The organism is Micromonospora sp. RTP1Z1 (assembly GCF_033804685.1).
Lineage (GTDB): Bacteria > Actinomycetota > Actinomycetes > Mycobacteriales > Micromonosporaceae > Micromonospora.
This window is the reverse complement of record NZ_JAPFQV010000022.1, coordinates 1-56,941: the sequence shown is the minus strand read 5'-3', so window position 1 is coordinate 56,941 and position 56,941 is coordinate 1. Positions and strand designations below refer to the sequence as shown.

Below are 56,941 nucleotides of genomic sequence, written 5' to 3'. Positions count from 1 at the left end.
TGCACGACCACGTGGTCCGGCAGGTCGAACTGGCCGAGCTGACCGAAGACCCGGCCGAGCAGCGGGCGCGGACCACCTTCGTGGTGGTCGGCGCGGGCTACACCGGCACCGAGGTCGCCGCGCACGGGCAGCTCTTCACCGACCGGCTGGTCGCCCAACGTCCGCACCTGACGGTCCGCCCGCGCTGGATGCTGCTCGACGTCGCGCCCCGGGTGCTGCCGGAGCTGGGCGAGCGCATGTCCAGAACCGCCGACCGGGTGCTCCGGCGGCGCGGCGTCGACGTGCGGATGGGCACCTCGGTGTCGGAGGCCACCCCGGACGGGGTGATGCTGACCGACGGCGAGTACGTGCCCACCTGCAGCCTGGTCTGGTGCGTCGGGGTACGCCCCGACCCGTTCGTCGCCGAACTGGGGCTGCGCACCGAGAAGGGCCGCCTGGTGGTCGACGAGTACCTCAACGTCCCCGGCTACCCCGAGGTGTACGCGTGCGGCGACGCGGCCGCGGTGCCCGACCTGACCCGGCCCGGCCAGATCTGCACGATGACCGCCCAGCACGCCCAACGGCAGGGGAAGCTGGCCGCGCAGAACATCGCCGCCTCGTACGTGCAGGGCAAGCGGAAGCCGTACAAGCACTACGACCTGGGTTGGGTGGTCGACCTGGGCGGCAAGGACGCCGCGGCGAATCCGTTGAAGGTCTCGCTCTCCGGCCTGCCGGCGAAGGCCGTGACGCGGGCCTACCATCTGCTGGCCATGCCCGGCAACCGGGCCCGGGTGGGGGCCGACTGGATGCTCGACGCCGCCCTGTCCCGTCCGGCCGTGCAGCTCGGCCTCGTCCCGGCCAACGCCGTACCGCTGGAGAGCGAGTCGCCCGAGATGGTGGCGCGGCGATCCTGAGCGGGTCAGCCGCCGGCCGGCGGCGGGTTCCCACCGGTCTCGGGGGCCCGCCCGCCGGCCGGCGGGTCTTTCGGCCCGCCGTCCACGGTCGAGGCGTTGGCGCTGCCCGGCGGATCGGCGGTGCCGGTGGCGGGTGACGGCACGGCGCGCAGCCCCTTCGGGGCGAACTCGCGGAGCAGGATCTGCGCCATGCCCGCCGCCGGGATGGCCAGCAGGGCGCCGAGCAGACCGGCGAGTTCCGCCGCGAGCAGCCCGCTGAGCAGCACGGTCAGCGGGTTCAGCCGGACCGCCCGGGACAGGATGACCGGTGCCAGCAGGTGGTTCTCCGCCTGCTGGTACACGATGAAGGAGACCAGGACGACGAGGCCCGTCGTGGGGGAGTGCAGGAACGCGGCCCCGACTGCGATGATTCCGCCCAGGGTCGCGCCGACCAGCGGGATCAGGTCCGCGATGGCGACCAGCAGGGCGATCACCCCGGCGAACGGCACGCCGGTGAAATAGAGCAGCAGGAAGGTCAGGGCGCCCAAGATGACGCTGATCAGCAGGTTGCCGGTGAGGTAGCCGGTGATGGCGCGGGAAAAGTCCCGGCCGATGCGGCGCACCCGCTCCGCCCCGCCGTCACCCACCAGCGCCAACGTTCCGGCGATGATCTTCGGGGCCTCCAGCACCATCAGGTACGCCAGGACGATCACCGTGACCAGCCCGGCGATGGTCTGCAGCACGCCCCGCACCAGCCCGACCGTGGACTGGCCGAGCCGTGAGCCGTACCGCTGGAGCTGGTCGGCGTGGCTGTTGGCGTACTCCCGCAGCCGGAGCCGGGTCAGCACCTCGCCCACCGTCCCCCGGCCGGCGCGGGTCTCCCGAAACAGCTCCGGCGCCCGGTCGGCGAACCGGCCCACCTCGTTCGTCAGCGGCAGGACGATCATCGCGAGGAGGGCGCCGAGCAGGACGAAGGCGGCGAGGAAGACCAGCAGGGTGGCCAGCGCCCGGCGCCGCACCCAGCGGCGTTCCAGCCGGTCGACCAGCGGTTTCAGGGCCACCGCGAAGAACGCCGCGACCAGCGCCCAGGTCAGCACCTGCCGGGTGGCCCAGACCAGGGCCAGCGCGACCAGGGTGGCCAGCACCAGGCCGATGACGATCAGCGCCCGACGGGCGGTGAACCGGTCCTGGGCGTCGCTCATCCGGCGCGGCTACCCGGCCGGGCACCGGAAAAACCCCGCAGATCGCGTCGCACCCGACCGGGCGCCGCCCGGCCCGCAGAGCGATCGGCACGGTCCGGTCGGGCGCGCGCGCCGGCCGGCACGTGGCACGCCCGGGAGGGCTGCGGGTCAGGCCCCGGCGATGCCGGCGTCGGTGGCGGGTCGGGCGCCGGAGACGAAGGCGTCCAGCGTCGGGCCGTGCAGCGCCGCGCCGGGTAGGGGGTCGCCGGCCACCCGGGCGGCCAGCCGGCGTACCGGCAGGCGGTCGGGGCGGTACGCGGCGGCCAGCACCAGGTTGCCGTACCGGCGCCCGCGCACCATCCGCCGGTCGGCGACCAGGCAGACGTCGGCGAAGACCGCGCGCAGGGTGGCCACCTGGGCCCGGCCGAACGCCAGCGGCGGCAGGTCGGTCACGTTGACCAGGTAGACACCGTCGGGGTGGAGCGCCCGGGCCACCTCCGCGGCGAACTCGACGCTGGCCACGTGCCCGGGCATCCGGGCCGCCCGGTAGACGTCGGCGACGACCAGGTCGTACCGACCCGGTGGGGCGGCGGTCACGGCGTCCCGGGCGTCGGCGACCTCCACGGCCACCTCGGGCGGCAGCGGCGGCAACTCCCGGCGGACCAGGTCGACCACCGCCCGGTCCCGCTCGACCACCAGCTGCGCCGATCCGGGGCGGGTGGCGGCCAGCCAGCGCGGCAGGGTGAGCGCGCCGCCACCCAGGTGCAGCGCCGTCAGCGGCCGGCCCGGCGGGGCGGCCACGTCGATCACCGCGGCCATCCGCCGGACGTACTCGAAATGCAGGTGGCGTGGGTCGACGACGTCAACGTAGGACTGCGCGACGCCGGAGGCGAGCAGCGTACGCCCGGTCCGTCGGGCCGGGTCGACGACCAGCGCCAGGTCGTCGGCGGCGCTCTCCATGGCCGGCAACGCTAGCCCACGCGGTGGGTGGCCGGCCGGGTCGGGCCGGCGGGTGCCGCGCCCGCCGGCCCTGGCGGCTCAGCCGGCGTTCATCCCGGCGCCGACCTCCTCGATGGCGTCGTCGACCCGGCGGGCGAGGTCGACGTCGAGGGCGGTCACCCCGTCGACCCGTTGGGTCCGGACGGTCAGTAGGGCGCTGTCCGGGTCCGGCCGGCCGATCTGCGGGGCGCGGCCGACCTCGGTCCGGAGCTGGTCGAGCCGGTCGAGCACCCGGTCAAGGTTGTCCGGTGGTAGCTCGATCGTGCGGACCAGCGACTGCCGGTCGCTCGACCAGTACCGCAGGCGGCTGAGCGCGTCCCTCAGCTCCTGCTCGTCCAATGGGGCCGTGGCCGACGTCGGACCCACCAGGCCACCGCCGGGCTCCGCCGGCGCGAGCAGGTCCCGCAACCCGTCCGGTACGCGCAGCGACTCGACGAGATCGCTGTCGGCGTCGGCCAGCGCTGCGAGGGTCGCCTCGGCCTGGTAGCGCGCCTGCTCCGGGGTGCGCCCGCTGATCCGGGCCACCTCGGCGAGGAAGCCCGCCAGGTCGTGGTGCCGGTCGATGCCGTCTACCGGCACCACGTCGTGCAGCTTCATCGGCACCGCCTCGAGCAGCCGCTCCCGCGCCGCCTCGTCCAACGCCCATGCCAGCGCCAACACGGTCGCCTCGGCGCCCACCTTGGCCGTGGTGAAGTCGACCCCGGCCCGGCGGCAGACGTCGTCGACCAGGGCGCGGTACCCGAGAGTGGTCACCCCGGGTGCGCCCTTGCCGGGCTCAGTGAGTGGCCGCAGGTTCTGCCGCACGCCGGCCGGCGGCGGAGCGGGACCGCCCCGGGTGGTTTCCGGCTTGTGCCGCCCGGCCGGTGGCGGGCCCGCCCGCTTCCCCCGGTCCAGGGAGGTGACCTGCTTGGACGCGCTCAGGCTCGCACCGGTCTGGCTGGCCTGCCGACCGCGCTCCCGGGCCTGCCGGGCCAGAGCCCGGCGGCGCTGGTTGTCGCCCTCCATCTGCTTGCGCATCGTCGCACCTCGTTCCTCGTCGGGTTCCCCCGTTCCGCCGGTCGCCTTCCCGTCCTCGCGGGGAAGGAAACGGCCGCGTCCGGCGTCCGACGGGCACCGGACGTCAGCTTCATTCGCTGGGGGTGAGGGGCGTTCACCCGAGGGCGGCCCATGATCGGGGCGGACCGGGAAACTTCCGAGGCACGCGGAAGGGAAGGTCGTCATGAAGAGAATCGTCGAAATCGTCCCCGCCCGACCCGGCTGGTACGCCCGGTGGCAGTTGACCCCCGAGGCCACCCGCAGTTACGCGGTGACCCTGTGGGCGCTGCTGGAGGAGAACGACGGGAGCGGCCGTGAGGTGGTCGGCGTCGACTGTGTCGGACAGTGGCCCGGAGCGGACGACAACGAGGCGGGTGGGGAGTTCGTCCGCTATCTCTTCCAGACGCCCGATTCCGGCCAACCGGACGACGCGGAGCCATCCGCGGCGGAGGAGCTGCGGTCGACGGGCCCGCGGTTGCAGCCGGTCGCCGCCGCCTGAGCCAACCTCCCCGGCCCCCGACCCCTGGTCCCAGGGTCGGGGGCCACCCCAACTTCCACGCCAGGGGCGGGGTGCCCGCGGCCGCCGTCGGGCTCACCCTCGACCACTATGGACAGGTGCTGCGGGACTTTCCCCGGGCCGCACGGTTTGTCGACGGCGGCCGAGCGCTGGTGAACGGGCCGGCGGGGCCGGCGCCGCGCTGACCGGTCGGCGCTGACAGAGGGCGGCTCCTGGGTATACTTGCCGCCCTGCAAGCATTCCGCCTGCGGTGAGGGAGCGAGAGGGACCACGTTGACGTTCACCGTCACGTACGCCCAGCAGGACGGCGGTGGGGTGTGCCTGCGGCTCGCCGGTGAGCTCGACCTGAGCACCGCCCCGCAGCTCAACGCCGCCATCGACCGGCTCGCCGCCGACGGCGAGCGGTACCTGCTGATCGATCTCACCGCGCTGACCTTCTGCGACTCGACCGGCATCGCGGCGTTCGTCCGCGGCGACAACCGGGCCTCGGCCGACGGTGGTTGGCTCCGGGTCACCGGGGCCGGCGGGCGGGTGGAGCGGGTGCTACGGCTGACCGGGCTCGCCGAGGTCCTCGACTACGACGCGGACACGCCCAACCCGGCCTCGCCGTAGCGCCCGTGATGGGCTAGATTTCCCCGCCAGGAGGTGACCGAGAGGTCCCGTTCCGCCACCGACACGAAGCAGGTAATTCCATGGGTCCAGGCACCCCGAGCCCCGTTCGTATCCTGGTGGTGGACGACGACCCGGGCGACGTTCTGATGATCGAGGAGGCCCTCGGGGACTCCGACGTCGAGAAGGTCATCGACGTGGTCAACGACGGCCAGGAGGCGATGGAGTTCCTCCGGCGCAAGGGCCGGCACGCCGACGCCCGCCGCCCCGACATGATCCTGCTCGACCTGAACATGCCCCGGATGGACGGCCGGCAGGTGCTCGGCGAGGTGAAGCGGGACGAGGACCTGCGCACCATCCCGATCGTCGTGCTGACCACGTCGAACGCGGACACCGACATCGTCGGCAGCTACACGCTGCAGGCCAACGCGTACGTGACGAAGCCGATCGACCTGGACGACTTCAACGACGTGGTACGGCGCATCGACGAGTTCTTCGGCCGCGTGGTCGTGCTGCCCAAGCGCCCCTGAGCCTCGTTCGTCCGGATCCGTACCGGCCGGTGCCGGGTGCGGGCCGCGGATTGTCCACGCGGGGCCGCCGGTCGTCGACCGCCCTCGGATGCTGAACATTTTTCTCGAACCGCCCCGGCGGTCGCCGGCAGCCCCCAGGATCGGCAGGTGGGGAAGACACATCAGCTGCCTGGGGGGCGACAGTATGAGGTTCTCCGTCGTTGACACCGGTTACGACCAGCGGCAGGTGGACTCCTGCCTGGACGAGCTGGGGATCCGGTTGACCCGGCTCGCGGCGCGGGCGGAGAGCGCCGCCGGAGCTGGTCGCGAGTGGGATCAGATCCGGCAGGAGGCCACCCACCTCTGCGAACTGCTCGACCGGCGGGGCACGCCGGAGGTGGCCGACGTGGCGGCCGTACGGGCCGGCGCGACGGAGGTGGAGCGGGAGGCGGCCGGGCTGCTGGCCCGGGCCCGTGGCGAACTCGACGACGCCCGCGCCGAGGCCCGCCTGGTCCGGGAGCGGGCGTACGCCGAGGCGGTGCAGGCCCGCCGCGACTTCGAGGCGGCCTTGCTGGCCCGCCGGCGGCGGGAGGCCGGGGTCGACCAGTTCCTCGCCGGCCTGGCCGTGGATCCGGTGCCGGCCGACACGCCCACCGCCGCAGCGGCCGTGCCGGGCAGCGGGGTGCCGGCGACCCGGGTGGCGGCCGCCGTCACCGACTCCCCGGTCGAGCCGCCGTCGGAGCGGAGCGCGGCCTGAGCGCGGCTCAGGCCAGCGCCTCCACGACCGTGGTGGCCCGCTCCTCGTGCTGGGCGTACGCGTCGGGGAAGGCGGAGACCTGCACGGCCTGGGCGGCCTCGGTGATGCTGAGGTCCGCCCAGCCGGGCACCTCGACCAGCCCCGCGTAGAACGCCCGGGCCGCGAGCGCCGGACGCATCAGCTCGGCGACGGTGCCCCAGCCGCTGCTGGGCCGCTGCTGGAACAGCCCGACCGAGTCGTGGTCGGCGCCGCTGCCCTGGTGCGGATAGTCGTACGACTCCGGCAGCACGTTGCTGGCCAGGTTGTAGAGGTTGCTCTCCTGCATCGCGGTGGCGATGGCCACGACCAGGGCCCGGCGTGGCAGCTTCATGTCCCGCCCGACGTCGACGATCACCTTGGCGTTGTCCATCTGGCGCTGGTCCAGGCCGGCGACCGGCCGGGGGTGCTTCGGCCGAACCGGCTTCCGCGGGGCCTTCTTCGTCGCCGCCGGGCTGGGGGTGGCGGCCGGGATCGGAGTGACCGGTACGGCGACCGGCGCGGCGGTCCGCTCGAAGTCACGGGAGGCGCGCTGATCCGCCTCGGCGGCGGCCGCCGCGCGGTCGGCCATCACCTCGCGTACCGGCTCGTGGCGCTGGCCGGTGTCCCGGGCGCCGACGAAGGCGACCAGGCCGGGACAGCAGGTCACACCGGTGGCGACGGCGACCCGGGCCGGGATCGAGGCGAGGGGTCCGCGGCGTCGTGCTTCCGGGGCCCGGTGGCGCCCGATCGTCCTTTCGGCTGATGCGACATCGGTGGGACGGCCGGCGGGCGTCGTCTCGGTCTGCTTCTGCGCGGGGGAGTCGTCGGGAGGCACCCGCCGAGGTTAGAGAGCTTCCCGCCGCTTGCCATCGGGTCGGTTGGTGGCTTGCGCCACAATTTGCCATGATCCGCCTGGGCATTAGCCTCGGTCAACCATGAAGCCGGCGCTCCCGGCGTTTCGGATTTGTCGCATATTAGCGATCTAGCGGGGCGAACAACGCGGAAGATCATTTTCCGTACGGCGTGCGGACCCCTCCTCCGTTCGGCCCATGTGTCACCCCACCGACCTGTCGGCGGCCGGTCCTCCGGAGGTGCCGGTCCGCCCCGGCCGACCCCCGTCGACCCGACTGCGGCCGTCGGCCCGCCCACGCCGACCACCGGTCGATACGATGCGGACGGTGACGGAAGGTGTGATCGACGAGCGGGCGACCGGTGGACCCAGCGGCCGGGACCGGCGGGGGTGGGTTGTCTGCCTGCTCGCCGTCCTGCTCGCCGCGCTGCTCGCCGGCCACCGGGCGGTCCCCAACGTGCACGGCTTCGGCAGCCTGCTCGACAGCGCCTCCCCGCTGCTCGGCCTCGGCGTACCCCTGCTGGCGCTCGCCGCGCTGCTGCGCCGGTCCCGGCGGGCCCTCGTGGCGGTGCTGCTCCCGGCGGTCGTCTGGGCGGCGCTCTACGGCGGCGCGTGGCTCCCACCGGCGGCCGGAGCCGGACCGGCCGCGATCCGCGTCGCCAGCCAGAACCTGCGCTCCGGCAACCCCGACCCCGCCGCCACCGTCGACGCGCTCGCCGGCTCCGACGCCGACCTGATCGCGTTGCAGGAGGTCGACGACGACGACCGGGTCGACGCCGCGCTGCGCCAGCGGTACCCGCACCGGGCCGCCGTGTCGACGGTCGCCCTGTGGAGCCGGTGGCCGATCCGGGACACCACCGGGGTGGACACCGGCCTGGGCTGGACCCGGGCGCTGCGCGCCGTGGTCGCCGTCCCGGGCGGTGACCTGGTGGTCTACGTGGTCCACCTGGGCTCGGCCCGGGCGGGACACACCGCCACCCGGGACGAGACACTGGCCGCGCTGGCCTCGACCGTCCGCGGCGACGACGCGGCACGGCTGATCGTGCTCGGCGACCTGAACACCGCCACCACCGACCGGGTCTTCGTGCCGCTCACCCGGCTGCTGCGCGACGCGCAGGCCGACGCCGGGCAGGGCTTCGGCTTCACCTGGCCGGCGGAACTGCCGGTGACCCGGCCCGACCACGTGCTCTACCGGGGACTCACCCCGACGGCGGCCGGCGTCCTGCACACCCCGGACAGCGACCACCGGGCGGTGACCGCCGGCTTCCGCTGGTGAGCCGGGTGGCTCAGTGCCGGCCGTTCTCGGCCGGGGTGACGGTGAGCCGGTGCCGGCTGTTGTCGCCGCTGGAGAACGGCCAGAGCCGGTCCGCGTACGCGACGAGGTCGGCCAGCTGCTCCCGGGTCAGCCCGGCCGAGGAGATCTCGGCGTGCACGTCGGCCCGGTACCGGCCGTCGTCGTCGCGGCCCAGTTTCGCCTCCGCGGTCACCTGGACCGTGTGCGCCTCATTGGTGATGTCGGCGGCGGCCTCCACCGCCGCGTGATGCAGGCAGGACGCGAACGCGGCGGCGAGCAACTGCTCGGGCTTCAGCCCGGTGCAGTGCGGCGCCAGCGGCGACGCCAGGGCGGTGGAGAGCCCACCGTCGTCGGTGCGTACGTGTCCGCCAGCGGCGGTCGCGGTGGCCTCGTGCAGCCAGGAACTCGGATCCGGCATCGCGTTCCTCCCGTCACTCACCCGCCCGGCTACCCGGCCCCCGCCGCCTGAAACCGGGCCGGGCTCCGGGGGGAGGGCTCAGCGGGCCCACTCCGTCGGGTGCCGGTCGACGACCATCGCCTCGGTGGACTCGGCCGCCGCCCGGTCGGTCCACGGGGAGACCGGGGCGATCCGCTGCCGGGGCGTCGCGGTCAGCATCGGCACGTAGACCCGGGCGTCCACCACCTCGGCGAGCAGCAGCGCGGCCATCAGGCTGCTGGGCCGCTGGGCCGGGTCGTCGGCCAGGCAGCGCCGGCACAGGTCGGCGACCTCCGCCGGCAGCCCCTCGATCTCGGGCAGCGGCTCCGGCGCCTGCCGCTTCCGCTCGCCCAGCAGCTGGGTGGTGCTGCTCGCGGCGTACGGCAGGCGGCCGGTCAGGCAGTAGTAGAGCAGCACGCCGAGGGCGTAAATGTCCGCGGCGGGGGTGGCCGGCTGCTGGTCCAGCTGCTCCGGGGCCAGGTAGGCAGGGGTGCCCACCACGATGCCGTCCGGGGTGTGGTCCGTCGCGCCGGCCGAGGTGGCGATGCCGAAGTCGAGGACCTTCACACCCGACGGCGTGAGGATCACGTTTGCCGGCTTCACGTCGCGGTGCACGATGCCGTGCGCGTGCGCGGCGGACAGCGCGGCGCTCACCTCGGCGCAGACCCGGACGGCGATCCGCCAGTCCAGCGGGCCCTCCCGCAGGTGAGCGGCCAGCGTCTCGCCCTCCGCCAGCTCCATCACGATGTAGGGCGCCTCGCGGCCGGGCATCGTCGTCGAGGTGCCGAAGTCGTGCACGCTGGCCACATTCGGGTGCACCAGCCGGGCCGCCGACCTCGCCTCGGTCCGGATCCGCTCCACCGACGTCGCCTCGCCGTCCAGGCTGGGCGAGATCAGCTTCACCGCGACCGAACGGTCCAGCACGAGGTCGTGGGCCCGCCAGACCTCCGACATCCCGCCGATGCCGACGCGCTGTTCGAGCTCGTACCGCCCGCCCAGCGTCTTCATCGACCACTCCTCGTCCTGCGTCCGGCCCGGGATTCCGTCCCGGCACTTCGGGACGCGGTACCCGGGGCCCGAGCTGGGCAAACCGCCGGGAGTTTGCCGGCCGGGCCGGCCGCGGCGGGGTAGCTTCCCCTGCAGGGGGCCCGGTGACGTCGGGTGCCGGCCCGAGGACGGAGGGTGTGCGGGTGGCTGAGGTGCGCGTACGGTTCGTCGGCGGACCCGCCCACGACCTGGTCCGGGAGCTGCCGGCCGGCCCCGACGGCGGGCCACCGCAGCGGTGGATCATGCGCCATCCCGATCGCGCCCCGGCGCCGGCCGGCGGCGGACCGGACCACCTCTACGAGCGGGACCACCGGGACGGGTACGGCACCTGGACGATGCGCTTCGTCCGCACCGATCCGCTCGGCGCGACCGAGTGACGCCACCGCCGCTCCGGTCAGGCCGGGGCGGCGCGGATGGTGTCGAGGATGACCGAGGCGACGAGCTCCGGATCGTCGTGCATCGGCACGTGGCCGCAGCCGGTGAGGTCGAGGTGGCGGGCCGGGGCGAACACCATCGATGGACATGCCCGGCAAGTCACCACCGGGTAGCGGGCTGCGGAGGGGCCGTCGGGCGCGCCACCGGCCAGGCCCGGATGCCCTGCCCGGCCAGCCACTGCGGGCCGTCGGGACCGCGGACCAGCGCGGCGATGGCGAGCATCGCGGCCCGCGCCGCGTCCGGCGCGGCGACCGTCACCGCCGTCCAGGGCGAGGCCGGCGCCGCTCCGGTACGCGGGTCGCGCGCCCCGCCGCCGTCCGGCCGGTGCCCGTCCGCGGTGACCAGAGCGCCGCCGGTCAGGGTGACCGGACCGCCGTCGACCGCCACCGGCCACCCGCCGTCCGGGGCCGTCCCGGCGGCGGCGATCCGGGAACCGACGGCGACCAGCACCCCGGTCCGGTGCCGGGCCGCGACCTGTTCGGCGCAGCGCTGCGCCAGGTACGCGGTGGCGGTGCCGCCCAGGTCCAGCCACCTCGGCGGCGGCACCGCCAGCAGCTCCCCGCGCAGCGTCACCGCCCGCCAGTCCGCCGTCGGGCCCACCGGCCCCACCCCGGCGCCGCAGACCGGCAGCAGCCCCCGGACGGCCGTCCGGCGCAGCCGGGCCGCCCCTACCGTCGGGTCGACGGCGCCGCCGCTGGCCTCGGCCGCGCCGAGCGCCACGGCCCCCAGGTCCCGCAGCAGCGGGCCGACCGGGACGGGGCGACCGGCGGCGCGGTGCGCCCGGGCCAGCTCCGCCTCGGCGGTGCGCAGCGCGGCCAGTCGGCCCGCGACCGCGTGCCGGGCCGCCGGCAGCGCCGTCCGCTCGGTCACCGCCACCCGCACCGGCCGGTCCCACCACCACCAGCGGATCTCGAAGGTCCCGTTCAAACTCATGTCGGCAGCCTGCGTGCCGTCGCTGGAGCGCACGTGGGTCGGACCTGTGGCCACGCTGTGCGTCGGCCGTCCCGGGCGGGGTCGGGGCACCGGACGCGCCGGGGCCGGCAGGCGGCATGCCGACGCCGGGACGCCGAGGTGGGGCCGCGTACCTCCCGGCCGCGCCGCACAGCTGGTACACAGGATTGGGACAGGCCCGGTACAGCGGGGTGGCCCACGATGGGGGACATGGTCATGGAGGGGCAGGCCGCGCAGGGCCGGATCGAGCTGCGCCGACCCGACGGCGAACCGGTGCGGGTGCTGGTGGTCGACGACGAGCCGACGCTGACCGACCTGCTCTCGATGGCCCTGCGCTACGAGGGCTGGCAGGTTCGCAGCGCGGGCAACGGGATGGCGGCGCTGAGCACGGCCCGGCAGTTCCAGCCCGACGCGGTGGTGCTCGACGTGATGCTGCCCGACCTGGACGGCTTCCAGGTGTTGCGCCGGCTGCGCGAGCAGACCCCGACCGTGCCGGTGCTCTTCCTGACCGCGCGGGACGCGGTGGAGGAGCGGATCGCCGGGCTCACCGTCGGCGGCGACGACTACGTCACCAAGCCGTTCAGCCTGGAGGAGGTGATCGCCCGGCTGCGGGCCCTGCTGCGCCGCTCCGGTTTCGCGGTCGCCACCCGGGAGGACGCCGTGCTCACCGTCGGCGACCTCAGCCTGGACGAGGACAGCCACGAGGTACGCCGGGGCCGTGACCTGATCACCCTCACCGCGACCGAGTTCGAGCTGCTCCGCTACCTGATGCGCAACCCGCGTCGGGTGCTGAGCAAGGCGCAGATCCTCGACCGGGTCTGGAACTACGACTTCGGCGGCCAGGCGAACGTCGTCGAGCTCTACATCTCGTACCTCCGCAAGAAGATCGACGCGGGCCGTGCGCCGATGATCCACACGCTGCGCGGCGCGGGGTATGTCCTCAAGCCCGCGGAGTGACCCTCCCGGGCGGCTGCGGCGCCGGCTGGCCGGCTGGTCGTTGCGCCGCCGGCTGGTGCTCTCCGTGGTGGCGCTGCTCGCCCTGGTCAGCATCGGTATCGGCGGGCTGACCACGGTCGCCCTGCGACACTTCCTGATCGCCCAGGTCGACGACCAGATCACCGCCGGCGACCGCCGGCAGCAGGACCTCCCGCCGTGGTTCCGGGAGCAGCCCGAGTGGACCCGGACGGCGGATCAGCAGCGGGCCCTCGATCCCCCGCCCGGCTTCCCGCCAGAATCGGTAGCGGTCAAGGTGGTGGCCGGCCAGGTCGTGTCGAGCCGGATCCGGACCACCGCCGGACCGGCCGAAGACGTCCCGGCCGGCGAGGTGGCCCCGCTGACCCGGCAGCCCACGGACGGGCAGCCCCGCACCGTCGACCTCGGTGACCGGGGCGACTACCGGGCGGTGGCCCGGCAGGTGCCCGACGGGGACATCCTGATCTTCGCGATCCCGCTCGCCCGGTTGCAGGAGACGGTGATGTGGATGATCCTCGCCCAGGCCGGCGTGGTCACCGCCGGGCTGATCATCGCTGGCAGCCTGGGCGCGCTCATCGTCCGGGCCACCCTGCGCCCGCTGAACCGCGTCGCCGCCACCGCGACCCGGGTCACCGAGCTGCCCCTGGACCGGGGCGAGGTGGCGCTGTCGGTGCGGGTGCCGGAGGCCGACACCGACCCGCGTACCGAGGTGGGTCAGGTGGGTGGGGCGCTCAACCGGATGCTCGGCCACGTCGCCGCCGCGCTCGCCGCGCGGCAGGCCAGCGAGATGCGGGTACGCCAGTTCGTCGCCGACGCCAGCCACGAGCTGCGTACCCCCCTCGCGGCCATCCGCGGGTACGCCGAGGTGGCCCGGCGCGGCCGGGACCGGGTGCCGCCGGACGTGGCCCACGCGCTGCGCCGGGTGGAGTCGGAGAGCACCCGGATGACCAGCCTCGTCGACGACCTGCTGCTGCTGGCCCGGCTCGACTCCGGCCGGCCACTGGCGGCCGAACCGGTCGACCTGACCGCGCTGGTCGTCGACGCGGTCAGCGACGCGCACGTGGCCGGCCCGGAGCACCGCTGGCAGCTCGACCTGCCCGACGAGCCGATGGCCGTGACCGGGGACGCGGCCCGGCTGCACCAGGTGGTGGCGAACCTGCTCGCCAACGCGCGGGTGCACACCCCGCCCGGCACGACCGTGACCACCCGGCTGTCCCTGGTCGCCGGCGGGGTCGAGCTCAGCGTCGCCGACGACGGGCCGGGCGTCCCACCCGACCTGCAGGAAGAGGTCTTCGAGCGGTTCGCCCGCGGGGACAGCTCCCGGTCCCGCGCGCACGGGAGCACCGGCCTGGGTCTGGCCATCGTGGCCGCCGTGGTGGAGGCCCACCACGGTCGGGTCGACGTGGTCAGCCGCCCCGGCCACACGGTCTTCACGGTGTGGCTGCCGGATTCCACAGCCGACGCATAGGTCGTTCACGGGGCCGGGCCAGCGGGCCGCCCGAGTCTTGCCGGCATGGACAGAACAGAGAGCGTGCTGACCGCGCCCGCGACCAGGTCACCCACCGCGGCGAGCACCGCTTCGTCGCCGCAGCCCACCGCGGTCGGACCCGAACCCGCCCGCGTCGACGGCGACCGACCGCCGCCCGAGCCCGCTCCGGGCCACCCTCGCTGGGCGCGGCCGGCGCTGCTGGCTCTCCTGCTCGCCACCGGACTGCTCTATCTGTGGGGCCTCGGCGCCTCCGGCTGGGGCAACTCGTTCTACTCTGCCGCCGTGCAGGCGGGGTCGGAGAGCTGGAAGGCGTTCTTCTACGGCGCGTCCGACGCGGCCAACTCGATCACCGTCGACAAGACCCCGGCGTCCCTCTGGCTGATGGCGCTCTCCGTCCGGATCTTCGGGCTGAGCGGCTGGTCGATCCTGGTGCCGCAGGCGCTGGTCGGCGTCACCTCCGTCGGCGTCCTGTACGCCACCGTCCGCCGCTGGTACGGCCCGGTGGCCGGGCTGCTCGCCGGCGCGGTGCTCGCGGCGACCCCGGTGGCCACCCTGATGTTCCGGTTCAACAACCCCGACGCGCTGCTGGTGTTCCTCCTGGTCGCCGCCGCGTACGCCACGGTGCGTGCGGTGGAGACGGCGAGCACCCGGTGGCTCGTGCTGGTCGGCGCGCTGGTCGGATTCGGCTTCCTCACCAAGATGCTCCAGGCGTTCCTGGTGATCCCGGTCTTCGCCGGGGTGTACCTGTTGGCCGCGCCGACCGGGCTGGGGCGGCGGATCCGGCAGTTGCTGCTGGCCGGGCTGGCCGTGGTGGTCGCCGCCGGCTGGTGGGTGGCGGTCGTCGAGCTGGTACCGGCGAGCGCCCGTCCCTACATCGGCGGGTCGCAGCACAACAGCATCCTGGAGCTGACCCTCGGCTACAACGGCCTCGGCCGGATCACCGGCAACGAGGAGGGCAGCGTCGGCGGCGGCCCGATGGGCGGCGGCGGTCCGTTCTCCGGGCAGACCGGCTGGCTGCGGATGTTCGACACCGAGGTCGGCGGCCAGATCTCCTGGCTGCTGCCGGCCGCGTTGATCCTGCTGGTGGCCGGCTTGGTGGTGGCCGGCCGGGCGGCGCGGACCGACCGGCGGCGGGCCGGCCTGGTGCTCTGGGGCGGTTGGCTGTTGGTGACCGGGCTGATCTTCAGCTTCATGTCCGGGATCTTCCACGCGTACTACACGGTGGCGCTCGCGCCTGCCGTCGGCGCCCTGGTCGGCATCGGGACCACCCTGCTGTGGCGGGAGCGCACCGCCCCGGTCGCCGCCGCCCCCACCCCGGCCGGCGGGTACACCCCGGCCACCTCGGCCGGCCCGGTCCCGCCGCTCGCCGGCACCCCGGTCGCCCCGTCGCCCGGCCGGTCGGCCGCGCCCGCGATGCCGCCGGCCGCGTCCGGTGCCGCGCCTGCCGACGCGTCGACCGCCTCCGGTGCGGACCCGGCCCGCGACGCCACCGGCGGTGTCGACCGGCCCGCCGCTCGGCGGCCCGCCCTGGCCGCCACCGTCGCCCTCGCCGTCACCCTCGCGGTCACCGCCTGGTGGTCGTGGCGGCTGCTGGGCCGCAGCGCCGACTGGCACCCCTGGCTGCGCACCGCCGTGCTGGTCGTCGGGCTGGCCGCGGCCGTGCTGATCGTCCTCGCCGACCGGCTGCCGCGCCGGGTCGCCCCGGTGGTGCTCGCGCTCGGCGCGGCCGCCGCGCTGGCCGGGCCGGTGGCGTACTCGCTGAACACCGCGTCGACGCCGCACACCGGCGCGATCCCGACTGCGGGGCCGTTCGTGCAGGGCGCCTTCGGGCCCGGCCGGGGCGGCTTCCCCGGCGGCCGGCTGCCCGGTGGCAGGGAGTTCCCCGGCGGCCAGTTCCCGGGCTTCCCGGGTGGCGGCCAGAACGGCGGGACCGGCCAGAACGGGCAGTTCCCGGGCTTCCCCGGCGGCGGGCAGGGGCAGATCCCCGGCGGCGACGGCCGCGGCGGCGTGGGCGGGCTGCTCGACGCCCGGGAGCCGAGCGCCGAGATGAAGTCCCTGCTGGAGGCCGACGCCGACGCCTACGCCTGGGTGGCGGCGGCAGTCGGCACGAACAACGCCTCGGGCTACCAGCTCGCCACGCGGCAGCCGGTGATGGCCATCGGCGGCTTCAACGGCAGCGACCCGTCGCCGACCCTCGCCCAGTTTCAGCGGTACGTCGCCGACGGGAAGATCCACTACTTCATCGGCGGCGGCGGGTTCCGGGCCAACGGCGGCAGCTCCGCCTCCGAGGAGATCGCCTCCTGGGTCGCCGAGAACTTCACCGCGAAGACCGTCGACGGGGTCACCGTCTACGACCTGACCAGTGGAAAGCAGGGCTGAGCGATGACCTTTCCGAGTGCTCCCCGGGCGCCGGTGCAGGCCCGGCCGACGACGCCCATGGCGGTGCTGGACGTGGTGGTGCCGGTCTACAACGAGGAGGCCGACCTCGGTCCCCGCGTGCGGCGGCTGCACGCCCACCTGACCGCGCACTTCCCGTACCCGTTCCGGATCACGGTGGCGGACAACGCCAGCGTGGACGGCACCCTCGCGGTGGCCGAGGCGCTCGCCGCGCAGCTGCCGGAGGTCGGGGTGCTGCACCTCGACGCCAAGGGCCGGGGTCGGGCGCTGCGCGCCGCCTGGGCGGCCTCTCCGGCGCCGGTGCTGGCGTACATGGACGTGGACCTCTCCACCGACCTGGCGGCGCTGCTGCCGTTGGTCGCGCCGCTCATCTCGGGCCACTCGGACCTGGCCATCGGCACCCGGCTGGCGCGGACCAGCCGGGTGGTCCGGGGCGCCAGGCGGGAGGTGATCTCGCGCGGCTACAACCTGCTGCTGCGCGGCACCCTCGCGGTGCGCTTTTCCGACGCGCAGTGCGGGTTCAAGGCGATCCGCGCCGACGTGGCCGCCGGGCTGCTGCCGCTGGTGCGGGACACCGGCTGGTTCTTCGACACCGAGCTGCTGGTCCTCGCCCAACGGGCCGGCCTGCGCATCCACGAGGTGCCGGTGGACTGGGTGGACGACCCGGACAGCCGGGTGGACATCGTCGCCACCGCCCTGGCCGACCTGCGGGGCATCGGCCGGCTGGCCGGCGCCCTGGTCACCGGGGCGCTGCCGCTGGCGGAGCTGCGCGCGCAGCTCGGCCGGGCGCCGCTGACCGCGCCGCCGGCGCAGGTACCGGTCGGGTTGCCCCGGCAGCTCGCCCGGTTCGCCGCGGTCGGGGTGGCCAGCACCCTGGCGTACCTGGTGCTCTTCGTGGCGACCCGGGGTGCGCTGGGGGCACAGGCCGCGAACCTGTTGGCCCTGCTGGTGACCGCGGTGGCCAACACCGCCGCGAACCGCCGGCTCACCTTCGGCATCTCCGGGCGCCGGCACGCCGCCCGGCACCACCTCCAGGGGCTGGCCGCCTTCGTCCTCGGGCTGGCGCTGACCAGCGGGTCCCTCGCCGCCCTGCACGGCGTGACCGCCGAGCCGCCCCGCCCGGTGGAACTGGCGGTCCTGGTCGCGGCGAACCTGGCCGCCACCGCGCTGCGGTTCCTGCTGCTCCGGCTGGGCATGCATCACCGTCGCCCCTGACCAACCATCAGCAGGCGAGAGCGGTCGCGAGGACCTCGACGAGACGCGGCGCGTGGCGCCCGTCGGGGTCCTCGTCGGCGTTGAAGTCGGCCACGCTCATCCCGAGCAGTCGTTCGGACCGGGCCAGCGGTCCGACCAGCGCGAGCAGGTCGTCCCAGTCGAGGCCGCCCGGCTCGGGGTAGGTCACCGCGGGCAGCGCACGCGGGTCGAGCACGTCGAGGTCGAGGTGGAGCCAGGCCGGCGCGGACCCGTCCGCGGCCAGCTCCCGGCCGACCTCCGCGGCGCCGCGTCGCCGCAGCGCGGGCGCCGGGAGCTGGACCACCCGGGGGTCGACCCGGCCGGCCTCCCGCCGGCTCGGATCGTCGTAGGGCGGGCGGTGACCGAGCAGCCGGACCTGCGCGGGGTCGATCAGCGCCCGGCCGAACAGGTCGGGGCCGTGACCGGTGAGGGTGGACAGCTCCATGTCCGCCCCTTCGCCGGTCTCCGACGTCCGGCCGTCGAAGAAGTCGACGTGACCGTCCAGGAACCACAGGCCAGTACCGGCGGGCAGGCCGAGGAAGACGCCCAGCAGGATCGTGCAGTCCCCGCCGAGCACCAGCGGACGGTCTCCGGCGGCGCGCACCCGCGCCACCCCCGCTGCGATCGCGCTGCTCGCCCGGCGGACCTGTGCGGCGCCGATCAGGCCGGTGGCCGGGTCCCGCCGCGGATCGTCGATCCGGGCGTCGACCGCTCCGCCGTCCCGCGCGTCGAGCCGCTCCAGCAGGCCGGCGGCCCGCAGCGCGCCCGGCGCGCGTTCCTCGCCCCGGCCCCGCCCCGAGGAGTCCAACGCCGCGTCCAGCACCGTCCATCGCACCGCCGCAATCTAGCCCGGGCGTGGCAGGCTGGGCGGATGTACCGGGAGTTCCCCGCCGGCCTGCCCGGCGCGGTGCGCTGGACCAGCGTCAGCGGCGGCGCGCCCACCCGGGTGTTGCCGGACGGCTGCCTGGACCTGCTCTGGTCCAGCCGGTCCGGGCTCCTCGTCGCCGGCCCGGACCGCACCGCGTACCTCACCGACCCGACGTCGGGGGAGCGGTGGCTCGGGCTGCGGCTGCCACCGGGCATCGGTCCCGCCGTCTTCGGCGTCCCCGCCGACGAGCTGCGCGACCGCCGGGTTCCGCTGGACGCGCTCTGGGGCCGGGCGGCGACCGACGTCGCCGAGCGGCTGGGCGAGCGGCCGACCGCCGGCGGGCTGGAGGCCGTCGTCGCCGCCCGGCTGGCCGCCGCCGGAGGGCCGGACCCGCTCGGCGTACAGGTCGCCGCCCTGCTCGCCGCCGGGACCAGCGTCACCGCGGCCGCCGCCGAGGTCGGCCTCGGCCCGCGCGTCCTGCACCGACGCAGCCTGAGCCTCTTCGGGTACGGCCCGAAGACCCTCGCCCGCATCCTGCGCATGCAGCGGGCGTTGGCCCTGGCCCGCGCAGGTACGCCCCTCGCGGAGGTGGCTGCCCGCTCCGGCTACGCCGATCAGGCCCACCTCACCCGCGATGTCCGGGAGCTGGCCGGCGTTCCACCCACCCTGCTGTTGAAGAGCTGACCCGTCGACCCCGCCCAGCGATCACGGGTTCAGGGGCGCGAACAGGTCCACGCCGTTGCCGTCCGGGTCGTGGAGGACCGCGTACCGCTGGCCCCAGAAGGCGTCCCAGGGCGCCAGGTGGCCGTGGTGTCCCGCCCCGGTCAGCTCGGCGTACCAGCGGTCGACCTCGGCCGGGTCGGCGCAGCGGAACGCCAGGCTCACCCGAGGACCTCCGGTGGGTGCTGTCCAGTGCGGGTCGAAGCTGCGGATCATGTCGACCGCGTCCCACGCCAGCCGGATACCGCTGTCCAGGGCGACCTCCACGTGCGACTCGCGCTCCGCGCCGGGCGGGATCGCCAGCCCCAGCCGACGGTAGAAGTCCAGGGTGCGCGCCATGTCGGTGACCGCCATGCCGATGAGGTCGAAGTGAGGTGTCATGGCGGTCACGGTAGGGGCGGACGGGGCCGGTCGTCTTGAACGGAACGGACGTGGGCCCAGTGACCGGTGTGGCCTTCACGGCCGGCTGGCGCCGCGTACGGTGTGCAGGAGACAAGTCCGGCTTTAATGGCTAAATGCCTCAGCGTGGCCGGCCTCCATGACGGCGAGGGAAGGGAGCAGCCGGTGATGCACCTGGCCTACCTGGACGCGGGGTCCGGCAGCCTGATCGTGCAGGCGGTGGTCGGTGGGGTGGCCGGAGCGGCGGTGGCGGCCAAGCTCTACTGGCGCCGGCTGGTAGCCCGGTTCCGGCGTCAGCCCACCGACCAGCGTTGACCGGGCCGGCACCGGCGATGACCCGACCCGACACCGGCGTCCGGCTCGACCCCGGATCCTTCCGCGACCCGACCAACCGGGTCTTCCAGCGCGACGGTGAGGTGCTGCGCGGCCTCGACCACCGGGCCACGCGCGACTGGCGGGCCCTCGCGGCCAGCGGGTTCTTCCGCGCTTTGCTGGCCGAGGAAAAGGTGTGCGGCACCGAGGAGGTCGCCGCGACGCCGCCCTGGTCCGCGGTGCTCCGGCACGACCGCATCCCGTACGTCTCGCACCCGTACGAATGGTCGTTCGGGATGCTGCGGGACGCCGCGCTGCTGCACCTGGAGATCCTGCGCGCGGGGCTGGAGGACGGGTTCACCACCAAGGACGGCTCGGCGTACAACCTCCAGTGGCGCGGCGCCGCGCCGGTCTTCATCGACGTCGGTTCCTTCGAGCCGCTGCGCGAGGGCGAGCCGTGGGCCGGATACCGGCAGTTCTGCCAGACCCTGCTCTACCCGCTGCTGCTCCAGGCCCACCTCGGCGTGGACTTCCAGCCCTGGCTGCGCGCCCGGGTCGACGGCCTCGAACCGGACCAGATGCGCCGGTTCTTCGGCGGCGCCCGCCGGTTGCTGCCCGGCGTGCTGACCCACGTGCACCTGCACGGCGCGATGCAGCAGCGGCATGCCCGCTCCACCACCACCGACGTGCGGGCCCAACTGCGCGACGCCGGGTACTCCCGGGAGCTGGCGTCCGCGACCGTGCGTGGCATCGAGAAGCTGGTCCGCCGGCTGGACCGCCCGCCCGGCGGCAGCCACTGGTCGGACTACCAGCGCACCTGCGGCTACTCGGCGCAGGACCGGCTGGCCAAGGAGCGGTTCGTCGAGGAGGCGGTGGCCGGCGCGGGCACGCCGGCGCTGGCGCTCGACCTGGGCGCCAACGACGGCCGGTACGCCCGGATCGCCGCCCGGCACGCCGGGTACGTGGTCTCGGTCGAGCAGGACCCGGCGGTCGTCGACGCGCTCTACCGGGCGCTGCGGGCCGAAGGGGAGCGGCGGATCCTGCCGCTGGTCATGGACCTGGCCGACCCGTCGCCCGGCGGCGGCTGGCGCGGCGTCGAGCGGGCCGGCTTCGCCGACCGGACCCGGGCCGACGTGGTCCTCGCCCTGGCCCTGGCGCACCACCTGGCCATCGGCCGGAACGTGCCGCTGGGGGAGGTGGTCGACCAGTTCGCCGGGCTGGGCGCGCCCGGCGCGACCCTGGTGGTGGAGTTCGTCCACCCCGAGGACCCGATGGCCCGCCGGCTGCTGGCCAACAAGCCAGACGGGCTCTTCCCCGACTACCGGCGGGACGCGTTCGAGCGGCTGCTCGCGGCGCGCTGCCGGATCACCCGCCGCTGGGAGCTGCCGTCCGGCACCCGGACGCTCTACCAGGCGGTGGTGGATGGCTGAGGGCACGCTCGCGCCGCCCGACGTCCGACCCGTACCGTCCGCCCCGGCGCGACCGGGTCGCCCATGGCGGACGGAGCTGGGCCGGTTGCTCGAAGTGGTCGCCCTGGTCGGGCTGGTCGTCACCCAGCCGCTGCTGGACGTGCTCGGGCGCAGCCCCGACTTCTTCCTGTTCCACGGCGCCGGGCGGGGCGAAATCCTGCTCCTGGTGGCACTGATCGCGATCGTGCCGACCCTACCGTTCGCGCTGCTCGGCGCGGTCAGCCTGGTCGCCGGGCGGGTCGCCCGGGCGGCGGTGCACACCCTGCTCGTCGGGCTGCTGCTGGCCGCCCTGGCCGTCCAGGTCGGGCGGCACGGCACGCCGCTGCGGGGCGTACCGCTGCTGCTGGTCGCCACCGTGGTGGGCGCGGCCGGGGCGGCCGCGCACCGGCGCTGGCGGGCGCCTGGCCGGGTGCTGCGTTTGGCGGCGCTCGGACCGCCGGTCTTCGTCGGCCTGTTCCTCTTCGCCTCGCCGGCCTCGGCGGTGGTGCTGCCCCGCGCCCACGCCGGCGCCGCCGGGGTGGCCGGCCCGGGCGCCCACCCGCCGGTGGTGATGATCGTCCTGGACGAGCTGCCGCTGGTCTCCCTGCTCGGCCCCGACGGGAAGATCGACGCCACCCGCTACCCGCACTTCGCCGAGCTGGCCCAGGGTTCCACCTGGTACCGCAACGCCACCGGGGTCAGCGGCTGGACCCCGTACGCGCTGCCGGCCATGCTCACCGGCCGCTACCCGGCCGAGCCGCTCGCCCCGCACTACTCGCAGTACCCGGACAACCTCTTCACCGCCCTCGGCGGGCTGTACGACGTCAAGGCCGAGGAGAGCATCACCCGGCTCTGCCCGCCCAGCCGCTGCGAGCAGCCGTTCGCCCCGGAGCAGGGGCTCGGCGTGCTGGTCCGGGAGAGCCGCCGGCTGCTGCGCCAGGTGACCGCCCCGGTGGACAGCCGGATCGACCCGGAGAACTCCTATCGGGAGCTGACCCGCGCCGAGGCCGGGCTGGACGCGGCGGAACCGGTCCCGGCGGACCCGAAGTTCCGCTGGGACACCCTCGACGACAACCAGCCCGCCCGGTTCACCAGCTTCCTGGCCGGGCTGCGGCCGTCGCCCCGCCCCACCCTGCACTTCCTGCACCTGCTGATGCCGCACACGCCGTGGGCGTACCTGCCGTCCGGGGCGCACTACGCCGCGCCGGAGGATCTGCCCAACGACGGCGCCGGCTGGGTGGACCTGGCGCGGCAGCGGCACCTCGCCCAACTCGGCTACACCGACCGGCTGATCGGCGAGACGCTGCGGACGCTGCGCGCCACCGGCCTCTACGACAAGGCCCTGATCCTGGTCACCGCCGATCACGGGGTGAGCTTCCGCAAGGACTGGCAGGGCCGGGGGATGGACGCCATCAACCACGCCGCCGACCAGGTGGCCTGGGTGCCGATGTTCGTCAAGGAGCCCGGCCAGCGCGCCGGCCGGGTGGACGACCGGAACTGGGAGCACGTCGACCTGCTGCCCACCATCGCCGACGAGACCCACCTGAAGATCCCCTGGCGGATGGACGGGCGGTCCGCCCGGCAGGCCCCGCGCGAGCGCGCCGACAAGCGCTTCTACGACCGCCCGGGCCAGCCGGTGACGATCACCGGCGGGGTGCCGTCCCCGCCGGCCACGCCGGCCCCGAGCCCGCTGCTCGGCACCCACGTGGGGGAGCGGCCGGCCGGCGGTACGGCGAAGGTGGCGAACCTCGCCGCGTTCCGCGCCGTCGACCCGGCCCACGGGGAGCTGCCGGCCCTGGTCTGGGGCACCGTGCCCGCCCCCGTGCCGGACGGGACGATGCTGGCGGTGGCGGTCAACGGCACGGTCGGCGCGGTGGTCGCCGTCGTCCCCGCCGACCGGGGCGGACGCCGTTTCGCGGCGTTCGTTCCCGACGACCGGCTCTTCGCCGCCGGGCCGAATCGGCTGGACGTCTACCGGGTGGCCGCCGACGGCACCCTGCGCCGCCTCACGCTTTCCTGAGCACGCTCCCAGCCCGGCCGGACCCGTCCTCGCCAGCCCCCGGGCGGCGGGTCCGGCACGCCCCCGCACATGGTTTCCGAGCCGGCAGGTCGGGAATCGGGTGACGCATACCTCACCGCGGAACCACGACCAGCGGTGTCCCCAAGACCGCGATTACGGTAAAAGCGAAGGCAACTCAACGAAGATCTTGCCGGCGAAGCGAGGAACACATGACGGAAGTCAAGCTCGACCACCCCGGTGGGCAGCTGTCGATGCCGGTGCAGTCCGCGGTCGAGGGCCCCGCCGGCATCCGGATCGGCAAGCTGCTCAGCGAGACCGGGATGACCACCTACGACCCCGGTTTCGTCAACACCGCGTCCTGCTCGTCCGCGATCACCTACATCGACGGTGACGCGGGCATCCTGCGGTACCGGGGGTACCCGATCGAGCAGCTGGCCGCGAAGTCCTCCTTCCTGGAGGTCTCCTACCTGCTGATCTACGGCGAGCTGCCGACCCAGCAGCAGCTGGGCGAGTTCAGCGAGCGGATCCGCCGGCACTCGCTGCTGCACGAGGAGATGCGCCGCTTCTTCGACGGCTTCCCGCGCGACGCCCACCCGATGGCCGTGCTGTCGTCGGCGGTCAGCGCCATCTCCACCTTCTACCAGGACAGCCTGGACCCGTTCGACGCTGAGCACGTGGAGATGTCCACGGTCCGGCTGATGGCGAAGGTCCCCACCATCGCCTCGTACGCTTACAAGAAGTCGATCGGGCAGCCGCTGCTGTACCCGGACAATTCGCTGGGCTACGTGGAGAACCTCCTGCGGATGACCTTCGGCGTCCCGGCGGAGCCGTACGAGGTCGACCCGGTGATGGCCCGGGTGCTGGACATGCTGTTCATCCTGCACGCCGACCACGAGCAGAACTGCTCCACCTCGACCGTGCGGCTGGTCGGCTCCAGCAACGCCAACCTCTTCGCCTCGGTCTCGGCCGGCGTGAACGCCCTCTTCGGCCCGCTGCACGGCGGCGCCAACCAGGCCGTGCTGGAGATGCTCCAGCAGATCAAGGCCGGTGGCGGCGACGTCCGGTCCTTCGTGCAGAAGGTGAAGGACAAGCAGGACGGCGTGAAGCTGATGGGCTTCGGCCACCGGGTCTACAAGAACTACGACCCGCGCGCCGCCATCGTGAAGAAGGCCGCGCAGGACGTGCTGGGCCGGATGGCGAAGCCGGACCCGCTGCTGGACATCGCGATGGAGCTGGAGGAGATCGCGCTCGCCGACGACTTCTTCGTCTCCCGCCGGCTCTATCCGAACGTGGACTTCTACACCGGCCTGATCTACAAGGCCATGGGCTTCCCGACGAAGATGTTCACGGTGCTCTTCGCCCTGGGCCGGCTGCCCGGCTGGATCGCCCAGTGGCGCGAGATGATCAACGACCCGGAGACCAAGATCGGTCGCCCGCGGCAGATCTACACCGGCTACCCCGAGCGCGACTACCCCCCGGCCGCGGAGCGCTGAGCCGGTCCTGATGACGAAGGCCGCCGACCCGTGGGTCGGCGGCCTTCGTGTCGGTTGCGCCCGTGCTGGCCGGTGCGTCAGCCCACCAGGGAGCGGAGCGGGATCTGTGCGTCCCGAAGGGCGCGTACCAGGTCAGCCAGGAACGGGTGCTCGTCGGCCTGCAGGCCGTCCGGATTCGGAATCACCAGGTAGGCCGACCCGTCCGCCAGGGAGACCCGGGCGGTGTCGGTGTACCGGGCGACGACCGCTTCGGCGCGGTCGCGGTCACCGGCCGCCACCTCGACGGTGATCGGCCGCCACTCGCCGCCCACCTCCTCCGCCAGCGGCTCGGCCGCCGCAGCCGCCCGGGCGGGGTCGACACCGGTCGTGCGCCGCAGGCCACCGCGGTTCGCCGGCTCACCCGACGGATTGAGCAGGGCGTTGGCCACCAGGTGCAGCCCGTTCTCGTTGTACGCCCGGAAGAGCGGGTTGAACGCGAACAGGACCGCCCGGCCGGCGCCGGTGGGCTCGTCCACCAGCGCGACCGTCCCCTTGAGTGCGTCGCCATGGACGGTGTAGCCGTTCGACCAGAAGGTGTCACCGGAGGGGTAGGTGAGCACGTTGGTGCCGGTGGTGCTCGGGCCGAGGATCGGGTCGTTGTTGTTGAACTCGAAGTCCTCGGCCGGGCGGCCCAGCCCGACGGGGCTGCCCCGGTCGACGTCGACCCGGAAGTGCGAGCCGATCACTTGGTAGCCGGTCGGCTTCGGCTTCTCGGTGGTGGAGGTGAGACCGGCGGCGCGGGCCAGCCGGGTGCCCTCGTTGCGCAGGCCGATGTAGGTGCGTCCCTGGGCGATCCAGGCCCGCAGGTTGGCCTGCCCGGCCGCGGTGAGCCCGCCGGTGGCGCTGCTGCCGTCCGGTACGAGCAGCACCGTACGGTCGGTGAACGCCGGCGTGTTGTCGTTGATGTCGGCGGTGGTCACGGCCTTCAGGTCGAGGCCCCACCGCTTGCCGAGCACGTACCGGGCCTCGCCGTGCGAGCCGGAGGTGGTGGAGATGCCGGTGCCCTGGAACAGCCCGACATCCGGCAGATCCACCGGGGTGCCGTTGGCTGCCGGGCGGTTCGGGGTCAGGGTCACCCCGAGGGACCTGGCAAGCTTGTCGATCTCCTTGGTCAGGCTCCGGGCGGGGAATCCGACCACGCCGGTGTCGAGGTCACGGACGAGCGGCACGCCCTGGCCGAGCAGCCGGAAGGTGAGTTCGGCCGCCGCTGCGGAGTCCAGCGGGTACGCGTACGAGCCGTTCGCCCCGGCCGCCGAGGTCGTGCCGCCGGAGATCTGCCGGACCAGCTGTGCCTGGGGCCGGACGTCGTCCCCGGTGTAGATGGTGTCCACACCCATCAGCAGCGGGTTGCTCCAGGACGACACGTCGTAGAAGTACGGGAACGGCACGTACGGGTCCTCGCCCATGATCGCCTGGATCCAGTGCTTCTGCGGCTGGTCCAGCGGGATCCAGTACGCGCCCACCGGCACCGTGACGTCGGTCGCGGTGCGCCCGCCGAAGATCCGGGCGGTGGGCACCGTGGTCGGCTTCGTCACCTCGTACACCTCGACGTCCATCCGGCGCAGCCGCTCGACCAGCCGGCGCACGTCGGCGAGCTGACGGTCGGGGAGCAGGAAGTACGAGCGGATCTTGACGTCCGGCACCGGGAACTGGACCGTGTTGGTCGGCTGGACCACCTCGTTCGGCTCCAGCGTCCCGGCCCTGCCCTCGGCGAGCGCGTCCGTCCAGATCTTGAAGTAGCTGGTCAGCACCTCGTGCTTGTTCGCGGCGGCCCAGCCGAGGGTGGACCACTGCGTGTTGAACTGCTGCTGGACCCGGTCGGCCACCGCCGACGCGCTGCCCTTCTCGAAGGTCATGCCGGCGGCGCCGAAGCCGGCGGCCGGGACCGTGTCGCCGTACCCCATGAAGAACATGTCGTACGTCGAGTAGTTGAAGTAGCACTCGGTGGTGAGGGCCCCGCCGCAGGCGCCGTTGAAGCCGAAGCCGGCCTTGTTGGCCTCGCCGATCCGGTTGATCCAGTCGACGTTCTCGCTGGCGATCTCGTGGTGGATCGGGTCGGCGTTGGGCGGGAAGAAGTACTGCCGGCCGCCCATCTCGTGCGCGTCGATGAAGACCTGCGGCGGGTACTGCCGCAGGAGTTCGATCTTGCCGTCGGTCTCCTGCTGGGTCCGCGCGAACCAGTCCCGGTTCATGTCGAAGCCGTACTCGTTCTGCCGCCGGCTGGCGTCGCGGCCGTCCGGGTTCTGCGTCGGCACGATGACGGTGACCAGGTTGTCGTTCCGCTCCGCGACCGCACAGGACAGGCCGGACGCCAACTCGTACAGGGTCTTGAGGGCGGCGTCCGTACCGCTCTTCTCGCCGCCGTGCACGTTCGCGGTCACCCAGACGATGGCTGGGCGGTCGGTCGCGGTCCCGGCGGCCTTCTTCGCCGTGATTCCGCGCGGATCCCGCAGCTCGCGGATGTCGTTGGCGATCTGCTGCAGCGCACCCTGCTGGACGTGCCGCTCGTTGGACACGATGGCGTACGGCAGCGGCTGGCCCAGCACGCTCGTCGCCATGACGCCGGTGACGACGCGGTCGGAGGCGGCGTCGACGGTCTTCAGGTAGTTACGGACCTCGTCGTTGGTGACGACCCGCTCCTGGCCCGTGCCGAGCGGAAAGCCCAGCGCGGACTCCGGGCTGGGCACGGTGGACAGCCGGGCGGCGGGGTCGCTGCTGCAGCCGGGTGTGGTGGTGGCGGCGGCCGGGGCGCCACCGAGCAACGGCGTCATGCCGGCCAGCAGGAGCAGCGCGGCGACGCTGGCCGTTCTTCTCGTGGGGACCGCCCCGGGCGGACGCTTGGACAGGCGCATCGGGATACCTCTCTTCGCTTGGCGGAAGATCGATTGAGGTGAATCGAAACCGTATGATCTGCGGTTTCCTGAGGTCAAGACTCAGCTCGTGCCGTTCAGTGCGCGCGGTGCCCGTCCTCGCTGGCGGTGGTGGGCAGGTCACCGAGCACTCGGTTGATCATGTGGATCCGTGCGTTGGCGACCTGATAGTCGGCGCACACCGTGTCGGCCCGGTCGGCCAGGCGTGCCGTCCCCCCGCCCCCGGTGACCGTGACCCTCGTACCGGCGAGCGTGGTTACCCCGCCCGCGGCCACCATGTCGGACAGTGACAGCGACCCGGCGACGAGGTGCTCGCGGAGCAGGCCGCGGAGCTTGTCCTTCTGGACGAGGAGCAGTTGGTCCAGGTTCTCCTCGGAGAACTTGGCCGCGAACGCGTCGTCCGTCGGGGCCAGGATGGTCAGCCCCGACCCGCCGCGCAGGTCGGCCGCCAGCCCGGACGCCCGTACCGCCGCCTCGAACGTGGTGAGTACGGGAAGCCACTGCAGGGCCACCTCGGCCGGCTGCCCGGTCAGTGCCGCCGGGTTGCCCGGTTCGCTGCCGGAGGGCAGCAGGTCGCACAGGGGTCCGCGTACGACGGGCGCCGCCGGTGCGGCAGCTCCACCGGCCGCCGCGGGCGGCTCGGCGCCCGAGCAGCCCGCGGCGGTGAGCACCAGGGACACGGCGACCGCGGCGAGCGCCGCCAGCTGTCGCCGGGGGTGACGACGGCGGGCCGGCCGCCGGAACCGGTGCAGGGCTCGGGGTGGCGGGAGGATGGGCTGGTCCACGGCGTTCTCCAGGTCCGGTCGGATCGTACCGGCAGGCCCGGCAGGCCGGGCTGCCGGTACGACGATCAGCAGGTCACAGGCTCGCGCACTGGCCGCTCTTCGGACCCTGGGCCGAGTTGCCCAGCCCGAGGTCGACCGGTGCCACCGTGTTGCCGCTGCAGCGCAGCGGGCCCGTCACCGTGTTGGCCGCCAGCAGTGGCGCGTCGCCCCGGTTGTCCGACACCTCGACCGGGCCGGTGACCGTGGCGTCGACGACCACGACCGGGCCGCTGGTCGCCGCGATCCGGACCGGTCCCTCCACCGCGCTGTCGGTCATGAAGACCCCGGCGGCGCCGCTGGCGTCCACCGGGCCGGTGATCGACGAGCCGGTCGCGATCAGCGTCGCGCCCGCCCGCACCCGGACCGGACCCGTCACGGTGGCGTCCCGCAGGCAGGTCACCCCGGAGACCACCAGCTGACCGCTGTGCTTACCGGTCACGGTCGGGTACAACCGCTCGGCGTCCACCAGCTTCTCGACCGCCTGCCCGTCGAGCAGCAGGGGGACCAGCCCTCGCTCCGGCTGGGTCATCGGCACGACGTACCCGTCGGAGACCTTGACCACCTTCCAGCCGTGCGCGGCCAGCCGCTGGGCCACCGTGGTCCGCAGGTCGGCGGGACCGTCGGTGCGCGCCCCGTGGTACTGCTCCTCGGTGAGTTTGTACCCGCACGGCACGTCGTCCAGGATCTGACCGTCGCGCGGGGCATCCAGGGGAGGCGGGCTGTCGCCCGGGTGCGGCGCCGGGTACACCTCGATCGGGCGGGAGCCACGGAAGACGATCCGGCCGGTGTTCGAGACCTGGAAGGTGATCGCGTCGGCCCTCGCCGAGGTGATCTTCGTGAGGTTCGCCCGGTGGTAGTCGAGGAACTGGTTGAAGGTCCACAGCGCGGAGTACGCCTTGCGCCGCCGGTTGTTCGCCGTGTTGCCCTCGTCCGGCCGGGTGGTGCCACCGGAGCTGCGCAGCTCCAGCAGTGAGTTGACGACGTTCTTGAGCCCCAGCGTGTTGCGCAGGATCGTCTCCTCGCTCAGGCCCACGTTCCCGCCGCCGGCACACCCGTACGGGCATGGCCACCAGCCGTCCCTGGCGCCCTGCTCGTACATGTGGCCCTCGATCATGTGCTGCGACTCGTCGAAGATCGACCGGGCGACGTTCTGGTGCCGCGGCGGCAGCATCGGCAGGTCGCCGGCGCTGGAGTTGCCGAACTCGTGCCCGTCGTAGCCGGCCACCGGACGGTAGTCGCGCAACATCTGCACCAGCGCGAACGTCTCGGGCTGGCGGATCAGCGAGTAGTCGCGGTTCAGGTCCTGGCCGGTGGAGTTGCCCCGGGTGTTGGCCGCCCGGCCGTCGCCGTTGATGGTGGGCACGATCAGCACGGTGGTGTGCGACAGCAGGTCGAGCGTCCGGGGGTCGTTGCTGAAGGCCAGCTGCCGCGCCATGATCAGGCAACCTTCCCGGTCGCCGGGCTCGTTGCCGTGCACGTTGCAGTTGACCATCAACGGTGAGGTCGCCGCCACCGCCTCCGGGGTGGCCGGCGGCGTGGGGTAGCCGATGATGAACATGTTGATCGGGCGGCCGAGCACGGTCCGGCCGATCTCCGTCACCCGGACGCGGTCGCTCAACTCGTCGATCGCCGCGGTGTAGGCGTACTCGTTGACGTCGCTCGTGTATTGCGCCGCGAGAGTGGTCTCCCACTGGGTCCGCAGGTTCTCGCCCGGTACGTTCGGGTCGCCCCACGGCGCCGAAGTGGTGCCGGACACCGGTTCCGAGTACGGCTGCGCGGTGGTCCCGACGCGGGCACGCACCCGCCACTGGAACCGGGCGCCCGGGTTGAATCCCGCGTCGGCGAAGGTCGGTGAGGAGTTGTTGATCTGGCGGTTCGGCCGCCAAACGCCGGTGATCACGGATGGGCCGGTTGCCGAGTCGTCGGCGGCCACCGGCGTGCGCTCGATCTGGTAGTCGGTGGCGCCGTCGACGGGCGTCCATGCGAGGGTGGCGTAGCCGTCACCCTGCACGACCGTGAGGCCTTGTACCTGGTTCGGCTCGGTCTGCGTTGCGACAGCCGCCGGTTCGGCCTGTGCGGGCGCGGGCATGGTGACCGCCGCGAGGCTGGCGGCGAGGAGGACGGAAAAGATCGTCGTCGTCCGTCTGTTTCTCATGGAAACTCCAGAACAGGTGGGATGGCACGGTGTGGACACCACACACCAGCCACGCCGTCCACGGTCGACGGTGCGGGATTTCTTGAGGATGATCTGAGGATCGGGTCGGGAGCCCCGCGCCGGGCTACCCCGGCCGTAGCCGGTAGCCCACCCCGCGTACGGTCTCCACCAGGCCGGCGTCGTCGAGCTTGCCCCGCAGGGCCGCGACGTGGACGTCGAGAGTGTGCCCGGCGTTCCAGGTGGTCTGCCAGATGTCCATCAGCAGCCGGTCCCGGGACACGACCGTTCCCGCCTGCCGGGCCAACGCCATCAGCAGCGCGAACTCCTTGCGGGTCAGGCTCACCTCCCGGTCGGAGAGCCAGACCCGCCGGGCGTTGAGGTCGACCCGCAGGTCGCCGACCTCCAGCGTCGCCCCAGCTGGCGTGGCGCGGGCCGTCCTGCGCATCACCGCCTCGATCCGGGCCTGCAGTTCCGCCATCGAAAACGGCTTCACGACGTAGTCGTCGGCACCCGCCCGTAGCCCCGCTATCCGGTCCCGCTCCTCGGACCGGGCGGTCACCGCGATGATGGCGACGTCCTCGTTGTGGCGGCGGATCTGCCGGCACAACTCCAGGCCGTCCCGGTCGGGCAGGTTGAGATCGAGCAGGACGAGATCGACCGGCTCCGCCGCGGCCGCCTCCGACGCGGTGGTGGCCGTGATGATCGCGTGGCCCCGGCGGCGCAGCGCCGCCGCCAACGCGGACGCGACTCGCAGATCGTCCTCCACCAGAAGCACCCGCACCCGCGTCTCCTCGGACCTCGTCCCGACAGGTCCAAGCGAGTCTGTCCGATGGACACCGGCCGCAACCAGGCCGGACGCAAGATCGTGACCGCACGACGGGTGTCTCGGCCCATCCCGGTGACTCCGCCGGACCGCGGCCGCCGTCGGGCGGGCGACCCCGCACGAGGTCGCCCGCCCGCCGGTACGCCTCAGCGCAGGCCGGCGGCGGCCAGCAGGTTCCCCTCCGGGGTCGGCGCGGGCATCCGGCCCAGCGTCATCCGCAGCTCGGCCCGCTCGGTGGTGAACGCCGCGTCGCCGGCGATCGCGGTGGCGTACGCGGTCGCGGTCCGGTGCGCGATCGCCGACCAGCCGTACTGCTCGTGGACCATGGTGCGGGCTCGGCGGGCGAGCACCCGGGCCCGCACGCGGTCCGACAGCAGGGCGTCGACGGCCTCGGTGAGGCCGTCCGGGTCCTGCGGGGCGAAGGTCACCCCGGTGACGCCCGGCTCCACGATCTCGGCGAGGCCGCCGGTGCGGGCGACCGCCAGGGGCGCGCCGGCCGCGGCGCCCTCCAGGGCCACCATGCCGAACGGCTCGTAGATGCTGGGCACCGCGAAGCAGTCCGAGGCGGCCATCACGGCCGGCAGGTCGGTGCCGCCGAGGAAGCCCGGCATGCTCACCGTGCCGCCCAGCCCGAGCCGGTGCACCTCGGCCTCCAGCGTGGCCTTGTACGGGCCGTCGCCGACGATCACCGCGCGCAGTCCCGGGTGCCGCTCGCGCAGTCGGGGCAGCCCGGCGAGCAGGTGCTGCACACCCTTCTCGTAGACCAGCCGGCCGGCGAAGGTGACCAGCGGGCCGTCCCCGGCGAACCGGGCCCGGGCGGCGGCGACCGCGGCGGCCGATGCCCGCCAACGCTGTGGTTCGACGCCGTTGGGCACCACGTCGACCCGGGTGGTCGGCACGCCGAAGAGCGCGCTCACCTCGTCGCGCATGTACCCGGAGCAGACGATCACCCGGCCGGACTCGGCGCTGAGCCACTGCTCGACGCCGTGGATGGTGCGGTTCATCTCCTCCGGCAGCCAGCCCTGGTGTCGACCGGCCTCGGTCGCATGGATGGTGCTGACCAGGGGCACGTCCAGGTGCTCGCGCAGGGTCATGGCGGTGTGCGCGACCAGCCAGTCGTGGGCGTGGATGACGTCGTACGAGCCGGACTCCGCGGCCCTCAGCGCCGCCCGGGTCAGGGTGTGGTTGAAGGCCATCGTCCAGGCCAGCAGGGAGCCGGTGGCGAGCGGGAAGGTGACCGGGTCCTCGGCGGCGCGGATGATCCGGACGCCGTCGGCGTACTCCTCCAGGGGTGCGCCGTCGGCGTGCCGGGTGATGACGGTGACCTCGTGGCCGGCGGCGGCCAGGGCGACCGACAGCGCGTGCACGTGCCGGCCGAGTCCGCCCACCAGCACCGGCGGGTACTCCCAGGAGAGCATCAGGATGCGGCGGGTCCGCGGGGGCACGCCGGCGCCGGGGCTCTGCTGCGGGATCTGGGGCCGGGAGGTCAGGGTGGGCCGGTGGGTCCGGTCCGTGGCGGTGGCGGGCTGCTCGCCGACCCGCAGGGTGGTCACATCAATCTCCGTCCATGCACGAAGGATCGCGCCGGCAACGGTGGCGGCGGAAAGAGGGTGGTGGGGGTGGCCGAGGGGCCGAGGCGGACCGCCCGCGCGGGCGCGTCCGGATAAAGCAAAGGGCATCACGCGGTCCCGCGCACCTCGAAAAGGCCTATCGTGACGGAAGACACCCGACGGCCCGCCGAGCCCCAGGTGGGTGGATCTCGGGTGTGGCCCGATCGGGTGGATTGGTCGCCGTGGTGGCGGGGCACTAGCGGCGTGCGCACCGACGGCCCCGCCCGTCCGGCGCGCTCACGATCATGTGCCGAAGGAGCGACATGCAGGTCTGGCCGGGCGATAGCTATCCCCTTGGCGCCACCTACGACGGGATGGGGACCAACTTCGCGATCTTTTCCGAGGTGGCCGAGAAGATCGAGCTCTGCCTGTTCGACGAGTGGGACACCGGCGCCGAGCGCCGGGTCGAGCTGCGCGAGGTCGACGCGTACGTGTGGCACGCGTACATCCCGGGCATCGAGCCGGGTCAGCGCTACGGCTACCGGGCCCACGGGCCGTACGACCCGGCCAACGGGGTTCGCTGCAACCCGCACAAGCTGCTGCTCGACCCGTACGCGAAGGCGGTCGACCGGGAGGTCTCCTGGGACCCGGCGGTCTACGACTACGTGCTGGGCGAGCCGGACCGGATGAACGAGACCGACTCGGCGCTGTTCATGCCGAAGTCGGTGGTGGTCAACCCGTACTTCGACTGGGGCAACGACAAGCCGCCGCGCACCCCGTACCACCACTCGGTGATCTACGAGGCGCACGTGCGCGGGCTGACCATGCGGCACCCGGACATCCCGGAGGAGCTGCGCGGGACGTACGCGGCCATCGCCTCACCCGTCATGATCGACTACTTCAAGCGGCTCGGGGTGACCGCGGTCGAGCTGATGCCGGTGCACGAGTTCGTGCACGACCACCGCCTCGCCGACCTGGGGCTGCACAACTACTGGGGCTACAACACCATCGGCTTCTTCGCCCCGCACCACGGCTACTCCGCGCTGGGCCGCCTCGGCCAGCAGGTGCAGGAGTTCCGCGGCATGGTCAAGGCGCTGCACGCGGCCGGCATCGAGGTGATCCTCGACGTGGTCTACAACCACACCGCGGAGGGCAACCACCTGGGCCCGACGCTGAGCTTCAAGGGCGTCGACACCGCCAGCTACTACCGGCTCTCGGAGTCCGACCGGCGGTACTTCGTCGACTACACCGGCACCGGCAACAGCCTCAACGTGCGCAGCCCCCACTCGCTCCAACTGATCATGGACTCGCTGCGCTACTGGGTGACCGAGATGCACGTCGACGGCTTCCGATTCGACCTCGCCGCCACCCTGGCCCGCGAGTTCTACGAGGTGGACCGCCTCTCCACCTTCTTCGAGGTGGTGCAGCAGGACCCGGTGGTCAGCCAGGTCAAGCTGATCGCCGAGCCGTGGGACGTCGGCCCCGGCGGCTACCAGGTCGGCAACTTCCCGCCGCAGTGGACCGAGTGGAACGGCAAGTACCGGGACACCGTCCGGGACTTCTGGCGCGGCGAGCCGGCCATCCTCGCCGAGTTCGCCTCCCGCATCACCGGCTCCGCCGACCTCTACCAGGACGACGGCCGCCGCCCGTTCCACAGCATCAACTTCGTCACCTGCCACGACGGCTTCACCCTCAACGACCTGGTGTCGTACAACGACAAGCACAACGAGGCCAACGGCGAGGAGAACCGGGACGGCGAAAGCCACAACCGGTCCTGGAACTGCGGCGTCGAAGGGGACACCGACGACCCGGGGGTGCTCGCCCTGCGGGCCCGGCAGCGGCGCAACTTCCTGGCCACCCTGGTGCTCTCCCAGGGCGTGCCGATGATCGGCCACGGCGACGAGCTGGGCCGCACCCAGCACGGCAACAACAACGCGTACTGCCAGGACAGCGAACTGGCCTGGGTCGACTGGGAACGGGCCGACGACGAGCTGCTCGGGTTCGTCCGCCGGCTCACCGACTTCCGCAACCGCCACCAGGTGTTCCACCGGCGCCGGTTCTTCACCGGGCTGCCGGTCGGCGGCCGGGCCGCCGGGTCAGGCCTGCCCGACCTCGCCTGGTACACCCCCGACGGCCGGGAGATGACCGGCGAGGACTGGGGCAACGACTTCGGTCGCTCGGTCGCCCTCTTCGTCAACGGGGACGGCATCCCGGAGCGCGGCCAGTACGGCCAGCGCCACCGGGACGACTCGTTCCTGCTGCTGTTCAACGCGCACGACGCGCCGCTGGACTTCACCCTGCCCGGGGAGGAGTTCGGGCAGCGGTGGGAGCTGGTGATCAGCACCGCGGAACCGGATCCGGAGAAGACCACGCTGGTCGAGGCGGGCGGCACCGTCTGCGTGCCCGACCGCTCCCTGCTGGTCCTGGAGAGGACGGCCTGACATGTCCGACACCCCCCGACCCGACGTGACGACGGCAGCGACGACGCGGGTCGGGTCGACCTACCGCGTCCAGGTACGGCCCGGCTTCGACCTCGACGCCACCGCCCGCCTCGCCGACCACCTCGCCGACCTCGGCGCCACCCACCTGTACAGCGCGCCGCTGCTCACCGCCACCCCCGGCTCCGCGCACGGCTACGACGTCGTCGACCACCGGGCGGTCAACCCCGAACTCGGCGGCGAGGCCGGCCGGCAGCGGCTGGTCCGCGCCCTGCGCGCGGCCGGGCTGGGCATGGTCGTCGACATCGTCCCGAACCACGCCGGGGTCGCCCAGCCGGCGGCCAACCCGGCCTGGTGGGACGTGCTGCGCCGGGGCCGGGTCTCGGCGTACGCCGGCTGGTTCGACATCGACTGGGACCAGGGCCGGCTGCTGCTGCCGGTGCTCGCCGACACCCCCGACGCGCTGCACGACCTCAAGGTGGTCGAGGGGGAGCTGCGCTACCACGAGCACCGCTTCCCGATCGCCGACGGCACCGGCGCCGGCAACCCGCGCGAGGTGCACGACCGGCAGCACTACCAGCTGGTCTCCTGGCGGCGCGGCGACGCCGAGCTGACGTACCGCCGGTTCTTCGCCGTCTCCGACCTGGCCGGCCTGCGGGTGGAGGACCCCGCGGTCTTCGCCGCGACCCACGCGGAGATTCTGCGCTGGGTCGACGCGGGCGAGGTGGACGGCATCCGGGTCGACCACCCGGACGGGCTGCGCGACCCCGCCGGCTACCTGGCCCGGCTGCGCGCGGCCGCGCCGGCCGCGTGGCTGGTGGTGGAGAAGATCCTCGAGTACGGCGAGGAACTGCCCGCCTGGCCGGTGGACGGCACCACCGGCTACGACGCCCTGGCGGCGGTCAGCGGACTCTTCGTCAACCCGGACGCGGAAGGTGACTTCACCGCCCTCGACACCCGGCTCACCGGCCACCACACCTCCTGGCAGGACCTCACCCACGACACCAAGCTGGCCGCCGCCACCCGGCTGCTCGCCGCCGAGCTCAGCCGGCTCGCCGCGCTCGTCCCGGAACTCGACCGGGAGGAGACCCGGGCGGCCCTGGCCGAGCTGGCCGCCTGCTTCCCCGTCTACCGCGGCTATCCGCCGGAGGGCGCCCGGCACCTCGCCGCCGCCCGGTCCGAGGCGGGCCGCAGACGCCCCGACCTGACCGCCACCCTGGACGCGGTCACCGCTCGCCTGCGCGACCCCGGGCACGAGTTGGCCGCCCGCTTCCCGCAGCTCACCGGCGCGGTGATGGCCAAGGGCGTGGAGGACACCGCCTACTACCGGTGGAGCCGGTTCGTCGCGCTCAACGAGGTCGGCGGCAGCCCGGCCCACTTCGGCGTGTCCCCGGCGGAGTTCCACCGCTTCGCCGCCGCCCGGCAGGTGCGCTGGCCGGCCAGCATGACAGCGCTCTCCACCCACGACACCAAACGCGGCGAGGACGTCCGGGCCCGGCTCGCCGTCCTGGCCGAGCTGCCGCAGCGCTGGGCCGAGCGGGTGCAGGACTGGATGTCCCGGGCCCCGCTGCCCGATCCCGCCTTCGCCCACCTGCTCTGGCAGACCGCCGTCGGCGCCTGGCCGATCGAGCGGGACCGGCTGCACGCGTACGTGGAGAAGGCCTCCCGGGAGGCCTCGGCCTCGACCAGCTGGGCCGACCCCGACCTGGCCTTCGAGCGCGAGCTGCACGCCCTGGTCGACCGGATGTACGACGACCCGGAGCTGCACGCCGAGATCACCGCGTTCGCGGCCGACATCACCCCGGCCGGCTGGTCCAACTCGCTCGGACAGAAGGTGGTCCAGCTCGCCATGCCGGGGGTGCCGGACACCTACCAGGGCACCGAACTCTGGGAGAACTCCCTGGTCGACCCCGACAACCGCCGGCCGGTCGACTTCGCCGTACGGCGGGACCTGCTGGCCCGGCTCGACGGCGGCTGGCGGCCCGAAGTGGCCGCCGACGGCGCGGCGAAGCTGCTGGTGGTCTCCCGGACGCTGCGGCTGCGCAGGGACCGCCCGGAGCTGTTCGCCGGCTACCGTCCGGTGCCGGCGCGCGGCCTGGCCGCGCGGCACGCGGTCGCCTTCGACCGGGGCGGCGCGATCGCGGTGGCCACCCGGCTGCCGCTGCGCCTGGCCCTGGCCGGCGGCTGGCGGGACACGACCCTGTCACTTCCCGTTCATTCGGTTACCGACTTGTTCACCGGTCAGGTCTACAGTGGCTCTGAGCTGCCCATGCATGATCTGCTGAGCACGTATCCCGTCGCCCTGCTGGCTCCCACCGACTCCGTGGAGGCTGCCCCATGACCGAGTTCACGGTGTGGGCGCCCGAGGCCGCCCGGGTCCGGCTGCGCCTGCCCGGCGCCGCCGACCACGAGATGCGCTCCGGCCCGGGCGGCTGGTGGCGGGTCGAGGTGCCGGGCGCCGGGCCGGGCACCGACTACGCGTTCCTGCTCGACGACGACGACCGGGCGTTGCCCGACCCGCGGTCGGCGTGGCAGCCCGCGGGGGTGCACGGGTCGAGCCGGCTCTACGACCACGCCGCCCACCGCTGGACCGACCAGGACTGGACCGGCCGGCAGCTGCCCGGCAGCATCCTCTACGAGCTGCACATCGGCACCTTCACCCCGGAGGGCACCTTCGACGCCGCCATCGGCCGTCTCGACCACCTGGTCGAGCTGGGCGTGGACATGATCGAGCTGCTGCCGGTCAACGCCTTCAACGGCGAGCACAACTGGGGCTACGACGGGGTCTGCTGGTACGCCCCGCACCAGCCGTACGGCGGGCCGGACGGCCTGAAGCGCCTGGTCGACGCCGCGCACGCCAAGGGGCTGGGGGTGATCCTCGACGTCGTCTACAACCATTTCGGGCCCTCCGGGGCCTACGCGCCGATGTTCGCGCCGTACCTCACCGAGCAGAACAACACCTGGGGCCGCACCGTCAACCTGGACGGCCCGCACTCCGACGGAGTACGCCGCTACATCGTCGACAGCGTGCTGATGTGGCTGCGCGACTACCACGTCGACGGGCTGCGGCTGGACGCCGTGCACGCCATGCCGGACTCCCGGGCCACCCACTTCCTGGAGGAGGTGGCGGTCGAGGTGGAGTCGCTCTCCACCCACCTGGGCCGGCCGCTGTCGCTGATCGCCGAGTCCGACCTGAACGACCCGAGGGTGATCATCCCGCGTGAAGCCGGGGGCTACGGCCTGCACGCCCAGTGGAACGACGACGCTCACCACGCCCTGCACAGCCTGCTCACCGGCGAGCGGCAGGGCTACTACGGCGACTTCGGCTCGCTGGAGTGCCTCGCCGACGTGCTGACCGGCGCGTTCTTCCACGCCGGCACCTGGTCCAGCTTCCGCAGCCGCAGCCACGGCCGGCCCGTCGACCGGCAGCGCACCCCCGGGCACCGGTTCGTGGCGTACCTGCAGAACCACGACCAGATCGGCAACCGGGCCACCGGCGAACGGATCTCCGCGACGCTCTCCCCGGCGCTGCTGCGGGTCGGCGCCACCCTGCTGCTGACCGCGCCGTTCACCCCGATGCTGTTCATGGGGGAGGAGTGGGCGGCCACCACCCCGTGGCAGTTCTTCACCAGCCACCCCGAGCCGGAGCTGGCCACCGCGGTGGCGACCGGGCGGAGGCGGGAGTTCGCCGCGCACGGCTGGCCGCCCGGGAACGTGCCCGACCCGCAGGACCCGCAGACCTTCGTCCGGTCCCGGCTGGACTGGGCCGAGCTGGACAAGCCCGAGCACCGGGAGATGTACGACTTCCACCGCCGGCTGATCGCGCTGCGCAAGAGCCGCCCCGACCTGTCCGACCCGCGACTGCACGCCGTCGACGTCCGGCACGGCGACCAGTTCCTGCTGATGCGCCGGGGTGAGTGCCTGGTGGTGGCGAACCTGGCCGGCAAGTCGCAGCGGATCAACCTGCCCGGGGTGGTGCGCACCGTGCTGCTGGCCACCGGGGACGGGGTCACCGTGATGCGCGACGGGATCGAGCTACCGGCCGAGACGGCGGCGATCGTCGCGCTCTGATCCGGCGCTGGCTACCGGTCCGGGCCGTGCCGGACAGCGTGGCACCGTCGTCAGCATCTCGGTTTCCGCTTGTCGCCGCGGTCGCCGGGTGGCTCTACAGCCGGCTGCGCGACGACCCGCCCCCCTGGGACCGCGCCCGGGGCTGAGCCGGATCAAGGGATCGGCCACTCGTGCACCGGGCGGTTGCTGTGCATCAGCTCCACGTAGTGGCGGACCACCTCGCGCAGCGCCTCCGGCCGGTCCAGGTGGTCGGCGGACTCCAGCCGGTGCAGGGTCTCCACCTGCCAGGTCGCGCCGTTGCGTCCGGTCAGGCAGCGCTGCTCGATGATGCCGAGCAGCCGGTCCCGCTCGGTCGGGTCGAGCCCCCACCGGTCCAGCCCGTGGTACGCCAGCGGCAGCAGCCGGCGCAGCACCAACTCGGTCACCGGCAGGTAGCCCAGCGCCGGCCAGAAGACCTGCGCGTCGATGCCGTGCCGGGCGCAGTTGGTGAAGTTCTCCTCGGCGGCGCTGAACGACATCTGCGACCACAGCGGCCGGTCCGACTCGGCCAGGGCCCGGACCAGTCCGAAGTAGAAGGCGCCGTTGGCGATGGTGTCCAGCACGGTCGGACCGGCGGGCAGCACCCGGTTCTCCACCCGCAGGTGCGGCCGGCCCTTGAACACGTCGTAGACCGGCCGGTTCCACCGGTAGACGGTGCCGTTGTGCAGCCGTAGCTCGGCCAGCGTCGGCACGCCCCCCTCGGCCAGCGTCTTGACCGGGTCCTCCGGGTCGCAGACCGGCAGCAGCGCCGGGAAGTAGCGCACGTTCTCCTCGAACAGGTCGAAGACGCTGGTGATCCAGCGTTCCCCGAACCAGACCCGGGGGCGTACCCCCTGGGCCTTGATCTCCTCAGAGCGGGTGTCGGTGGCCTGCTGGAACAGCGGGATGCGGGTCTCCCGCCACAGCTCCCGGCCGAAGAACAGCGGAGAGTTCGCGCCGAGCGCCACCTGAATGCCGGCGACCGCCTGGGCGGCGTTCCAGTAGTCGGCGAACTGCGCCGGGCTGACCTGGAGGTGGATCTGGGTGCTGGTGCAGGCCGCCTCCGGGGTGATCGTGTCGGCGGAGACCGACAGCCGCTCCACCCCGCTGATCGAGATCGGCAGGTCCTCGCCGCGGGCGGCGAAGATCTGCTCGTTGAGCAGCCGGTAGCGCGGGTTGGCCGAGAGCGTCTCGGCGGTCAGGTGCTCCGGGCGCAGCGTCGGCAGGATGCCGATCATGACCATGTGCGCGCCGAGGGTGCGGGCCTTCTCCTCGGCGGCGTTCAGGCTGGCCCGGACGTGCTCCTCGAACTGCGCGGTGCCGGTGCCGACCAGCCGGCGCGGGGCCACGTTGATCTCGACGTTGAACTGGCCCAGCTCGGTCTGGAAGCTCGGGTCGGCGATCGCGGCCAGCACGTCGGCGTTGCGCATCGCCGGCTGCGAGTCCTCGTCGACCAGGTTCAGCTCGATCTCCAGGCCGGTCATCGGCCGTTCCACGTCGAAGCGCGACTCGCGCAGCATCTCGGCGAAGACGTCGAGACAGCGGCGGACCTTCTCCCGGTAGCGGGCCCGGTCCTCCCGGCTGAAGGTCCGCGCACCCACATCCTCGCCCATGGTCACCACCTTGTCACCGCTGGTTCCCCTAACCTCGCACGCATCGCCGGGGCGGGGAAGACCCGAAGGTCCTTTTACCTACCCAGCCGGCGCCCCGGTGATCCCCGTCGCCTCCGACCCGTGTCGGCCGGATCCGCCCCGGCGGGCTGGTTAGCATGGCCGCGATCGGTGGGGGAGAGGCTGATGCGCGAGAAGACGACCAGGCTGTTCGTGGCGGCGGCGATCGCCGAGGCCTGCTCCTGGCTGGCCCTGCTGGCCGGCATGGCGGTGAAGTACGGGCCGCCCGCCAACGAGATCGGGGTGCACGTCTTCGGCCCGATCCACGGCGCGCTCTTCGTGGTCTACGGTCTCCTCGTCCTCGTGGTGGCCCGGCTGCGCCGGTGGCGGCTGCTGATCACCGTGGTGGCGCTGGCCTGCGCGGTGCCGCCGTTCGCCACCGTCGTCTTCGAGCGCTGGGCGCGCCGGCGGGGCCTGCTGGACGACGCGTCGGCCCCCGAGCAGGTCGCCACCCCGGTCGGCTGACCCGGCCTCCCCGGGTCCGTCGCGGCCCGGTTGGTCGACCCGCACCTGGCCGCTCGGCCGGCCAGGAAGTCCGCCAGCACCGCGGCGAGCCGCACCGGGCCGACGTCGATCTCATCGAGGGTGAATCCGGCGAACATGGCCGAACCGGTGCCCGCGTCAGCCGGGGCGGAAACCTCAGCCGAGCGCCGAGCAGGCGGCTACCCCGGCCAGCAGCAGCGCGCCGAGCGCCGCTTGGAGCAGCAGCGGCGGACCGAGATGGGACCAGACCGTCGCGGTGTGCGGGGTGAGCAGCTGGCCGGTGGTCAGGTTGACGATCCGCTCGATCCGCGGCGGCAGGTCCGGGTCACGCGGGCGGCGGAGGGTGAGCTGCACGTGGTCCGCGGGGTGCAGCGCGCTCTGCGGCAGGTGTCCGTGCAACTCCACCTCGAGCAGCCGGCCCGCGCCGTCGCGTAGCCGCAGCGGTGTCACCAGGAACTCGGGCCCCTTCTTCAACTCCTTGAAGCTGCGCCGCGCGCCACCGCCGCCGCTGCTCAGCAGCGACCGCACCAGCAGCATCAGCAGCCCCATCACGCCCGCCGCGGTGAGCACCGCGACCAGCACCGGCTGGCCCACCCGCACCTCGCGGGGGTAGCCCTCCAGCAACCGGACCACCCGCCCGGTGACGATCCGCTCCGTCGGGCGAACGACGCGCCGGATGTGGAGGTCAGTGTCCATGGTCACCACCGAGAGTCCCGTTCCGTTCACCGATGGTATCGGCTCCTCGGGTTGAACGATGTGAATGAACGACGGTCACGCGGTGACCGTCAGGTGACATCCGGAGCCGCGCGGGTATGCGTGCGGCCGAGCTGGAAAGGGGTCGAGCATGCAGCTGTCCTTCCTGCGTCCGCTCTACGACCGTCCCGGGCCGTGGTGCTCGGTGTATCTGGACGCCTCCCGGGACACCCACGACTCCCGTCCCGCGCTGGACCTGCGCTGGCGGGCCCTCAAGGGCCAACTGCTGGAACAGGGCGCCGACCCGCCGACCATCGACGCGGTCGAACGGGTGGTCCGTGGGCACGACCCGATGCCGGGGGACTACGGCCTGGCCGTCTTCGCCACCGGCGGTCGGGTGGTGCTCTCCGAGTACCTCTCCGCGCCGCCGCTGCGGGACCTGGCCAACTGGTCCGCCCTGCCGCACACGATGCCGCTGGTCGCCCAGCGCGGCGAGCAGGTCGCCTGGGTGCGGGTGCTGGCCGACCGTGCTGGCGCGGACGCCATCGCGGTCAGCGCCGGCGGGGTGCCGCGGAAGGCGCACGTCAAGGGTCGGGAGAGCTACCGACTGCGCCAGGTCCGTCCGGGCGGCTGGTCGCAGTCCCGCTACCAGCGGGCGGCGATGGAGGCCTGGCACCACAACGCCGGTGACGCCGCCGCGGCCACCGCGGAGCTGGCCGAGAAGGTGGGCGCCGACGTGGTGGTCGTCGCCGGCGACATCCGGGCCACCGGCATGATCGCCGCCCAGCTCCCGGACCGCTGGCAGGACGTGCTGGTCCGCACCGACGCGGGCTCGCGGACCGGCGGCGCCGACCCGATGGCGATGGACGACCTGACGGTGCAGACCATCGCCGAGGTCGCCGACCAGCGGGTCACCACCGCGCTGGACCGGTTCGGGGTCCAGGAGGACGTCGGGGCCGGGCTGGACGCGGTGGTCCGCGCGCTGCAACGCAACCAGGTCGACACGATGCTGATCGTCGACGACGCCTCCGCCGACGGCGAGCTCTGGATCGGTCCGGAGCCGACGGAGATCGCCATCGACCCCGGGCAGCTCGCGGACATGTCCGTGGCCGACCCGCAGCGGGTACGCGCCGACGCCGCCCTGCTCCGGGCGCTGGTCGGCACCGACGCCGAGCTGACGGTGCTCGCGCCGGGCGAGGCGCCCGAGCTCACCGACGGGGTCGGCGCGGTGCTGCGCTACGTCGACGCCGGCACCCCCGGGCGGGGCAATGGTTGACCGCACCGTGGCGGACCTGGTGGTGGAGCGGCTGCGCGCCTGGCGGGTGCCCCGGGCGTTCGGCTACCCGGGGGAGGCGATAACCCCCCTGGTGGCCGCGCTGGACCGCGCCGGCGGGGACCCGGCGTTCGTCCCGGCCCGGCACGAGGAGACCGCCGCCTTCATGGCGACCGGCCACGCCAAGTTCACCGGCGAGATCGGGGTCTGCCTGGCCACCCAGGGGCCGAGCGCGGTGCACCTGCTCAATGGCCTCTACGACGCCAAGCTGGACAGCAAGCCGGTGGTGGCGATCGTGGGCGAGGACGTCAGCGGCCCGCTCGGCGGCGCGCACGAGGAGATCGGGCTGAGTCGGCTCTTCGGCGACGTCTGCAACCAGTTCGTCCGGTACGGGCGGCTGCCCGAGCAGGTGCCCGCCCTGCTCGACCAGGCCTTCCGTACCGCCGCCGCCACCCGCAGCCCGACCTGCGTGGTGCTGCCGCGTGCGTTGCAGGTGGCGGCGGTGCCGGACCTGCTGCCGCAGACGGCGGGCGTGCTGACGGCGACCCCGGGCGAGCCGCTGGCCCGGGTGCTGCCGCACGACACCGACCTGGACGCCGCCGCGTCGCTGCTGACGACCGGCCAGCGGGTGGCGATCCTGGTCGGTCAGGGCGGGCACGGCGCCGCCGACGAGATCGTGGCGCTGGCCGACCGGCTCGGCGCCGGGGTGGCCACCTCGCTGCTCGGCAAGCCGGTGCTGGACGAGCGGCTGCCGTTCCACACCGGGGTGCTCGGCGAGGTCGGCACCACCGCCGCCGCCCAGCTGATGGGGGGCTGCGACACCCTGCTGCTGGTCGGCACGAACAACCCGTGGACGGACTACTTTCCGATGCCGGGTCAGGTGCGGACCATTCAGATCGACATCGACGGGCGGCGGATCGGCACGCGGTACCCGGTGGACGTGCCGCTGGTCGGCGACGCCGGCGACACGCTGCGCGCGTTGCTGGGCCGGGTCGCCGTCCGGCCCAACCAGCAGTGGCGGGGAGTCGTCGAGAGCTCCGTGGACCGCTGGCGGGAGGCAGCGGTTGAGCGGGCCGCCGCCCCGGCCGAGCCGGTCAACCCGCAGCTCGTGCTGCATGAACTCTCCGCCCGGGTGCCCCGATCGGGTTCGGTCGCGGTCGACGTCGGGTCGGTCCTCTACTGGTACGCCCGGCATCTGGAGCTGCCCCCGGGCGTCCGCGCGCAGCTCTGCGGGACGCTCGGCTCGATGGGTTGCGCCCTGCCGTACGCGGTGGCCGCCAAGCTGGCCCGGCCGGACGAGCCGGTGATCGCCCTGCTCGGCGACGGCGCCATGCAGCTCAACGGGTTGGCCGAGCTGATCACGGTGGCGCACCACTGGCAGGAGTGGCGGGACCCGCGGCTGGTGGTGCTGGTGCTGAACAACCGGGACCATTCGGGGATGGGCGGCGGACGGCGGCCCACCGGCGAGCTGGGTGACCGGCGACCGGACGTGCCGTACGCGGGCTGGGCCCGGCTGCTCGGCCTGCACGGCGTCCGGGTCGACCGGCCGGAGTTGGTCGGCCCGGCCTGGGACGAGGTGCTCGCCGCCGACCGGCCCAGTGTGCTGGAGGCCGTGGTCGATCCCGCGGTGCCGCTGAACCCGCCGGAACCGGCCCTGGCCGACCTGCGTGGCCTTTTCGCCGACGGGGACGCCGCCCGGCGGGTGCGCGAGCGGATACTCCGCACCGTGAGCGTCGAGGCCGATGACCTCGTTTGACGGATCCCGCGCGGCGCCCTCTTCGGCTGTCTGGCCGCCCTGGAGATGACCTCCTCGCTGCCCAATTGCCGGTACGGCAACGGACTGCGCCGGCTGGGTGGACGCGCACGACCCTGTGCGGTGGCCTGGTCGCCGCCGAGCCGGCCCTCGCCGCCGATGTGCTGTTCGGCGCCGCCGCCGCGCTCGAGCTGGACCGCCACTTCGCCACCCACCTACTGGACCTGTAGGCCGCCGAAGCCTCGTCCCTCCCCCGCTCGAGGGCCGACTTGCCGCACCGGTGACGTGCTCGCCTCGTCCTCGCGCATGGCCGCTGAAGTGCCCGTCCGGGGGCCCAAACCCCCTCCGGCAGGGGTTTCCGCCCCCGGACGTGGAACCCGGCGACAGGACGCGGCTGGGCCCGGTGCGTCCCGACCGCCCAGCCGCCGCGCACCCGAGGATTGATCCTTCCCGTGGGGGGATGCACCGTTTAGACCGCATAGGGACGGGAAGCCCGGCCGCGTGGTGAGCGAACGAGGCAAGGTGGGCCCGGTGCCGAAGGTGCAGATGGGGCTCACGGCGGAGGGCGCCGGGCTGGCCGGCGACCGGGTCGTGGCGGTGGGCAGCACCGCCCGGGTACTGGTCGCGGCGACCGCCCGGGCACTGCGCGGCGCCGACTGCGGTGACCTCGGGCACCCCACCCCGCTGTCCCGCTTCACCGGCGCCCCGGAGCCGGTCCGTCGGGCCGCCGCGGCCCGGGCCGCCGGACGGGTCGCCCTCACCCCCGCCCAGGCCGCCGAGGTGGACGCCGAGCGGGTGGCGCGCTGGCTCGTCGACCAGTACCCGCCGCGCCGCTACCCGGGCGTGGTACTCGGCTCGGCGCACGGCGCGGCCGCGCACCTGGCGGTGGCGCTGGGCGTGCCCTGGCTGCCAGCCGGCTTCGAAGTGACCGCGCACTGGAGCCACGGCGCGGTGGATCGGCCGTGCGCCGCCCTCGACCACGGCGCCGCGCTGGCCGCCCGCCTGCTGGCCGGCAACGCCGACGTGCACGTGCGGCAGGTCCACTGCCCCGCCAGCCGCGGTGGCCTCGCCGGCGCCACCGTGGCCCTCGCGCTGCGCTGGCGGCGCCTGCCGGCGGCGTACGCGCGGTTCCTGGCCGACCGGCTCACACCCGGCGCGGCAGTGCTGCTGTTGCACGACGTCCGCACCTGGCCGGTGCTCGACGAAGGCCGGGGCCACAGCTTCCAGGTCGGCTCCCCGGCCAGCGGCCTGGAACCGGTGGATTTCCACCCGGACGCGCACGCGCTGCGTCAGGTGCTCCGCTCCGCCGGCGGCGACGGGGCGCACTGGGAGCCGCCGGAGATCTCCTCCCCGCAGGGGTACGCCGAGCACGGCGTGGAGTCCGGTTTCGAACTCAGCGCCCGGGACTGGACCGGTCGGCACGGCCATCCGCTGCACCGGGTGCTCTTCCCGCAACCCGACGCGCTCAGCGCGGCGACGGCCGACCTGTACCGGCGGTGGCTGCGGCAGTCCGGCAAGACCGGCGACCGGCTGGTGGTCGAGTGCGGCCGGCTGCTCGACCCGTGGCAGGTCGTGCGGGCCGGCATGGTGCCGTACTGGTGCGAGAACGCGACCCGACGCCGGGTGGAGGGGGTGGAGTGGTGGCTGGCCGGCAGCGAGCCGTTCAGCTCGGTGGACGTGCTGCCCGAGCCGCCGGGCGTCCGGTCGCCGGCGCTGGCCGGCCTGCCGCAGTGGCTCGCGGTGGCCGCGTTCGGCCGCCGGCGGCGGTCGCTGGACCGGGGGTCGGCGCGGGGGTACCCCGTCACATCGGTGCCGACCCGCCGTGCTACCGAGGTGTTGCGCAACCAGCCGTACGACCTGCCGGTCCCGCCGCCGCTGCGGGTCGGTGACGCCCTGGCCGTGCTCCGGGACGCCGGCGCGCACCTGGGATTGCTGGTCTCCTGACCGGAATCCGGCGGGGTCGGCGGCCTGGTCGACTCCGGTCGGGACCAACCCTGGCGAAACATCCTCGCGAACCCACGGTCCGTGATTGAGTAACTCCGGAGCGGGAACACCGCTCGCTGCGACGGCCCGATGACGCCGTGTGGCGAGCTGTCGTCGCTCCTGGCGTGCCAGTCACGTAACCCACTTCCGGCCCGGTGCGTGGCCCGACCACGCGCATGACCGGTTTCCCAATCCGGGCGGGGGACCTTCCTGAGGGAGGCGCGGATGTTCGGACAGACCACCACGACCACCACCACACCACCGCCGACCGATCGGGGGCTGGAGGACCTCGACGCGGCGGCGCTGGCGTACGCGGCACGGATCGAAGGCCTGCCGCCGGAGCGGCGGCAGGAGGCACGGGACGATCTGGTCCGCTTCGCGCTGCCCTTCGCCGGGCGGCTGGCCCGCCGCTACCGGGGTCGCGGGGAACCGCTGGAGGACCTGGAGCAGGTGGCCCGTCTCGGCCTGGTCAACGCCGTCGACCGGTACGACCCGGAACGTGGTTCCTTCACCGCGTACGCGGCGATCACCATCGTCGGTGAGATCAAACGGCACTTCCGCGACCGCACCTGGGGCGTGCACGTGCCCCGCCGGCTGCGCGACCTGATCCTGGAGGTGGGGCAGGCGACGGCGGCGTTGACCAGCGAGCTGTCCCGGGCGCCCACGGTCGCCGAGCTGGCCCGACGGCTGGAGACGCCGGAGGAGGAGATCCTCGCCGCGCTGGAGTCGGCTGCCGGGTACAGTCCGGCCTCGCTCAACGCGCCGGTCGGCGGGGAGAGTTCCGCCGAGTTCGGCGATCTGGTCGGCGAGTCGGACAACGCGTTGGAATCGGTGGACGACCGGGTGACCGTCAGCGGGCTGCTGCACCGGCTGCCCTGGCGGGAGCGGCGGATCCTCGCCATGCGCTTCTACGGCAACCAGACGCAGGCGGAGATCGCGGCCCGGTTCGGCATCTCCCAGATGCACGTCTCCCGGCTGCTGTCCCGGGCGTTGACCTGGCTGCGCCAGGCGATGCTCGCCGACGCCCCGCCGCCGTGGCAGAACGGCGCCGCCGAGTCGGCGGAGCCGGCGAAGACGCGGATCTCGGTGCGGCAGCACGGCGACCGGGTGGTCGTCGAGGTCGGCGGCGACGTCGACCGGGACGGCGCGGACCAGCTGCGCCGGGCGATGCTGGAGGCGGTGACCGGGCAGCCCCGCGAGGTGGTGGTGGACCTGGTCGGCGCGGGCGGCGTTGACGCGGGCGGGATCGCCGCGCTGATGGCCGGCCGCGACGCGGCGGCCCGGACCGGGGTGCCGCTGCGGCTGACCCGGGTGCAGCCCGCGGTACGGCGTTCGCTCGCCGCCGCCGCCGGCCTGCCGGCCGCCGGCGACTGAACCTGGCCGGTACGGACGAGGAAGGGGGCCGGCGCTCGTGGCGCCGGCCCCCTTCATTTCGTGACCGCTCAGCGCTCGGGGTTCTCCTCATCATGCCCGCGGGGGTGCCGCCACCGCTCGCTCTCCGGCGGCCGGGGCTCCGCGCCCGGCTCGACCTCCTCGATCACGTCGGTCTCCTCGAAGCTCGGCCGGCGGATCTCCTCCGGCTCCGGCACCACCACCGGCCGCGCCCCGGACTGCGGCGCGGGCTGGTACTCGACGGCCTGGCGGGCGCCGTGCGCCCCCTCGGCGGCCGGCGACTCGGGGACGTGCGGCTCGAGATGCAGCTCCTCGGCGAAGTGCTGCGGCGGCTTCACGGTGCGCTGCGGCAGGTCCCGGCCGAGGTTGGCGACGAGCGGGCCGTACTTGGCGTCGAAGGCGGGGCGCTCGGAGCGGATCCGGGGCATCCGGTCGAAGTTGCGCAGCGGGGGCGGGCAGGTGGTGGCCCACTCCAGGGAGTTGCCGAAGCCCCACGGGTCGTCGACGGAAACCATCGTGCCGTACCGCCAGGACTTCCAGACGTTGTAGATGAAGAACAGCGTGGACGCGCCCAGGATGAACGACCCGATGCTGGAGATCGTGTTCAAGGTGGTGAACCCGTCGGTGGGCAGGTAGTCGGCGTACCGCCGGGGCATGCCCTCGTTGCCCAGCCAGTGCTGGACCAGGAAGGTCATGTGGAAGCCGACGAACATGGTCCAGAAATGCGCCTTGCCCAGGGGTTCGTCGAGCATCCGTCCGGTCATCTTCGGGAACCAGAAGTAGACCCCACCGAACGCGGCGAAGACGATCGTGCCGAAGAGCACGTAGTGGAAGTGCGCCACCACGAAGTAGGTGTCGGTGGTGTGGAAGTCCGCCGGCGGGCTGGCCAGCAGCACCCCGGTCAGGCCGCCGAGCAGGAAGGTGGTCAGGAAGCCGACGGCGAAGAGCATCGGCGTCTCGAAGGTGAGCTGCCCCTTCCACATGGTGCCGATCCAGTTGAAGAACTTCACCCCGGTCGGCACCGCGATCAGGTAGCTCATGATGCTGAAGAACGGCAGCAGCACCTGGCCGGTGCCGAACATGTGGTGCGCCCAGACGCTCATCGACAGCACGGTGATCGCGATGGTGGCGAGCACGATACCGGTGTAGCCGAAGATCGGCTTGCGGGAGAACACCGGGATGATCTCGGTGATGATGCCGAAGAACGGCAGCGCCACGATGTAGACCTCGGGATGGCCGAAGAACCAGAACAGGTGCTGCCAGAGCATCGGCCCGCCGGTGGTCGGGTCGAAGACGTGTGAGTGCAGGATCCGGTCCGAGGCGAGCGCGAAGAGTGCGGCGGCCAGCAGCGGGAAGACCAGGATCACCAGGACGCTGGTGAGCAGCAGGTTCCAGGTGAAGACCGGCATCCGGAACATGGTCATCCCGGGGGCGCGCAGGGTGATGATCGTGGTGATCATGTTGACCGCGCCGAGGATCGTGCCGAGGCCGGAGAGGGCCAGCCCGACGATCCACATGTTTCCGCCGACGCCCGGGCTGTGCTGGGACAGGCTCAACGGGGTGTACGCGAACCAGCCGAAGTCGGCCGCCCCGCCCGGGACGAAGAACCCGCCCACCACGATCGAGCCGCCGAACAGGTAGAGCCAGTAGGCGAGGGCGTTCAGCCGGGGGAACGAGACGTCCGGCGCGCCGATCTGCAACGGGACGATGTAGTTGCCGAAGGCGAACACCAGCGGGGTGGCGAAGAGCAGCAGCATGATCGTGCCGTGCATGGTGAACGCCTGGTTGTACTGCTCGGGGGAGAGGAACTGCATGCCCGGTCGGGCCAGCTCGGCCCGCAGGAGCAGCGCCAGCACCCCGCCGATCAGGAAGAAGACGAACGACGTCACCAGGTAGAGCAGGCCGATCAGCTTGGCGTCGGTCGTACCCAGCAGCTTGATCAGCGAGCTGCCTTTGATCGCGGTCCGGACCGGGCCGGGATAGCCGCCGAACCGGGCGGGCGCGAGGATCGCAGGCCCCCGGTCTCGTGCCGGCTCCGTGACTACCCGCTTGGGCATATCTCTCACCCCGTCATGAGGACAGAAAGGACGGGCGTGCCTACCCGGCCCTCTGCCCATAAAACCAGGCGAGAGCGGAAAATTCGGTCAGTTCGCCGGTAGCATCGCCCAGACGACCTTGCCGTCGCCGGCCGGCGAGCTGCCCCAGCACTGGGTCAGCTCACGGACCAGCAGCAGCCCGCGGCCCCCCTCGGCCCGCAGGTCCTGCCCGGTCGTGGCGCGCGCCGCGACCCGGCTGCCATCCGTCACGGCCACCTGGAGGTACGGCCGCCGCAGGGTCACCGTCACCTGCATCGGCGTGCCGGCGTGCCGGACCACGTTGCCCACCAGCTCGGTCAGCACCAGCGAGGCCGGGCCGATCAGCTCGGGGATGTTCCACCGCCCACAGGCGTCGGTGACCAGCTCCCGGGCCCGCCGGCAGGCCCCGGCGACCGGCTCCAGCCGGACCCGCAGCCGCGGCGAGGCGGCCGCGTTGGCCATCGCGGTGGCTTCGGCGCAGTCCTGCCGTACCGGCACCACGCGACAGGCGGTGGTCTCGGCGAGCCAGGTCGCCACCTCCGTCGGGGGGGCGCAGAGCACCAGCGGCACGTCCGGCCAATCCGCGGCACGCCGCGCGGCCGCGGCGAAGACGGAGAGCGCCAGCCGGTCGGCCACCTCGATCTCGGACAGGTCGACCACCAGAGCGTCCGGCTGGGCGGTGAGACAGCGGTCCAGCACGGTGTGCACCGCGCGCATGGTCCCCAGGTCGAGCGCGCCGGCGAGCCGTACCAGGGTGACCGGCGACTCGTCGCGGACCTCCCAGCTGATCCGGGTCGGCATGAGCCCCCTCGATTCCGTCTCGTCGCGGAACTGGGAACTACCCGCCACCCAGCCGGGTCAAACCGGACCAGCCGCCCACCTGGGCCTGGTCAGCGACGATTCACGCCACGTGTGGTGACCAGACCGAGGGCGATCATGCCGATCCCGAGGAAGAGGTGGAGCCAGTTGTCGGCCCCGTTGAACGGGATGAAGTTCGCGCCGCTGGAGTGGCTCACCACCAGGCCGTAGAGCCAGAGCACCAGATAGATGGCGCCGCCGCCGACCAGATACGTCCGGGCACCGGAGACCGTCCGGGCCAGCGCCAGGCCGGCGACGCCGAACAGCAGGTGCACGATGTTGTGCAGCACCGAGACCTGGAACAGGCCGAGCAGCTTCGCCTTCGACTCGTGGCCGGCGAAGTACAGGTCACCGAAGCTGGTGGTGATCCCGGGGATGAAGCCGAGCACCCCGATGACCAGGAAGATCACGCCGACGGCGGTCGCCGCCCGGCGTACCGGGGCGCGGCCGTCGGCGGGGTTGCGCCGGCCCCGGGAGTGGGCCATCGAGTTCGTCACGGCATCTCCTCACCTGGTACGGACGGCGTGGATTCCCGTTCCGGCGGGCGGAAAACACCGGCCCGGCCACCCTGACGGCGGCCGGGCCGGCGTCCGGGTCGGTGCGGCGCTCAGGCCGGCAGCAGGGGGCGGCCGGCGAGCTGGCGGACCCGCTCGTACAGCCCGACGTACTGCTCCGCCATCGCGGCCGGGGTGAACCGGGCGGCGGCCTCCCGACGGCACTCGTCCGGGTCGAGCAGGCCGGCGGCCAGCACCAGCTCGCCCAGCTCCTCCTCGTCGGTGGTGAGCAGTCCGGTGCGCCCGTGCTCGATCAGTTCGGGCAGGCAGCCGCGCGCGGTGGAGACCACCGGCGTACCCAGGGCGAGGGACTCGACCACGGCGGTGCCGCCGGGCTCCTCCCAGCGCAGCGGGAAGAGCGAGGCACGCGCGCCGGCGAGCAGGTCGTCGCGCTCCTTGCCGGCGACCGTGCCGACCCAGCGGACCCGGTCGCCGTCGATGTGCGGGGCGACGTGGTCGTAGAAGAACCGCACGTCCGGGTTCTGACGGGCCTCGTCGCCGGCCGCGGCCAGGTCCTCCGGTCGGTGGTACGGCCCGACCGGGCCGGCCAGCACCAGCGGGAAGCCGACCTGCTGGGCCAGCCGGGCGCCCAGGTCCTGGCCCTTGCCCGGATTGATCCGGCCCAGAATGATCAGGTAGTCGCCCTTGCCGACCCGGGGCCGGCGGTCCGCGCCGACGGCGAGGGGGGTGGACAGGTGGACGTGCCCCACCGAGTGGTCCCGCAGCGCCTGCGGGGCGCGGGCCAGCTGCGAGGCGGAGACGCCGTTGACCCGGACGCGGTCGCCGCCGTCCAGGTTGCCGTAGAGCTCCGGATGCTTCGCCAGGTCCCAGTGCAGGGTGTGCAGCGCCGGCGGGCCGTCCGGTCCCATCGCGGCCATGGTGGCCAGGCCGACCGCCTCCACGTGGTCGTGCACCAGGTCGATGTCGTCGCGGGTGTGCAGCGCGCGCACCACCCCGCTCAGGTGTGCCTGGGAGATCCCGCAGACCTGGTTGTACGGCCGCTGCAGGGCGTGGAACTGGCCATCCGGGAAGACCGAGATCTTCTCGTCGACCGGCAGGGTGCTGGACTCCACCGAGGCGAGCACCACCCGGACGCCGAGCCGGCGCAGCTCGGGCACCAGGGTCGCCACCACGTTCTCGATGCCGCCGTAGCCGGGGGGCGGCACGGACAACCAGGGACCGGCGTTCATCAGGACGGTGAGAGTCATCGTGTCGGCTTCCTTCCCTCGGCGGCGCCCCCGTCGGCCCTCCGCGTGCCAGCGACCGGCCCCGCGGGCCGGCCGTCACCGCTGCGGGCCGGTCGCCCGGACCGGCCGTCGCCACCGTCGTCCGGTGGCCTCACGCCGCCACCCGCCGCCGTGGCACCCGGTGCCGCAGCTGCGCCAGCGGCGGGCGCTCCTCGACCGCGACATCGCTGACCACGATCTCGCGGTCCAGGTTGGGCAGCGCGTCCGAACCGCCGCGCCGGAACTGGGTGAGCAGCGCCGCCGGCATGGCGCCGGGGCTCGCCCAGCCACGGCGTTGCAGGCGGGACCAGGCGGTCAGCATGATCTGGGCGGACATCCGGCCCAGCGCCGCGGTGTCCTGGTGGCGGTGCTTGCGCTCACCCAGGTCCACCTGGGCCAGCGCGTCGAGGCCGACCAGCTCCAGCAGGTCGATCAGCATCGCCGTCTCCACGCCGTAACCGGAGACGAAGGGCACCTGCTCCAGCACCTCCCGGCGGCCCGCGTACTCGCCGGCCAGGGGCTGCACGAAGCCGGCCAGCTCCGGCCAGAAGAGGTTGAGCAGCGGCCGGGCCATCAGCTCGGTCACCCGGCCACCGCCGTCGGCCTCCACGCTGGTCGGGCCGACCAACGGCCGGTGGTAGAAGCCCTTGACGAAGTCGACCGACGGGTCGGTCAGCAGCGGGCCGATCAGTCCGGTGACGAAGTGCGGCCGGAACTCGCGCAGGTCGGCGTCGATGAAGGCGACCACGTCACCCTCGGCGGCGGCCAGCCCGGCCCAGAGCGCGTCGCCCTTGCCGGCCAGCTGGGGCAGCCCCCGGGTCATCGCGTCCTGGCTGACCACCTCGGCCCCGGCGGCGCGAGCCACCTGGGCGGTCCGGTCGGTCGAGCGGGAGTCGACCACGATCAGCTCGTCGACCAGGGGGAGCCGGTCCATCAGATGCTCGCGGATCGTCGACACGATCGCGCCGACGGTGACCTCCTCGTTGTGGGCCGGCAGCACGACGCTGACCCGGCTGTCGCCCTTGGCGCGCAGCAGGCGCCGGGCCGGCCAGTCGTTGGCCGACGTGGTCCGATAGGTGGCCCAAGCCTCCACCACCGGTGAGACGATCGATTCTGTATCCCGCACAGGCACACCCCCAGGTCGTGGCGGAAACGCGGAGACTGGTTTTCCCAGGACCGACCCCGCGCTAACCGGATCATGCCTATCAGCCTGATCACGTCCCGGACACCGGCAGGTTCCCGGCGGGTGAACGTCTGATTGCGTCGCCCGCCGGGTTTGCTGGCGTGTCGGTGGGGGGAGAGCTGTCCGGGTAGTTATGAAACCGTGGCGAGAGGGTCTGTGGAATGCGCGCGTGCCGGGTGGGACTGGTAGGGGCCGGCGGGGTGGCGCAACGCCACGCCCGGGTGTTGAGCGGCTTCGAGGACGTGGAACTGCTCGGCGTGACCGACGTGGCCCGGGACGCGGCGGAGGCGCTCGCCGGGACCTACGGCGGGCGTGCCTTCGCCGACGTGGACGAGCTGCTCGCCGCCGGTCCGGACGCCGTGTACGTCTGCGTGCCGCCGTTCGCGCACGGACCGGTCGAGGAGGTGGTGATCGCCGCCGGCGTGCCGATGTTCGTGGAGAAGCCGGTGGCGGTGGACCTGGAGACGGCGGAGCGGATCGCCGACCTGGTTGAGCAGCGGCAGCTGCTGACCGCGGTCGGCCACCACTGGCGTTACCTGCACGTCGTCGAGGAGGCCCGGGAGCTGCTCGCGGGCCGTCCGGTGCGGATGGTCAACGGCGCCTGGCTGGACAAGGTGCCGCCGGTGGCCTGGTGGGCCCGGCGCGACCGCTCCGGCGGCCCGGTGGTCGAGCAGGCCGCGCACGTGCTCGACCTGATCCGCGCGCTGGTCGGCGAGGCCACCGAGGTGACCGCTTACGGGGACGGCACCCCGCCGCCGGTCGACGGCGCCGACATCGACTCCGTCACCGCGGCGACGCTGCGCTTCGACGGCGGCGCCGTCGGCACGCTCGCCGCGGCGTGCGTGCTCACCTGGAAGCACCGGGCCGGGCTGGAGATCCTCGCCGACGGGCTGGCGCTGTCGCTGACCGAGGACGGTCTGACCGTCCGCGACGCGGACGGCGAGCGGCACGTGCCCGCCCACCCGGACGGCGCCCGGGTCGCCGTCGACCGGGCCTTCGTCGACGCGGTCCGGGGGGTCGGCGACGACGTCCGCGTCCCGTACGCGGAGGCCCTGCGCACCCAGCGGCTGGCCCTCGCGTTGGCCGAGTCGGCCCGGACCGGGCGCAGCGTGTCGCTGCCCACCGGGCCGGCCGCCCGGCCCCGGGTGGCCGTGGCGGACGCCGCGCCGGCGGGGGTGACCGTCGATGCGTGAGAAGGTCGTGGTGGTCAGCGGCCCCGGGCAGGTGGAGCTGGTCGAGCAGGACGCCGCCGAGCTGCGGGACGGCACGTTCCGGGTGGAGACGCTCTACAGCGGCGTCTCCGCCGGCACCGAACTGAGCTACGTCAAGGGCACCAACCCCTACCTCAACGTCACCTGGAACGCCGACCTCGGCCTGTTCCAGCCGGGAGAGGCGAGCGCCCCGTACCCGGTGAACCGGCTCGGCTACATGCAGGTGGGCCGGGTGGTGGAGAGCCGCACCCCGGCGATCGGAGTCGGGACCGTGGGCGCGATGACCTACGGCCACCGCACCGGGTACGTCGCCGACCCGGTCGCCGAACGCTTCGTGCCGCTGCCGGAGGACCTCGACCCGCTGCTCGGCGTCTACGTCGCGCACATGGGCCCGATCTGCGCCAACGGCCTGCTGCACGCCGCCGCCGACCTGTGCGGCACCGACGTGCGCTCGCTCGGCGACGGGGTGCGCGGACGCCGCGTCGCGGTCGTCGGCAGCGGCGTCGTCGCGCTGCTCACCGCGCTCTTCGCCAAGCGGCACGGGGCGGCCTCGGTGGTGGTGCTGGACCCGACCCCGCAGCGGCGGGAGGTGGCCGAGGCGCTCGGCCTGGAGACGCTGGACCCGGAGGCCGACGACCCGGCGGTGGTGCTCAAGACCCGGTGGAACCACTCCGCCGGCGACCGGGGCGCCGACGTGGTGTTCCAGTGCCGGGGCCAGGCCTGGGCGCTGCAACTCGCGCTGCGTCTGCTGCGCCCCCAGGGCACGGTCATCGACCTGGCCTTCTACCAGGGCGGAGCGGACCAGGTCTGGTTCGGCGAGGAGTTCCACCACAACGGCCTGTCGCTGCGGTGCGCCCAGATCGGGCGGGTGCCGCGCGGGCTCGCCCCCACCTGGGACCGGGAGCGGCTCTCCGCGGAGACCATCGAGCTGCTCCGGC

General features: G+C 73.6%; 48 protein-coding genes (1 of these 48 cut by a window edge). 27 read left to right on the top strand and 21 right to left on the bottom strand.

Translation table 11 applies throughout. The features are described from left to right. Positions 1-893: the 3' portion of an NAD(P)/FAD-dependent oxidoreductase gene (locus SLP03_RS13690; RefSeq protein WP_319460955.1), read on the top strand. Its footprint begins 409 nt before the window's first position; only the last 893 of its 1,302 coding nucleotides appear in the window; its start codon lies off the left edge, out of view; it ends in the stop codon at positions 891-893. A gap of 5 nt (positions 894-898) precedes the next feature. On the opposite strand, the gene SLP03_RS13685 is transcribed toward SLP03_RS13690, so the two are convergent. From SLP03_RS13685 to SLP03_RS13675, 3 genes are all read right to left on the bottom strand, one after another. Next, positions 899-2,074 (bottom strand): AI-2E family transporter, encoded by a 1,176-nt coding sequence (locus tag SLP03_RS13685; protein ID WP_319460954.1) that lies wholly within the window; start codon positions 2,072-2,074, stop codon positions 899-901. A gap of 147 nt (positions 2,075-2,221) precedes the next feature. Next, positions 2,222-3,013 carry a fused MFS/spermidine synthase gene (locus SLP03_RS13680; RefSeq protein ID WP_319460953.1) on the bottom strand — a complete coding sequence of 264 codons (792 nt, stop codon included), beginning with the start codon at positions 3,011-3,013 and terminating at the stop codon, positions 2,222-2,224. Between the two features lie 78 nt (positions 3,014-3,091). Continuing rightward, on the bottom strand, positions 3,092-4,069 hold the full coding sequence (locus tag SLP03_RS13675) for a DUF2267 domain-containing protein (protein WP_319460952.1): 978 nt from the start codon (positions 4,067-4,069) through the stop codon (positions 3,092-3,094). Positions 4,070-4,271: 202 nt separating this feature from the next. Between SLP03_RS13675 and SLP03_RS13670 the strand changes: the two genes are divergently transcribed. The 4 genes from SLP03_RS13670 to SLP03_RS13655 all read left to right on the top strand — a co-directional run bounded on the left by SLP03_RS13670 (position 4,272) and on the right by SLP03_RS13655 (position 6,479). After that, positions 4,272-4,586, top strand: a complete 315-nt coding sequence (locus SLP03_RS13670) for a hypothetical protein (RefSeq protein ID WP_319460951.1) — start codon at positions 4,272-4,274, stop codon at positions 4,584-4,586. A 291-nt stretch (positions 4,587-4,877) separates the two neighbouring features. Beyond that, positions 4,878-5,216 (top strand): STAS domain-containing protein, encoded by a 339-nt coding sequence (locus tag SLP03_RS13665; protein ID WP_319460950.1) that lies wholly within the window; start codon positions 4,878-4,880, stop codon positions 5,214-5,216. Between the two features lie 80 nt (positions 5,217-5,296). Beyond that, positions 5,297-5,743, top strand: a complete 447-nt coding sequence (locus SLP03_RS13660) for a response regulator (protein ID WP_319460949.1) — start codon at positions 5,297-5,299, stop codon at positions 5,741-5,743. Positions 5,744-5,927: 184 nt separating this feature from the next. Then, a complete protein-coding gene (locus SLP03_RS13655; RefSeq protein WP_319460948.1) occupies positions 5,928-6,479 on the top strand; it encodes an ATPase in 552 nt (183 codons plus the stop codon). A gap of 7 nt (positions 6,480-6,486) precedes the next feature. Here the strand turns inward: SLP03_RS13655 and SLP03_RS13650 are convergent, their stop codons facing one another. Continuing rightward, on the bottom strand, positions 6,487-7,332 hold the full coding sequence (locus SLP03_RS13650; RefSeq protein ID WP_319460947.1) for a hypothetical protein: 846 nt from the start codon (positions 7,330-7,332) through the stop codon (positions 6,487-6,489). Between the two features lie 343 nt (positions 7,333-7,675). Here SLP03_RS13650 and SLP03_RS13645 point away from each other — a divergent pair, with 343 nt between their 5' ends. Next, the gene (locus SLP03_RS13645; protein WP_319460946.1) at positions 7,676-8,623 is read left to right on the top strand and encodes an endonuclease/exonuclease/phosphatase family protein; all 948 of its coding nucleotides are present in this window, start codon (positions 7,676-7,678) and stop codon (positions 8,621-8,623) included. A gap of 10 nt (positions 8,624-8,633) precedes the next feature. Here SLP03_RS13645 and SLP03_RS13640 read toward each other — a convergent pair whose 3' ends face one another. Together SLP03_RS13640 and SLP03_RS13635 are read right to left on the bottom strand one after the other, a co-directional pair. Beyond that, positions 8,634-9,059, bottom strand: coding sequence for an OsmC family protein (locus SLP03_RS13640; RefSeq protein ID WP_130334938.1), 426 nt, complete (start codon positions 9,057-9,059; stop codon positions 8,634-8,636). Between the two features lie 78 nt (positions 9,060-9,137). Next, entirely contained in the window at positions 9,138-10,085 is a 948-nt protein-coding gene (locus tag SLP03_RS13635; protein WP_319460945.1) for a serine/threonine-protein kinase, read from the bottom strand. 182 nt (positions 10,086-10,267) lie between these two features. Between SLP03_RS13635 and SLP03_RS13630 the strand changes: the two genes are divergently transcribed. After that, entirely contained in the window at positions 10,268-10,501 is a 234-nt protein-coding gene (locus SLP03_RS13630) for a hypothetical protein (RefSeq protein ID WP_319460944.1), read from the top strand. A 157-nt stretch (positions 10,502-10,658) separates the two neighbouring features. Here the strand turns inward: SLP03_RS13630 and SLP03_RS13625 are convergent, their stop codons facing one another. Further along, a complete protein-coding gene (locus SLP03_RS13625; protein ID WP_319460943.1) occupies positions 10,659-11,492 on the bottom strand; it encodes an FAD:protein FMN transferase in 834 nt (277 codons plus the stop codon). 228 nt (positions 11,493-11,720) lie between these two features. On the opposite strand from SLP03_RS13625, the gene SLP03_RS13620 reads away from it, so the two are divergent. Genes SLP03_RS13620 through SLP03_RS13605 form a run of 4 tightly spaced genes read left to right on the top strand, consistent with a single transcriptional unit; the run spans position 11,721 to position 17,583 of the window. Continuing rightward, positions 11,721-12,467: a response regulator transcription factor gene (locus SLP03_RS13620; RefSeq protein WP_319460982.1), complete on the top strand. Its 747-nt coding sequence runs from the start codon at positions 11,721-11,723 to the stop codon at positions 12,465-12,467. After that, positions 12,445-13,950 carry an ATP-binding protein gene (locus SLP03_RS13615; RefSeq protein WP_319460942.1) on the top strand — a complete coding sequence of 502 codons (1,506 nt, stop codon included), beginning with the start codon at positions 12,445-12,447 and terminating at the stop codon, positions 13,948-13,950. Before SLP03_RS13620 ends, SLP03_RS13615 begins: the two co-directional genes overlap by 23 nt. A gap of 45 nt (positions 13,951-13,995) precedes the next feature. After that, the gene (locus SLP03_RS13610; protein ID WP_319460941.1) at positions 13,996-16,350 is read left to right on the top strand and encodes a glycosyltransferase family 39 protein; all 2,355 of its coding nucleotides are present in this window, start codon (positions 13,996-13,998) and stop codon (positions 16,348-16,350) included. A 3-nt stretch (positions 16,351-16,353) separates the two neighbouring features. Beyond that, entirely contained in the window at positions 16,354-17,583 is a 1,230-nt protein-coding gene (locus SLP03_RS13605) for a glycosyltransferase (protein ID WP_319460940.1), read from the top strand. 7 nt (positions 17,584-17,590) lie between these two features. Here SLP03_RS13605 and SLP03_RS13600 read toward each other — a convergent pair whose 3' ends face one another. Beyond that, complete coding sequence (locus SLP03_RS13600) at positions 17,591-18,436, bottom strand: arginase family protein (RefSeq protein WP_319460939.1); 846 nt, start codon at positions 18,434-18,436, stop codon at positions 17,591-17,593. Between the two features lie 36 nt (positions 18,437-18,472). Between SLP03_RS13600 and SLP03_RS13595 the strand changes: the two genes are divergently transcribed. Beyond that, on the top strand, positions 18,473-19,153 hold the full coding sequence (locus SLP03_RS13595) for a helix-turn-helix transcriptional regulator (protein WP_319460938.1): 681 nt from the start codon (positions 18,473-18,475) through the stop codon (positions 19,151-19,153). Positions 19,154-19,174: 21 nt separating this feature from the next. Here the strand turns inward: SLP03_RS13595 and SLP03_RS13590 are convergent, their stop codons facing one another. Beyond that, the gene (locus SLP03_RS13590) at positions 19,175-19,570 is read right to left on the bottom strand and encodes a VOC family protein (protein WP_319460937.1); all 396 of its coding nucleotides are present in this window, start codon (positions 19,568-19,570) and stop codon (positions 19,175-19,177) included. A 183-nt stretch (positions 19,571-19,753) separates the two neighbouring features. Between SLP03_RS13590 and SLP03_RS13585 the strand changes: the two genes are divergently transcribed. The 4 genes from SLP03_RS13585 to SLP03_RS13570 all read left to right on the top strand — a co-directional run bounded on the left by SLP03_RS13585 (position 19,754) and on the right by SLP03_RS13570 (position 24,861). Then, complete coding sequence (locus SLP03_RS13585; protein ID WP_165439974.1) at positions 19,754-19,903, top strand: hypothetical protein; 150 nt, start codon at positions 19,754-19,756, stop codon at positions 19,901-19,903. 17 nt (positions 19,904-19,920) lie between these two features. After that, positions 19,921-21,330, top strand: coding sequence for a methyltransferase (locus SLP03_RS13580; RefSeq protein WP_319460936.1), 1,410 nt, complete (start codon positions 19,921-19,923; stop codon positions 21,328-21,330). Beyond that, positions 21,323-23,368, top strand: a complete 2,046-nt coding sequence (locus SLP03_RS13575; protein WP_319460935.1) for a sulfatase-like hydrolase/transferase — start codon at positions 21,323-21,325, stop codon at positions 23,366-23,368. Before SLP03_RS13580 ends, SLP03_RS13575 begins: the two co-directional genes overlap by 8 nt. Positions 23,369-23,577: 209 nt before the next feature. Beyond that, positions 23,578-24,861, top strand: coding sequence for a citrate synthase (locus SLP03_RS13570; RefSeq protein WP_319460934.1), 1,284 nt, complete (start codon positions 23,578-23,580; stop codon positions 24,859-24,861). A gap of 77 nt (positions 24,862-24,938) precedes the next feature. Here the strand turns inward: SLP03_RS13570 and SLP03_RS13565 are convergent, their stop codons facing one another. The 5 genes from SLP03_RS13565 to SLP03_RS13545 form a co-directional block, all read right to left on the bottom strand. Beyond that, positions 24,939-27,752: a M14 family zinc carboxypeptidase gene (locus SLP03_RS13565; protein ID WP_319460933.1), complete on the bottom strand. Its 2,814-nt coding sequence runs from the start codon at positions 27,750-27,752 to the stop codon at positions 24,939-24,941. 95 nt (positions 27,753-27,847) lie between these two features. After that, a complete protein-coding gene (locus tag SLP03_RS13560; protein ID WP_319460932.1) occupies positions 27,848-28,555 on the bottom strand; it encodes a fasciclin domain-containing protein in 708 nt (235 codons plus the stop codon). Positions 28,556-28,628: 73 nt separating this feature from the next. Then, the gene (locus SLP03_RS13555; protein ID WP_319460931.1) at positions 28,629-30,749 is read right to left on the bottom strand and encodes a M14 family zinc carboxypeptidase; all 2,121 of its coding nucleotides are present in this window, start codon (positions 30,747-30,749) and stop codon (positions 28,629-28,631) included. A 124-nt stretch (positions 30,750-30,873) separates the two neighbouring features. Continuing rightward, entirely contained in the window at positions 30,874-31,530 is a 657-nt protein-coding gene (locus SLP03_RS13550) for a response regulator transcription factor (protein WP_319460930.1), read from the bottom strand. A 188-nt stretch (positions 31,531-31,718) separates the two neighbouring features. After that, positions 31,719-33,125: a glycosyltransferase family 4 protein gene (locus SLP03_RS13545; RefSeq protein ID WP_319460929.1), complete on the bottom strand. Its 1,407-nt coding sequence runs from the start codon at positions 33,123-33,125 to the stop codon at positions 31,719-31,721. Between the two features lie 320 nt (positions 33,126-33,445). On the opposite strand from SLP03_RS13545, the gene glgX reads away from it, so the two are divergent. Genes glgX through treZ form a run of 3 tightly spaced genes read left to right on the top strand, consistent with a single transcriptional unit; the run spans position 33,446 to position 39,631 of the window. Next, entirely contained in the window at positions 33,446-35,563 is a 2,118-nt protein-coding gene (glgX, locus tag SLP03_RS13540; RefSeq protein WP_319460928.1) for a glycogen debranching protein GlgX, read from the top strand. A 1-nt stretch (position 35,564) separates the two neighbouring features. Further along, positions 35,565-37,901 (top strand): malto-oligosyltrehalose synthase, encoded by a 2,337-nt coding sequence (treY, locus tag SLP03_RS13535; protein WP_319460927.1) that lies wholly within the window; start codon positions 35,565-35,567, stop codon positions 37,899-37,901. After that, positions 37,898-39,631: a malto-oligosyltrehalose trehalohydrolase gene (gene treZ, locus SLP03_RS13530; protein ID WP_319460926.1), complete on the top strand. Its 1,734-nt coding sequence runs from the start codon at positions 37,898-37,900 to the stop codon at positions 39,629-39,631. Before treY ends, treZ begins: the two co-directional genes overlap by 4 nt. 152 nt (positions 39,632-39,783) lie before the next feature. On the opposite strand, the gene SLP03_RS13525 is transcribed toward treZ, so the two are convergent. Beyond that, complete coding sequence (locus SLP03_RS13525) at positions 39,784-41,262, bottom strand: glutamate--cysteine ligase (RefSeq protein ID WP_319460925.1); 1,479 nt, start codon at positions 41,260-41,262, stop codon at positions 39,784-39,786. 183 nt (positions 41,263-41,445) lie between these two features. Here SLP03_RS13525 and SLP03_RS13520 point away from each other — a divergent pair, with 183 nt between their 5' ends. After that, a complete protein-coding gene (locus SLP03_RS13520; protein WP_319460924.1) occupies positions 41,446-41,784 on the top strand; it encodes a DUF3817 domain-containing protein in 339 nt (112 codons plus the stop codon). 174 nt (positions 41,785-41,958) lie between these two features. Here the strand turns inward: SLP03_RS13520 and SLP03_RS13515 are convergent, their stop codons facing one another. Continuing rightward, positions 41,959-42,507, bottom strand: coding sequence for a hypothetical protein (locus tag SLP03_RS13515; protein ID WP_319460981.1), 549 nt, complete (start codon positions 42,505-42,507; stop codon positions 41,959-41,961). Positions 42,508-42,646: 139 nt separating this feature from the next. Between SLP03_RS13515 and SLP03_RS13510 the strand changes: the two genes are divergently transcribed. The 5 genes from SLP03_RS13510 (at position 42,647) to SLP03_RS13490 (ending at position 48,878) form a co-directional block, all read left to right on the top strand. Further along, on the top strand, positions 42,647-43,771 hold the full coding sequence (locus SLP03_RS13510; protein WP_319460923.1) for a Vms1/Ankzf1 family peptidyl-tRNA hydrolase: 1,125 nt from the start codon (positions 42,647-42,649) through the stop codon (positions 43,769-43,771). Next, positions 43,764-45,524, top strand: coding sequence for a thiamine pyrophosphate-binding protein (locus SLP03_RS13505; RefSeq protein ID WP_319460922.1), 1,761 nt, complete (start codon positions 43,764-43,766; stop codon positions 45,522-45,524). Before SLP03_RS13510 ends, SLP03_RS13505 begins: the two co-directional genes overlap by 8 nt. A gap of 65 nt (positions 45,525-45,589) precedes the next feature. After that, a complete protein-coding gene (locus tag SLP03_RS13500; RefSeq protein ID WP_319460921.1) occupies positions 45,590-45,751 on the top strand; it encodes a hypothetical protein in 162 nt (53 codons plus the stop codon). Between the two features lie 316 nt (positions 45,752-46,067). Further along, complete coding sequence (locus SLP03_RS13495) at positions 46,068-47,465, top strand: hypothetical protein (protein WP_319460980.1); 1,398 nt, start codon at positions 46,068-46,070, stop codon at positions 47,463-47,465. A gap of 264 nt (positions 47,466-47,729) precedes the next feature. After that, a complete protein-coding gene (locus SLP03_RS13490; RefSeq protein ID WP_319460920.1) occupies positions 47,730-48,878 on the top strand; it encodes a SigB/SigF/SigG family RNA polymerase sigma factor in 1,149 nt (382 codons plus the stop codon). Positions 48,879-48,946: 68 nt separating this feature from the next. Here the strand turns inward: SLP03_RS13490 and ctaD are convergent, their stop codons facing one another. The 5 genes from ctaD to SLP03_RS13465 form a co-directional block, all read right to left on the bottom strand. Beyond that, positions 48,947-50,953 (bottom strand): cytochrome c oxidase subunit I, encoded by a 2,007-nt coding sequence (ctaD, locus tag SLP03_RS13485; protein WP_319460919.1) that lies wholly within the window; start codon positions 50,951-50,953, stop codon positions 48,947-48,949. An 87-nt stretch (positions 50,954-51,040) separates the two neighbouring features. Next, positions 51,041-51,772: an ATP-binding protein gene (locus SLP03_RS13480; protein WP_319460918.1), complete on the bottom strand. Its 732-nt coding sequence runs from the start codon at positions 51,770-51,772 to the stop codon at positions 51,041-51,043. An 89-nt stretch (positions 51,773-51,861) separates the two neighbouring features. Next, positions 51,862-52,314 carry a DUF4383 domain-containing protein gene (locus SLP03_RS13475; protein WP_319460979.1) on the bottom strand — a complete coding sequence of 151 codons (453 nt, stop codon included), beginning with the start codon at positions 52,312-52,314 and terminating at the stop codon, positions 51,862-51,864. A 122-nt stretch (positions 52,315-52,436) separates the two neighbouring features. Then, entirely contained in the window at positions 52,437-53,591 is a 1,155-nt protein-coding gene (locus SLP03_RS13470; RefSeq protein WP_319460917.1) for a glycosyltransferase, read from the bottom strand. A 130-nt stretch (positions 53,592-53,721) separates the two neighbouring features. Further along, positions 53,722-54,702 (bottom strand): glucosyl-3-phosphoglycerate synthase, encoded by a 981-nt coding sequence (locus SLP03_RS13465; protein ID WP_319460978.1) that lies wholly within the window; start codon positions 54,700-54,702, stop codon positions 53,722-53,724. Positions 54,703-54,953: 251 nt separating this feature from the next. On the opposite strand from SLP03_RS13465, the gene SLP03_RS13460 reads away from it, so the two are divergent. Then, complete coding sequence (locus tag SLP03_RS13460) at positions 54,954-55,985, top strand: Gfo/Idh/MocA family oxidoreductase (protein ID WP_319460916.1); 1,032 nt, start codon at positions 54,954-54,956, stop codon at positions 55,983-55,985. Beyond that, on the top strand, positions 55,978-56,941 hold a 964-nt coding region (locus SLP03_RS13455), incomplete at its 3' end, for a zinc-binding dehydrogenase (RefSeq protein WP_319460915.1). The genes SLP03_RS13460 and SLP03_RS13455, both read left to right, overlap by 8 nt.

What these genes read in the sequence shown, in the direction of transcription:
- SLP03_RS13685 (WP_319460954.1), bottom strand. Translation starts at nt 2,074, where the DNA reads ATGAGCGACGCCCAGGACCGGTTCACCGCCCGTCGGGCGCTGATCGTC.
- SLP03_RS13680 (WP_319460953.1), bottom strand. Translation starts at nt 3,013, where the DNA reads ATGGAGAGCGCCGCCGACGACCTGGCGCTGGTCGTCGACCCGGCCCGA.
- SLP03_RS13675 (WP_319460952.1), bottom strand. Translation starts at nt 4,069, where the DNA reads ATGCGCAAGCAGATGGAGGGCGACAACCAGCGCCGCCGGGCTCTGGCC.
- SLP03_RS13670 (WP_319460951.1), top strand. Translation starts at nt 4,272, where the DNA reads ATGAAGAGAATCGTCGAAATCGTCCCCGCCCGACCCGGCTGGTACGCC.
- SLP03_RS13660 (WP_319460949.1), top strand. Translation starts at nt 5,297, where the DNA reads ATGGGTCCAGGCACCCCGAGCCCCGTTCGTATCCTGGTGGTGGACGAC.
- SLP03_RS13655 (WP_319460948.1), top strand. Translation starts at nt 5,928, where the DNA reads ATGAGGTTCTCCGTCGTTGACACCGGTTACGACCAGCGGCAGGTGGAC.
- SLP03_RS13640 (WP_130334938.1), bottom strand. Translation starts at nt 9,059, where the DNA reads ATGCCGGATCCGAGTTCCTGGCTGCACGAGGCCACCGCGACCGCCGCT.
- SLP03_RS13635 (WP_319460945.1), bottom strand. Translation starts at nt 10,085, where the DNA reads ATGAAGACGCTGGGCGGGCGGTACGAGCTCGAACAGCGCGTCGGCATC.
- SLP03_RS13625 (WP_319460943.1), bottom strand. Translation starts at nt 11,492, where the DNA reads ATGAGTTTGAACGGGACCTTCGAGATCCGCTGGTGGTGGTGGGACCGG.
- SLP03_RS13620 (WP_319460982.1), top strand. Translation starts at nt 11,721, where the DNA reads ATGGTCATGGAGGGGCAGGCCGCGCAGGGCCGGATCGAGCTGCGCCGA.
- SLP03_RS13615 (WP_319460942.1), top strand. Translation starts at nt 12,445, where the DNA reads ATGTCCTCAAGCCCGCGGAGTGACCCTCCCGGGCGGCTGCGGCGCCGG.
- SLP03_RS13610 (WP_319460941.1), top strand. Translation starts at nt 13,996, where the DNA reads ATGGACAGAACAGAGAGCGTGCTGACCGCGCCCGCGACCAGGTCACCC.
- SLP03_RS13605 (WP_319460940.1), top strand. Translation starts at nt 16,354, where the DNA reads ATGACCTTTCCGAGTGCTCCCCGGGCGCCGGTGCAGGCCCGGCCGACG.
- SLP03_RS13595 (WP_319460938.1), top strand. Translation starts at nt 18,473, where the DNA reads ATGTACCGGGAGTTCCCCGCCGGCCTGCCCGGCGCGGTGCGCTGGACC.
- SLP03_RS13590 (WP_319460937.1), bottom strand. Translation starts at nt 19,570, where the DNA reads ATGACACCTCACTTCGACCTCATCGGCATGGCGGTCACCGACATGGCG.
- SLP03_RS13580 (WP_319460936.1), top strand. Translation starts at nt 19,921, where the DNA reads ATGACCCGACCCGACACCGGCGTCCGGCTCGACCCCGGATCCTTCCGC.
- SLP03_RS13575 (WP_319460935.1), top strand. Translation starts at nt 21,323, where the DNA reads ATGGCTGAGGGCACGCTCGCGCCGCCCGACGTCCGACCCGTACCGTCC.
- SLP03_RS13570 (WP_319460934.1), top strand. Translation starts at nt 23,578, where the DNA reads ATGACGGAAGTCAAGCTCGACCACCCCGGTGGGCAGCTGTCGATGCCG.
- SLP03_RS13565 (WP_319460933.1), bottom strand. Translation starts at nt 27,752, where the DNA reads ATGCGCCTGTCCAAGCGTCCGCCCGGGGCGGTCCCCACGAGAAGAACG.
- SLP03_RS13555 (WP_319460931.1), bottom strand. Translation starts at nt 30,749, where the DNA reads ATGAGAAACAGACGGACGACGACGATCTTTTCCGTCCTCCTCGCCGCC.
- glgX (WP_319460928.1), top strand. Translation starts at nt 33,446, where the DNA reads ATGCAGGTCTGGCCGGGCGATAGCTATCCCCTTGGCGCCACCTACGAC.
- treY (WP_319460927.1), top strand. Translation starts at nt 35,565, where the DNA reads ATGTCCGACACCCCCCGACCCGACGTGACGACGGCAGCGACGACGCGG.
- treZ (WP_319460926.1), top strand. Translation starts at nt 37,898, where the DNA reads ATGACCGAGTTCACGGTGTGGGCGCCCGAGGCCGCCCGGGTCCGGCTG.
- SLP03_RS13525 (WP_319460925.1), bottom strand. Translation starts at nt 41,262, where the DNA reads ATGGGCGAGGATGTGGGTGCGCGGACCTTCAGCCGGGAGGACCGGGCC.
- SLP03_RS13520 (WP_319460924.1), top strand. Translation starts at nt 41,446, where the DNA reads ATGCGCGAGAAGACGACCAGGCTGTTCGTGGCGGCGGCGATCGCCGAG.
- SLP03_RS13510 (WP_319460923.1), top strand. Translation starts at nt 42,647, where the DNA reads ATGCAGCTGTCCTTCCTGCGTCCGCTCTACGACCGTCCCGGGCCGTGG.
- SLP03_RS13505 (WP_319460922.1), top strand. Translation starts at nt 43,764, where the DNA reads ATGGTTGACCGCACCGTGGCGGACCTGGTGGTGGAGCGGCTGCGCGCC.
- SLP03_RS13495 (WP_319460980.1), top strand. Translation starts at nt 46,068, where the DNA reads ATGGGGCTCACGGCGGAGGGCGCCGGGCTGGCCGGCGACCGGGTCGTG.
- SLP03_RS13490 (WP_319460920.1), top strand. Translation starts at nt 47,730, where the DNA reads ATGTTCGGACAGACCACCACGACCACCACCACACCACCGCCGACCGAT.
- ctaD (WP_319460919.1), bottom strand. Translation starts at nt 50,953, where the DNA reads ATGCCCAAGCGGGTAGTCACGGAGCCGGCACGAGACCGGGGGCCTGCG.
- SLP03_RS13480 (WP_319460918.1), bottom strand. Translation starts at nt 51,772, where the DNA reads ATGCCGACCCGGATCAGCTGGGAGGTCCGCGACGAGTCGCCGGTCACC.
- SLP03_RS13475 (WP_319460979.1), bottom strand. Translation starts at nt 52,314, where the DNA reads ATGGCCCACTCCCGGGGCCGGCGCAACCCCGCCGACGGCCGCGCCCCG.
- SLP03_RS13470 (WP_319460917.1), bottom strand. Translation starts at nt 53,591, where the DNA reads ATGACTCTCACCGTCCTGATGAACGCCGGTCCCTGGTTGTCCGTGCCG.
- SLP03_RS13460 (WP_319460916.1), top strand. Translation starts at nt 54,954, where the DNA reads ATGCGCGCGTGCCGGGTGGGACTGGTAGGGGCCGGCGGGGTGGCGCAA.